The following is a 56,362-nucleotide window of genomic DNA, read 5'->3' as shown; positions in this document are numbered from 1 at the left end:
GACCTTCGAGCCGTCGCCCTGCGGGGCCACCTTCGCGAGCAGCTTGATCTTGACTCCGCCCTTACCGTCGCCGTTGAGCGTCATCCCGGTGGGCGGCTTGTAGTTCACGATCGTCCAGTTGATCTTGTTGAGCATGCCCTTGACCTCGACGATCGACTCCAAGGTGGTGCCCTTGTCGAGATTCTCCGGCAGCACACTGCGCCACACTCGGTGAATGGTCAGCCACTCCTTGTAGCGCGACAGATCCGAGGCGTGCGCCCACGCCTGCTCGGGAGGCAGTGGGACGTCGATGGATCCGGAGAGCTTCGCCATATCGTCTTTCCCTCTGTGTCACGGTTTATCGCTGGGACATTGTGGTCGGTGCCGACTCTCGCCACAACTTCGGCCGCTCACCGAGCATCCCGCCCCGCGCCCACCACATCGCTTCGATGGCGGCAGCGCCGAGCGCTCCGATACCCAGGGCCAGCGACGTCAATGCCACGTTGGAGGGGTCCAGCAGAAACTTCTCCCGGGTCAGCGGCATCGCGAAGATCGCCACGTAGGCCAGCCCGCAGGAGATCACCAGCAGCAGCCGCCACCATTGATAGGGCCGCGCCACCACCGCCAACACCCATCCGGCCGTGGTCAGCAGTGTGATCAACGCACTGGTGGAGGCCTGAATCTGCTGGACCGGCGTCGCTTCGCTGCCCCGGTAGGCCACCAGGTAGGACACGAAGGTGGCGATGCCCACCACGAGACCGGCCGGCAGTGCCCCGCTCATCACCCGCCGGACGAATCCGGGATGCGCCCGCTCGTTGTTCGGTGCCAGCGACAGGATGAATGCCGGGATGCCGATGGTGAACCACGCCGCAACCGTGACGTGGATCGGCTGGAAGGGGTACAGCAGCGGCTTGGTGCCGAACAGTGCCGACGCCAGGCCCACCAGACCCACCAGCAGCGCGAGAAGCACCGAGTACACCGTTTTGGTGAGGAACAGGTTCGCCACTCGCTCGATGTTGCCGATCACCCGGCGGCCCTCACCCACGACATAGGGCAGGGTCGCGAACTTGTTGTCCAGCAGGACGATCTGGGCCACCGACCGTGCCGCCGAGCTCCCCGCCCCCATCGCCACACCGATGTCGGCGTCCTTGAGCGCGAGCACGTCGTTGACGCCGTCTCCCGTCATCGCCACCGTATGGTCGCGGGCCTGCAGCGCGTGCACCATGGCACGCTTCTGATCCGGGCGCACTCTGCCGAAAACGGTGTGTTGCTCCACCGCGCCGGCCAGCCGGTCCGGTTCGGTCGGGAGCTTGCGGGCATCCACCGCGTCCCCGGGCAGTCCGAGCTCCGCGGCCACCGCACCCACCGAGACCGCATTGTCCCCCGAGATCACCTTGACCGAAACATCCTGCGCGGCAAAATAATCTAAGGTTTCGCGGGCATCGGGGCGCAGCTTCTGCTCCAGCACCACCAGCGCCGCCGGCGTCACCTGTCCCGGCGCCCCGGGGTGGTCCACGGGTTGATCGCAGGCACCCAGCAGCAACACCCGAAGACCCCGCGCACCGATCCGCTCGGCCTGCTCGGCGACAGCCGAGGCCGGGTCCAGCAGCACATCCGGGGCGCCGATCACCCAGTTTCCGTGCTCGGAGAACGAGACACCGCTCCATTTGGTGGCCGATTTGAAGGACGCGCAGGCACTCGGCGTCCAGCCAGGTGACGAGGGGAACGCCTCGGCGATGGCTTGGATGCTGGCGTTGGGGCGGGCATCGGCGGCGGCCAGGGCGGCCAGCGCCTCACGCACCGGAAGGCTTTCGACGCAATCGAGTTCGGCGATCTGCGACACCCGCATCCCGTTCTCGGTGAGGGTGCCGGTCTTGTCGGCGCAGACGACGTCCACTCGGGCCAGGCCTTCGATCGCGGGCAGCTCCTGCACCAGGCACTGCTTCTGCCCCAGCCGAACGACTCCCACGGCGAACGCCAGGGACGTCATGAGCACCAGGCCTTCGGGCACCATCGGCACCAGGGCCCCGACCATGGCCAGCACCGATGCGCGCCAGCCCACATCCGTGGTGAACAGCTGGGTGTAGATGATCAACAGGCCTGCCGGAATCAACAGGTAGGTGATGAATTTCAGGATCTGGTCGATACCGGAGCGCAGTTCGGATTTGACCAGCGTGAACTTGCTGGCCTCCTCGGCCAGTTTGGCCGCATAGGCCTCACGTCCGACCCGGGTGGCCCGGTAGGCCCCGCTGCCGGACACCACGAAACTGCCCGACATCACCTGGTCATCCACACCCTTGCCGATCGGGTCCGCTTCCCCGGTGAGCAGCGACTCGTCGACTTCCAGGTCCACCGACTCCACGACCTGGCCATCGACCACGATCTGATCGCCCGGCCCCAGCTCGATGACATCGTCGAGCACCACATCGCCCGGCGGCAGCTGCTGTGTCCCGGACTGCCTGCGCACCAAGGGTTTCGCCTGGCCGATGATCGCCAGTCTGTCCAGCGTCTGTTTGGCCCGGATCTCCTGCACCATGCCGATCACGCTGTTGAAGACGATGAGCAGACCGAACAAGCCGTTGATCAGGGAACCGGTGGTCAGCACGATGACCAACAGCACGCCCAGGATGGCGTTGATGCGGGTGAAGACGTTGGCCCGGACGATCTCGCGGATGCTGCGCGCGGCACGCGCCGGAATGTCATTGGTCTGGCCCTGCTCGACCCGCTGGGCGACTTGCGCGTCAGAGAGTCCGGCGGTTCGCGCTGTCGTCACCGGGTGAACCTTCCCAACTTGTCGTGATCGAAGTACTCCAGCTCCACCGCATCCTTGGTGAAGGTGGCCTTGGATATCGTTCCCTCTGGCGCGTTCTCACCCTGCAGCGTGAAGGTGAAGGTGTCACCGTCGTAGTGGGTCAACCCGAATTGTTGGTGGCGCGGCCCGAGGGTCATGGCGAGCGCATCGTGGCCCTCGGTCACGGTGACCGGTCCCCAGTAGCGGTTGGTGTACTGGCCGACATACGTCGACAGCGGCCGGGCGGGAGCGGGCTGGGCCGGGGGCTGGGCGCCCACCAGGGAACCCTCCGGTTGCGACATCGGCGCGAACGCCTGCTGATACAGCGTCGCCCAGTTCTCGCGGATCGCGCCGTACTGGACCAAGTCCAGGAATTGGGCGGCCAAGGTCTCCGGGACGCCGATCGGGGCGGCGTTGGTCAGCACCACGATGCCGACGTTCTGCGACGGCAATGCCGAAAAGGCGGTCGCGGCACCGAGCAGGAACGCGCCCGAGTGGCCGTACTGGGTGCGCCCCGATGAGGTGATCGACACCGTGAATCCCTGGCCGTAGAGCCCGGCCCGGGCGGCGGGGACGCCGGCGGGGGCGCTGATCACCTGCGGCGTGATCGCGGGCAGCAATGCCTCGGGCTCGATGATCTGGGTGCCGTCGTGACTGCCGTTGGACAGCACCATGGCCAGCCACCGCGCCATGTCGTTCACCGAGGAACTGACTCCGCCGGCCGGGGACTGTGCGTCCGGATTGCGTTGATAGCGCGGCTCATAGCCGTCGGGGCCCTTGACGTGGGTGAGCGCCCGATTGGGTCGTGCCAGATATTCGGAGTAGCGGGAACTGGTCGAGGTCATTCCCATCGGCCGGTACAGCACGTCGGCGCTCAGCTGCTCCCACTCGGCGCCGGCCGCTGCGGCGACCGCCTCTGCTGCGGCGGTGACCCCGAAGTTGGTGTAGTCGTAGCTGTCGCGGAACGAGGACAGGGGCAGATATCTGAGCCGCTGCAGCACTTCCCGGCGGTCATAGCCCAGGTCTTCCAGTCCGTCGCCGGCGTGGTCGGGCAATCCGGACCGGTGCGCGTACAGGTCGGCGATGGTGAGGTGGTCGGTGACGTAGGGGTCGGACAGCGCGAACCACGGCAGGTGTGTCACCACCGGTGTGTCCCAGCCGACCGTGCCGGCACTGACCTGCTGCGCCACCACGGTGGCCCCGACCGATTTGGACATCGACGCCAGCTGGAACACCGTGTCCGCGTCCACCGCGTTATCCGGCCCCGTGCCACCGCGGGTATCGCGAACACCGAAGCCCTTGGCGTACAGAGTTTTTCCGGCGTGCGCGACCGCGACGGCCAGCCCGGGCACGCCGGTGCTGTCCATCAGTTCCCGCGCCAGACCGTCGAGTCTGGCCACCGCCGCATCGATGCGGCCCTCCGGGATGTCCACTCCCGACACCTGGTTCGGCGGGGCGTCGGGCAGCGCCGGTGGCGCGGCCGCGGGCGCACATCCCGCCGTGGCCAAAAGCAGCAGTGTGGCCCCGGCCGCAGCCGTCCACCGGATCATGACGCTAGGGCCTCCACCACGCCGATGCGGCGGGGACGCCGGGCCGCACCCGGCCCCCGGGTTTGGGCACCGCCACCGTCACCCCGGCAGCCTCGGCGGCGGCCAGTAACCGCTCCACCGGCTCGTCCCAGGGGTGCGGCGCCAGCCGGAATGTGGCCCAGTGAATCGGCACCAACAGGCCCGACTCCGAGGCGTTCAGGTCCAGGTGTGCCCGAACCGCCTCTTCGGGGTTCATGTGGACGTCCGGCCATGCGGTGTTGTAGGCCCCGATCGGCAGCAGGGTGACATCGAAGGGGCCATGCCCGGCGCCGATATCACCGAAGCTGCTGGTGTAGCCGCTGTCGCCGCCGAAGTAGACACGGTGGGTGGGCCCGGCGATCACCCAGGACGCCCACAGCGTCTGATTGCGGGTGAGGAAACGTCCGGAGAAGTGCCGGGCGGGGGTGCAGGTCACGGTGAGATCGCCCAGCGTGGTGTGCTCATCCCAGTCCAGCTCGATCACGCGATCCGCCGGGATGCCCCACTCCCGCAGGTGTGCCCCGACGCCCAGCGGGACGACGAATGGTGCCCGCTGACTGCGGGCCAATGCGGTGACGGTGTCGATGTCGAGGTGGTCGTAGTGGTCGTGGCTCACCACGATCGCGTCCAGCGCGGGCAGCGCCGACAACCCCACCGGAGGGGGATGTAGCCGTCGGGGACCGACAGCGTCCGACGGCGAGCAGCGGTCGCTGAAGACCGGGTCGGTCAGGATGCGGTAGCCGTCGATCTCGACCAGGGCCGTGGCATGGCCCAGCCAGACGATCGCCAGCGGATCGAGTTCGGCGCTGAAATCGGGCGTGTCCAGCGGGATGGGTTCCGGGGGGCGTCGCGCCCCACGGTCGGCGAACAGCTCACGCAGCATCAGCCGCCGCTGCTCGCGATCCATGTTGACCGCCGCGGCGCGTTCAAGGTTGTGGAAGATCCCGTCTCGGTAGTTGCTCGACCGGGCGGCCACTGCATCGATGGCGGCGGGCGCGGCGCCCAGCGCGGCGGGTGTGCCGCGCAGTGCACGCAGCGTCCAGCCGCCGGCGACCAGCGAGGCGGTGGCCGTACCCAGCCGAAGTGCTTCACGCAGCATGACCACGAGTCTATGGTGGCCGCCGACGGGCGCCTCGGCGTTTACGCGCCCTGGAACTTCGGCGGTCGCTTCTCGACGCGCGCCACCTGGGCCTCGATGACGTCTTGGGAACTCCAGGCCTTGTCGAACAGCTCCTTGTGCACGGGCAGCTGCTCCTCGAAGGCACCGTCGTCGTTGAGCACCCGCTTGGCGTGCTGCAGCGCCAGCGGCGCCAGCCCGGCGATCTCGTGCGCCCAGGCCTGAGCGTCGGCGAGAGTGCCGAGCCGGTTGGCCATGCCGGTCAGCAGGGCCTGGTCGGCCGGCAGCTTCTCCGCGGTCAGCATCATGGCCCGGGCCCGCCCATAACCGACCAAGGAGGTCAGTCGCCGGATGCTCCAGTTATCCAGCGCCAGACCGTACTTGGCGACCGGGAACTGGAAGAAGGCGTCGGGGTCCGCCACCCGCAGATCGCAGACCATCGCCAATTGCAGGCCGGCACCGATCGCGGCTCCGTTGATGGCGCCGATCACCGGCACCGGGACGTCGGCGATGCTCTGGTGCAGGGCTACCAGCTTGTCGGGGTAGTCGGCGGCGAACGCGTCACCCGACAGATCAGCTCCGGCGCAGAACACCGTGCCCTGCCCGGTCAGCACTATCGCCCGGACCTCATGGGTGGCGGCGTCCAAGACCGCCTCCCGCAGCTCGGTGACGAGCTGGGAGTTCAAGGCGTTGCGGCGCTCGGGGCGCTGCAGCTCGATGGTCGTGACATTGCCGTCGCGGGTGATGCCGATCATGTGCCGTAGCCTAGTGAGTTTCGACAGGTATCTACTCGGCGGTAGGCAGAACGTTCCATTCCGCCGCCCGACCTGACAAGATGCTTCCCCATGGCAAGGCCAAACTTCCTGGTAATCGTGGCGGACGACCTCGGATTTTCCGACATCGGCGCATTCGGCAGCGAAATCGACACCCCCAACTTGGACCGGCTGGCCCACGCGGGCATCCGGTTGACCGACTTTCATTCCGCACCGGCCTGTTCGCCGACCCGATCGATGCTGCTGACCGGCACCGACCACCACATTGCCGGCATCGGGACCATGGTGGAGGTCGTGCCGGAGCTGCGCGGGCAGCCCGGCTACGAGGGCTTCCTGAACGACCGGGTGGTCACCGTGCCGGAGTTGCTCCGCGACGCCGGCTACCTGACGCTGATGGCAGGCAAGTGGCACCTCGGCATGACCATCGACCGGACGCCGTGGGCCCGCGGATTCGACCGGTCGTTTGCGTTATTGCCCGGCGGTGCAAGCCATTACGGTGAAGTTCCGGGTGATTTTCTCCCGTTGATGTCGCGCTACACCGAAGACGATCAGTTCGTCACGGTCGACCACGACTTCTACTCCTCGGACTTCTACGCCGATACGCTGCTGCGGTATCTACGCGAGCGCACCGAGGATGACCAGCCGTTCTTCGCCTACCTGCCGTTCCAGGCGCCGCACTGGCCGCTACAGGCGCCCGAGGAGACCATCGCCAAGTATCGCGGCCGCTACGACGACGGGCCCGACGTGCTGCGCGAGGAGCGGCTCGCGGCGCTCACGAAGCTGGGGCTGGTGCCCGAAGGCGTCACGCCACACCCCGTCGTTTCCGACGGCGAGCCGGAGTGGTCGGAGCGGAGCGCCGACGAGCGCGCTCTGTCTGCCCGCGCCATGGAGGTCTACGCCGCGATGGTCGACCGGATGGATTACAACATCGGCAAAGTCGTCGACTACCTCAGCGAGACAGGCGAACTCGACAACACGGTAGTGATCTTCCTGTCCGACAACGGCGCCGAGGGGGCGATCGTCGAGGCGATGCCGATCCTCGGCGGCGTGATCGCCGCCGAGATCGAGAAGAACTGGGACAACAGCCTCGACAACGCCGGGGCCGCAAACTCGTTCATCTGGTACGGCCCGCACTGGGCGCAGGCCGCCACCGCGCCGTCGCGCCTGCACAAGGCATTCACCGCCGAGGGCGGTATCAGGGTGGTCGGGTTCGTCACCTGGCCGGGCTTCGAACGCCAGCAGCAGGTGGGCACCGCGTTCAGCACCGTCATGGACATCGCCCCGACCGTGCTCGAACTCGCCGGCGTCGAGCATCCCGCCCAGTACCGCGGACGCGACGTCGAACCGATCCGCGGGCGGTCGTTGCTGCCCTACCTGTCCGGCCAGACCGAAGCGGTCCACGACGACACCGCTGGCACCGGATGGGAGTTGTTCGGCCGCTACGCAATTCGGCAGGGCGACTGGAAGGCGCTGCACCTGCCCGAGCCGTACGGCCGGGGTGACTGGCAGCTCTACGACCTATCCGTCGACCCCGGCGAGATCGACGACCTGGCCGCGACTCATCCGGACAAGCTGGCCGAGCTGATCGTGCTGTGGGAGCGCTACGTCTCCGACACCGGCGTCATCCTGGATATCCCGCAACCCTCGTGACACGAATCGGGACCGCCGAACTGCGCGACGCGGTGCTCGACGACGGCACATTCGTCAGCTGGGACACCGCGCCGCTGGCGATCCCGACCAGCGAGTCCTACGCCCGCGAACTGGCCGACGCGCGCGAGGCCAGCGGTGCCGACGAGTCGGTGCTGACCGGCGAGGGCCGGATCAACGGCCGCAGGGTCGCGGTGATCGCCAGCGACTTCGACTTCCTGGCCGGCTCCATCGGGGTGGCGGCCGCCGAACGGATCACCGCCGCGATCGGGCGGGCCACCGCCGAACGACTGCCGCTGCTGGCATCACCGAGTTCGGGCGGCACCCGAATGCAGGAGGGCACCGTCGCGTTCCTGCAGATGGTCAAGATCGCCGCCGCGGTCGAGCTGCACAAGCGAGCGCACCTGCCCTACCTGGTGTATCTGCGCCATCCCACCACCGGCGGGGTGTTCGCCTCCTGGGGGTCGCTGGGACACGTCACGCTGGCCGAGCCCGGGGCACTGGTGGGTTTCCTGGGCCCGCGGGTCTACGAGCAGCTCTACGGCGCACCGTTCCCCGCGGGCGTCCAGACAGCCGAGAACCTGCAGGCCCACGGTGTGATCGACGGCGTCATCCCACCGAAGTGGCTACGACGCGTCTGCACGCGGGCACTGAAGGTGATGCTCGACGATCCGGGTCCGCCGCCGCCGGCGCCGCCCGCCGAGCCGCTTCCCGACGTGCCGGCGTGGGACTCCGTGCTCGCGTCGCGGCGCCCGGATCGGCCCGGTGTGGGGTTTCTGCTGCGGCACGGCGCCACCGAACGGGTCTTCCTCTCGGGCACCGGCAGCATCGGGCACAGTGCCACCATCTTGCTGGCGCTGGCTCGCTTCTGCGGCCAGCCCGCCGTGGTGCTGGGGCAGTTGCGCGGGGCAGATCGCCTGACCGACCCCGTCGCGCTGCGCGATGCCCGTCGTGGGATGGCGCTGGCCGCGGGCTTGCGACTGCCTCTGGTGCTGGCGATCGACACCCCGGGCCCCGCGCTGTCAGTGGAGGCCGAGCAAGGCGGATTGGCGGCCCAGATCGCGGCGTGCCTGGCCGAGCTTGTCACTCTTGAGGTGCCAACGGTGTCGGTGCTGCTGGGTCAGGGCAGCGGCGGCCCGGCGTTGGCGATGGTGCCGGCGGATCGGGTGCTGGCGGCACTGCATGGTTGGCTCGCGCCGCTGCCGCCGGAGGGCGCCAGTGCCATCGTGTTCCGCGATACCCGGCACGCCCCGGAACTCTCCGCCGCGCAGGGCATCCGTTCGGCGGATCTGGCGGCGCACGGGATCGTGGATGTGGTCGTCCCCGAGCATCCTGATGCCGCCGACGAGCCGATCGAATTCGCCAAGCGAATGTCGCAGGCGATCGCCGTCGAGCTGCATGGGCTGCGCGGCGTCCCGGCGGAGCAACGGATGGCGGCCCGGTTGCAGCGCTATCGCCGAATCGGGTTGCCCAATCTCGCCGAGCCCGACGTTGTGCAGTGAAAGTGCGGGTAGCGGCCTGCAAAACGTCGGTTTCGGCGGTCGTTACAGACCCGAGCTGATTACCCGGTGATCATCGCGACCGCGGCGGCCGCCAGCACCATCCCCGCCACCTGGCGGGGGCGCACCCGCTCCCGCAGCAAAGCCACCGCCAAGAACACCGTTGCGGCCGGGTACAGCGAGATCAGGACGCTGGCCAACGACAGCAGCGAAAGCTGCAGGGCGAACAACATGGTGACGTTGGCCGCGGTGTCCAGCAGTGCGATCAGGAACGCCAGGCGCAGCGGCGTGCCCGTGGGCGCCCGAAGGTTGCGGCTGGCGGCCGCGACGACGACCACCAGGACGGTGGCGGCGGCCCGCGCGAACAGCAGGGGCCAGAGCCCGGCGTCCGATGGCGTGCGATCCAGGAAGACGAAATTCAGTCCCAGCGCCACGCCCGATGCGACGGTCAGCCAGATGACGCGACGGTTCAGGCCCGGCCGCTTGACGCCTTCCTCGCCTGCGTGCCAACTGATCAGCACCACCGCACCCAACGCCAGCGCAATTCCTGCGCTGGCGAGCAGTCCGGGCCGCTCCCCCAGCACCCGCCCGACGCAGACTGGAACGCTGGCATCGACGACGGCGGCCAGCGGTGACACCACCGAGATCGGGCCGGCCGCCATGGCCGCGTAGAACCACCAGATGCCCAGCGCTTGGCTGAGCCCACCGAGCATGCCCAAGATGATGGCGCCGGTCGTGATCCGTCCGCCACCGATCAGTGCCAGTCCGCCCAACATCACCATCGAGACCGGGGTGGACACCAAGACCACCCGCAGGGCCGCGACCCGCCGGGACGCGACACCGCCGACGAAGTCGCTGATCCCGAAACTGGTGGCCGAGGCCAACGCCAAACCCTGTGAGCCGATCACGCCGCGGCCCTGGCGGCCGCGCCGGATCCGGCTGGCTTAACGTTCGATGAGACGATCACGGGGGAAAGCGTAAGTGCACAGTGAGCTGCCAGAAACCTTTGTTTGCAAGATCTTTGCAGTCGACCTGCTGATTTCCGCACGTCGTTGATTAAAATTCGCCTGGATTTAACTCCGGCGGGCCCGCCGTGGAGCGTTCAGGCCAGCGAACGCAGCCATGCGTCGTGCAATGCCGCGTAGTGCCCCTCGGCCCGGATCAACTCCGCGGGCGGCCCATCTTCGACGATCTGCCCGCCCTCGATCACCAGGACCCGATCGGCGATCTCGACCGTCGAGAGCCGGTGGGCGATCACCAGTGCGGTCCGATCGGCCAGCACGCTGCGCAACGCCTTCTGCACCATCCGCTCACCGGGAATGTCCAACGAGGATGTCGCCTCGTCCAGGATCAGCACGGCCGGATCCGCGAGCAACGCGCGCGCGAACGCGATCAGCTGACGCTGCCCGGCCGAGAGCCGCCCGCCGCGCTTGGCGACGTCGGTGTCGTAGCCGTCCGGCAGCGCGGCGATGAACCCGTCGGCGCCCACCCGAGCAGCCGCGCCAACCACCTCGGCGTCGGTCGCGCTCGGCCGGCCGAAACGGATGTTGTCGGCCACCGTCCCGCTGAACAGAAAGTTCTCCTGCGTGACCATCACCACGTGCTGACGCAACACGGCCTGGGTGAGCGCGCGCAGGTCCACACCGTCGAGGTTCACCGACCCTGACACCGGGTCGTAGAACCGGGCTATCAATTTGGCGATCGTGGACTTGCCTGCGCCGGTGCTGCCCACCAGCGCCACGGTCTGGCCGGCCGGGATGTGCAGGGACAACCCGGACAACACCGACTGGCCGTCCCGATAACCGAAATGCACTTCCCGCAAGGCGATCTCACCGTGAACCTCGCCCGCGGCCGGCACGGACTTCGGGGCGGGCGGGTCGGTGACGGCGGGAGTTTCGGCCAGTACCCCGGCCAGTTTCTCCAGCGCCGAGGTGGCCGAGGAGAAGATGTTGAGGAACTGGCTGATGTCCTGCATCGGGTCGAAGAACATCCGCAGGTACAGCAGGAATGCCGTAAATGTTCCGATAGTCATGTGGCCCTGTAAGACTCGCCATCCGCCGTACAGCAGCACCACACCGGTCGTGAGGTTGCCGACCAGTTTCACTCCGGGGCTGAAGATGGCGATCAACTTGAACGCCTTCTCGTTCACCACGCGGTAGCGGTCGGCGACGCGGGCGAAGATCTGCTGGTTGCGGGCTTGCCGTCGATAGGCCTGCACCGCCTTGATTCCAGTCATGGTCTCGGTGAACTGCACGATCACCTGCGCCGCGTGCTCACGGACCGCGGTGTAGGTCTTGGCCGACTCGGCCTGGAACCACCGCAGCAGCACGACCAGAGCCGGAAAGGCCGTCAGGCACATCAGCCCCAGCCGCCAGTCCAGCACGATCAACAGCACCGCGGTGCCGGCCATGGTCAGCGCCGAGCCGACCAGCCCATCGAATCCGGACAGCAGCATCTCTTGTATGGCATCGACGTCATTGGTCAACCTGCTGACCACCCGGCCGGAGGTGTAGCGCTCGTGAAACTGCACGTCCAGCTGCTGGAAATGCCGGAACACCCGTCGCCGCAGCTCCAGCAACACCCGCTGGCCGATCCTGCCCGACCACTGCAGAAACAGCATTCGGGTACCGGACTGCATCAGCACGACGACCACCAGGGCGCCCACGATGACGCCCAGCTGGCGGACAGAGCCGTCCGCGGCGATCGGCGGGATGCCCCGGTCGATACCGCGCTGCGCCAGCAGCGGCACCGCCAGCCGGGCAGCGTTCTCCGCGATGACCACCACCGCCAGCACCAGAACCGCCCCGCGGTAGGGGCGCAGCAATGACCACAGCAGGGCCCGTGCCGCGGCCCGGCCCGGCTGCGCCGTCACCGTCGCACCCAGTCGACGAGGTGCTCGGCGCCGTCGTCGAGCTCGTCATCGGCGGCCAGCAGATTGCGGTACCGCGGCATCGTGGCCAACAGCTCGGTGTGGGTGCCGACCGCGGTGATGGTGCCGTCCTCGATGAGCGCCACCCGGTCGGCCAGCGCCACCGTGGAGGCCCGGTTGGCCACCACCAACGCGGTGATGGGCGCGGCTTCGTCCCGCAGCACCCGCCGTAGCGCCGCGGTGACCGCGGCTTCGGTGTGCACATCCAACGCCGACAGCGTGTCGTCGAGAACCAGTATCGTCGGCGCTGCCACCAGCGCCCGGGCCAGCGAAAGTCGTTGTCGCTGTCCACCTGACAGGCTCATCCCCTGTTCACCGATCCGGGTGTCCAGCCCGGCCGGCAGGTCATAGACGAAGTTCGCCGACGCGACATCCAGGGCGCGAGCCAGATCCATGTCGTCGGCGTCGGGCCGCCCCAACCGCAGGTTCTCGGCCACCGACATCGAGAACAGGGTGGGGTCGTCGAAGGCGGTGACGACCGCCGAGCGCAACGCCGTCAGCGTCAGCGAGCGGATGTCGCGCCCGCCGATCAGGATCTGGCCCGCGCTGACGTCGTAGAGCCGCGACACAAGCATCGCCAGCACAGACTTTCCGGACCCGGTGGCGCCTACCAGGGCGACCGTCTCACCGGGCTCGACGGTGAGGTTGACCCCGCGCAACACCCACGGGGCGTCCGGCCCGGCGGCGGTGAAACGGAACCCGACCTCCCGCAGCTCCAGCCGGCCCGAGGGAGGCAGCGGATCCGCGCCGTCGGTGATCTCGACGGGGGCGCGGAAGATCTCGGTGATCCGGTCGGCGGCGGTCATCGCCTCCTGGGTGGCCGACAACAGGAAGCCCAGCGCCGAGAGCGGCCAGATCAGCGACAGCATCAAGGTGACGAAGGCGACCAGGGTGCCCAGTGTGACCAGGTGGTGGCCCGCGGCATAGGCACCGCCGGCCACCACCAGGATCAAGGTGAAGTTCGGGATCACCTCCAGCAGCGTCCAGAACTTCGACGACACCACCACTTTGTCGACGCCGAGGTCGCGCAGGGCCCTGGCCTGTTGGTCGAAGCGGGCGAACACGTAGTCCTCGCGCCCGAACGCCTTGATGGTGCGCAGGCCCGCCGCGGATTCCTCAACCTGCGTGGCCACCTGGCCGGCCTGGTCCTGCGCCTGCCGCGACAGCAGGGTGTACTGACGCTGAAAATGCTGCACCGCCAGCATGACCGGGATCAACGACAGGCACACCACCACACCGAGCGGCCAGTACAGCACCACCAGAATGGTCGAGACCGCGATGATCTGCAGTGCGTTGAGCACCAGGAACACCGCCACGAAGGACAGGAAGCGCCGGACGGCGGCCAAGTCGTTCATGATCCGCGACAGCAGCTGACCGGATTGCCAGCGGCCGTGGAACGTCAACGGCAGGATCTGGAGCCGGGCGTAGAGGTCTTTGCGGATATCGGCCTCCACGCCCATGGTGCCGTAAGCGATCAGCCAGCGTCGCACGAACCACAGGACCGCCTCCAGCACCCCGAGCGCGGTGGCCGCCGCGCCCAGCGCCCACAGGGCGGGCTGATCACGGTGCGCCACGGGACCGTCGATGACGGCCTTGGTCATCAGTGGGATGACCACGGTGACCCCCAGGCTGAGCACGGCGACCGTCACCATCGTGATCCACCGCGCCCGATACGGGCGCAGGTACGGCAGCAAGCTGCGCAGGGCGGAAGCCGAATTCACGCAGTCGACCCTAGATCGATGGCGCCGACCCGCGGCGCCCGACTTCGTCGCGCTTGCGGTCGCCGCGAGATCGATGGCGCCGACCCGCGGCGTATCCCGCGCTTGGCGACCACGTTCAGGCAAAATGGCGCCATGGACAACGCAGCAGCATCGCCCCGGGTATTGGTGGTCGACGACGACGCCGACGTACTCGCCTCCCTGGAACGCGGACTGCGGCTGTCCGGCTTCGAGGTCGCGACCGCGGCCGACGGCGCCGAGGCGCTGCGCAGCGCCAAGGAATCCCGCCCCGACGCCATCGTGCTCGACATCAACATGCCGGTGCTCGACGGCGTCAGCGTGGTGACGGCGCTGCGAGCGATGGGCGACGACGTGCCGGTGTGCGTTCTGTCGGCCCGCAGCTCAGTCGATGACCGGGTCGCCGGGCTGGAGGCCGGAGCAGACGATTACCTGGTCAAGCCGTTCGTGCTGGCCGAGTTGGTGGCCAGGGTGCGGGCCATGCTGCGGCGGCGGGGCTCGGCGGCCAGTACCTCTTCGGAGACCATCACGGTGGGCCCCCTTGAGGTGGACATCCCGGGGCGCCGCGCCCGGGTCAAGGGTGTCGATGTGGACCTGACCAAGCGCGAGTTCGACCTGCTGGCCGTGCTCGCCGAGCACAAGACCGCGGTGTTGTCCCGCGCGCAACTCCTCGAGCTGGTCTGGGGTTACGACTTCGCCGCCGACACCAACGTCGTCGATGTGTTCATCGGCTATCTGCGACGCAAGCTCGAGGCCGGTGGCGCGCCGCGGTTGCTGCACACCGTGCGCGGAGTCGGTTTCGTCCTGCGAACACAGTGAGACCCAGCATGAACGTGATGAAGCTGCTGCGACGTATCTTCGCCCGGACACCGTCCCTGCGGACCCGGGTGATGCTGGCGACCGCGATCGGGACCGCGATCGTGACGGTGATCATCGGTGCCATCGTCTGGGTGGGCATCACCAACGACCGCAAGTATTGGCTGGACCGCCGCCTCGATGAGGCGGCAGGTCTCACGGTCCCGCTGATCGGCCTGGGTGAACTGCCCCGATCGGCGGGCCCCACCGACGCGGTGATCACGCTGCGGCGCGCCAACCAAGTGACATCGAACTCCACCGTGGTGCTGCCCGAGCTGGAGCCGGGTTACGCCGACACCGAGATCAACGGCGTGCTCTACCGGGTGCGTACCGTCGACATCCCGGGTCCGGGGCCACGGTCGCTGGCCGTCGGCGCCACCTACGACGCCACCCTCGCCGACACCAACAACCTGCATCGCAGGGTGCTGCTGCTGTGTACCGCCGCGATCGGGGCGGCCGCGTTGCTGGGCTGGCTGCTGACGGCATTCGCGGTGCGGCCACTGCGACGGCTGGCGCAACAGGCCCGATCGATCGACGCCGGCGACGAACAGCCCGAGATCGAGGTGCGCGGCGCCACCGAAGCCGTAGAGATCGCCGAAGCGATGCGTGGCATGTTGCAGAGGATCTGGAAGGAGCGCGACCGGACCCAGGAGGCACTGGCGTCGGCCCGGGATTTCGCCGCGGTCTCCTCGCATGAGCTGCGCACTCCGCTCACCGCGATGCGCACCAACCTGGAGGTGCTGACCACCCTGGACCTGCCCGACGACCAGCGCAAAGAAGTGCTCAACGACGTCGTACGCACCCAGACCCGGATCGAGGCGACCCTGTCCGCCCTGGAACGCCTGGCGCAGGGCGAACTGTCCACCTCCGACGATCATGTGCCGGTCGACATCACCGATCTGCTCGACCGGGCCGCCCACGATGCGATGCGGGTCTTCCCCGATCTCACGGTCTCGCTGGTGCCGTCGCCGACCTGCATCATCGTCGGGCTGCCCGCCGGACTGCGGCTGGCCGTGGACAACGCGATCGCCAACGCCGTCAAGCACGGTGGGGCCACACAGGTGCAGTTGTCCGCGGTCACCTCGCGAGACGGTGTGGAGATCGCCGTCGACGACAACGGCGGAGGCATCCCCGAGGAAGAGCGCCGTATCGTCTTCGAGCGCTTCTCCCGTGGATCCACCGCGTCACATTCGGGATCCGGGCTGGGGCTGGCACTGGTAGCTCAGCAAGCCGGATTGCACGGCGGCACAGCGACTTTGCAGGACAGTCCACTGGGCGGAGTACGCCTGTTACTGCAGCTGCCGCCCCCGCACTGAGCGGTACGCGTCACTTCTTCTTGTCGCGCCAGCTGTCCCACCGCGCGAAACCGGCTGCCGCGGCGGTCTGTTCGTCTTTGAACCACACCTCGGCGACTGTCGCGTCGTAGGCGGGGCTCTCCGGCGCGTGGTAGAGCATCGAGTCCTCGTTGCCTTTGACCGTCCAACCCACCGGGCCGCTGCCACCGGGCCCCGCCGTGGTCGATCCGGGACCGTAGGGACCCGGCGGCACCTCCTCGACCTCGCCGACCAGGTTGGCGGCACCGCCCAGGCCCCGAGCGGCCTTGCCCTTGTCCCAACGGGTGAATCCGGCGGCCTGCGCAGCGCTTTCCTCGGCGAACCACACTTCGGCGATCGTCTGGCCGTACCAGGGGCTGTCGGTGGTGTGGTAGAGCATCGAGTCCTCGTTGCCCTTGATCGTCCAGCCGGTCGGGCCCACGCCCCCGGCGCCCGCGCGCGCAGAACCCACGCCGTAGGGCGCGCCGCCGACCGCCATCTGGGTGGTCTCGGCCTCCGACGGAAGGGTTCCGCCGGCGGGTTTGGCGGTCGCCCGGGGGTCGGTGGCTGTGCCGGGAGCCGGGATCGGGGCGGTGGGTGCGCTCGCCGCGGCGCCGGCCGCATCGGCGGCGCCCCACGGCGCGGCGACGGGCACCTCGCGCTTGACCCGCCGAATCATGAAGGCAAAGGTCAACAACAGCCCCAACAGGAACGACAGGCCCATCAACCAGCAATTGGCGCCGTGCATCAGTGGGCTCCTCTCTCACGCGACCCGGGGAGGGACGCGATGGCCTCTTCCTCACTGGTGCGGCGAATCGACACGAGGGTGAGCAACCAGGCGACCGCCGAGCCCACCGCGAAGGCCAGCAGATACCACAGCCAGTGCATGACGAAATCCATTGCAGAGCCTCCTTAGCTCACGGTGATCGCGACGCGACGGTTCTGGGCGCGACCATCCGGTGTCGCGTTGCTGGCGACCGGGTCGGCCGATCCGAATCCCTTGGACGTGACGCTGCCGGCGGGAACACCCTGGGCCACCAGGAAGTCGGCCACCGATTTGGCCCGGGCGGAGCTCAGCGGCACATTGACACGGTCGTTGCCGGTGTTGTCGGTGTAGCCGTTGACCGCGATGCGGGCGCTGTTGCACCCCTTCACCTTCTGCGCCACCTTGGTCAGTTGCGCTTTGGTGCTCGCCGACAGGGTGTAGCCGTTGGTGACGAACCTGACCGGTGTGCTCATCACTGCGGTGATGTCGGCCTGCAGGTTGGCACAGTCACCGGCCGGGCTCGGTGACGGCGCCTGTCCCGGCGCCGTGGTTGAGGGCGACGGACTCCGCGACGGAGTCGGGCTGGGGGTGGGAGTGGGACTGGGAGTCGGGGCGGGCGTCGGACTGGGCGCCGGGGTCCCGGTTGGGCTCGGCGCCTGAGCTTCGTTCGTGGAAACCTCGATGTTGTTGAGCAGCTTGAGGTTTGGCCATGCCGCCTTGGCGGCGGCCTCGATGGCGGACTTGATCGCGCCTGAAGCCGCGGTCCCCATCAACGTGACGGTGTCGTCGACGATCTTGAATTTGAAGTCCGGCAGGGACGCCGCGGCCTTGAACACCGCCGCCAGGCCGGACAGATCCGGCGCGGTGACGCCGGGCTTGATGGTGACATTGTCGACCAGGGAAACGCCGCCGCCGAATACGCCCTTGAGCATGTCGAGCAGTCGGGTTCGGGTCGCGATATCGGGCAGATCGCCGTTGACGGTGACGACGTTGCCGTTACGCAGAATCGACAGCGGCGCAAACGACAGCGCCGGCAGTGTGACGCTCGGTGCCGACACCGACGGCGCGCTGACGTCCGGAGCACCGACATCGAGTTTGCCGCCGCCGGGCAGACCGTAGCCGATCAGTGCCAGCAGCAGCGGAATTGCGGCCAAGGCCAACAGCCATCCGGCGCCGGGCGGCCTGCGGTAGAACCGCGAGACCTTTCGCCAACCAGTCACAGTGCGATTTTCTGAGCCTGGCATGGATCCTCCTCGAAGACCGAAAACACCGGCGAGTCCAGAGACATCGCGAGTGTAGGAGCATCCACAAGTTAACGCGGGCAATTAGTCGATTTTGGTGGACTATCTCCCGCTATCGCTCGGTCACGAGCGCGTTGACGATATGCGCCCGCGCCCAGGCGGCCTCGGCCGCGGTCTGCACGGCGTCCGCCTGGTCGGCCTTCGCCGCGGTACCGGTGAGTGTCACCGTGTCGCCGTCGGCGTCCAGCCGGAAGTCGGCGATTCCCGCGGCCGCCTCGAACACCGGGGCCGCGTCGGTGAAGTCGACTGTCACGACCCCCGGCGCCACATCGAGCCTGTCCACCACCGTGAGGTCGTCGCTCGAGCCCAGCACCGCGTCCACCAGTGCTCTTTTAGCCAGCGGATCTGCGACGCCACCTGTCAGCGTGACCTCGTTGCCTGCCCGGATCACCGAGACCGGGCCCGGTGTGGCCAGGGCCGACGGCGGGGCGGGCCGATGCAGGCGTTCGACCATGCCGTAACCGATCGCCACCAGCAACGCCGTTCCCAGCGCCGCCGCGATCAGTCGGGCACGCACTCAGCGGGTGCCGAGCAGATCGATCACAAAGACCAGGGTCTTGCCGGCGAGCTGGTGCCCGGTTCCGGCGGGACCGTAGGCCAGCTCCGGCGGAATTGTCAGCTGGCGCCGACCGCCCACCTTCATGCCGGGGATGCCGTCCTGCCAACCGGCGATCAGCCCGTCGAGCGGAAACTCCAGTGACTCGCCACGGTTCCACGAGCTGTCGAACTCCGCGCCGGTCTCGTAGTCGACACCGAGGTAGTGCACGTTGACCAGCGCCCCGGGGGTGGCGGCGGCGCCCTCCCCGACGACGATGTCCTCGATGACCAGCTCCGCGGGCGCGGGGCCGGAGGGAACGGTGATCTGCGGCTTGGCTGAATTCGTCATCGCGGTTACCGGCCGCCGATGCCGACGTAGTCGCGCTCGGTGTAGCCGGTGTAGATCTGACGGGGCCGGCCGATCTTGCTGTCGCCCTCGTCGTGCATCTCGCGCCAGTGCGCGATCCAGCCGGGCAGCCGGCCCAGCGCGAACAGCACGGTGAACATCTGGGCCGGGAAGCCGATCGCCCGGTAGATCAGGCCGGTGTAGAAGTCGACGTTCGGGTAGAGCTTGCGCTCGACGAAGTAGTCGTCGGTCAGCGCCGCCTCTTCGAGGTCCTTGGCGATGTTGAGCAGCTCGTCGTCGCCGCCGAGCTTGCCGAGGATCTTGTCGGCCTGCTCCTTGACGATGCGTGCCCGCGGGTCGTAGTTCTTGTAGACCCGGTGACCGAAGCCCATCAGCTTGACGCCGTCTTCGCGGTTCTTGACCTTGCGTACGAAGTCGGTGACGTTGCCGCCCTGCTGGTCGCGGATCTGCTCGAGCATCTCCAGCACCGCCTGGTTGGCGCCACCGTGCAGCGGGCCCCACAGCGCGTTGATGCCGCCGGAGATCGAGGTGAACAGGTTGGCCCGCGAGGAGCCCACCAGCCGCACGGTCGATGTGGAGCAGTTCTGCTCGTGGTCCGCGTGCAGGATGAACAGCATGTCCAGGGCCCGGACCACCTCGGGGTCGACCTCGTAGGGCTCGGCAGGCAGGCCGAAGGTCATCCGCAGGAAGTTCTCGACCAGGCTCAGCGAGTTGTCCGGGTACAGGAACGGCTGGCCGGCCGACTTCTTGTAGGCGTACGCCGCGATGGTGGGCAGCTTGCCCAGCAACCGAATGGTCGACAGCTCCACCTGGTCGTTGTCGGAGGGGTCCAGCGAGTCCTGGTAGTAGGCACTCAAGGCGTTGACCACGCTGGACAGCACCGGCATCGGGTGAGCGTTGCGGGGGAAGCCGTCGAAGAACCGCTTCAGGTCCTCGTGCAGCATCGTGTGCCGCTGGATGCGCCGGGTGAACTCCGCCAGCTGATCGGTGGTGGGCAGTTCGCCGTAGATCAGCAGGTAGCTGACCTCGATGAAGGTCGACTTCTCGGCCAGCTGCTCGATCGGGTAGCCGCGGTAGCGCAGGATGCCGGCGTCCCCGTCGATGTAGGTGATGGCGCTCTTGACCGGCGAGGTATTCGCGTAGCCGTTGTCGAACGTGGTGTACCCGGTCTTGGCGAGCAGCGAACCGATGGCCAGGGCGTCAGACCCCTCGGTCGCGTGCACGATCGGCAGTTCTAGCTCGCCGCCCGGATACCGGAGACTGGCGGTTTCGTCGGTTGCGGCCACGAGGAACCCCTTTGCGCTATTCGGCTGACCGGATTGGGCGTGTATAGGAAAAGGTAGTCGGTTCCGGGCGGGCGCGCCCGCCCGGGGCCTATCGGTCATCCGACGGCGGTGGTCGCCGGACCTCGACGGGCCGCCGATAGCGCAGGAATGCGGGTGCCGCCAGGGCTGCCAGCACCACGCCCACCACCACCAGAACCCCGCCGCCGGCCGCTGCCGCGGCGGTCCCGACCACGGCCCCGGCGGCACCGTGCACGGCGTCGGCAAGCCGAGGCCCGCCTGCGACGACCACGATGAACACGCCCTGCAGCCGGCCACGGATCTCATCGGAGGCGACCTGCTGCAGGATCGTCGAGCGGAACGCGGCCGACACCATGTCGGCGGCGCCGCCGACCGCCAGCATCGCCAGGGCCGCCCACAGCGCCGGACCGGCATGCCCGCCACCACGAGACACCGCGTACCCGAACCCGACCATGGCCATGCCCCAGATCGAGATGGCCACCACAATGGCCAAGCCCTGGCGCGAGATCCGCGGCAGCCAGCCCGAGAACACCCCGCCGAGCACCGCGCCCGCCGACATGGCCGCAGCCAACAGCGCGATGGTGGTGCCGCCCTCGACCGGCCCGCCGAAGTCGGCGGTGGCGATCTGCGGGAACAGCGCGCGCGGCATGCCCAAAACCATCGCGATCAGGTCCACCACGAAGGACATCAGCACCACGGTGTTGCCGGCCAGGTAGCGGAACCCGTCCAGAACGGCGGCGATCCCGAAGCGCGACGGGCCGGCCGCATCGCTGGGCGGCATGGGTGAGAGTCGCAGCGTCGCCCAGATCGGCACCAGACACGTCGCCGCGTCGATCAGATACAGCGTGGACAGGTCGACCCAGCCGAGCAACAGCCCGGCAAGCAGCGGTCCGACGATCGCTCCGAACTGCATCACGGTCATGTTCAGCGCGTTGGCCGCCGGCAGATCACCGGCGGCCACCAGCCGGGGAATCGCCGCCGACCGGGTGGGCGCGTTGACCGCATAGAAGCCCTGCTGCAGGGCCAGCAGGCCCAGGACGATCCACACATTGTTCAGTCCGGCCGCTGCCTGCATCCACAGCAGCACCGAGGCCACCGCCAGCCCGCCGGAGGCGATGATCAGCAGCTTGCGTCGGTCCATCGCGTCAGCCCAGGCGCCACCGAGCAGACCGAATACCACCAGCGGCACCAGTGCGAACAGCCCTGCCAGCCCGACGTATGCCGAACTTCGGGTCAGCGCGTAGATCTGTACCGGAACCGCGAAGATCGTCAGGTTCGCCCCGATGACGGTGGGAATCCCGGCAACCCAGAGCCGACGGAAGTCAGGGCTGCGCAGCGGAGTGGTGTCGGCGAAAACTCTCACGCGCGCCGCACCGCCGTCACGGCTGCAGACGCTCCACCCGCCCGCCGGTCACGCGAATCCGGTTATGCAACCGGCCTTCCCGGCCCTGCCAGAACTCCACCACTTCCGGGGCGATCCGATAGCCGCGCCAGTTCGCCGGCGCGGGGATCGACTCGGCGCCGGCGAATCGCGCCGTCACGGCGTCCAGCTGCGCCAGCAGCGCGGCCCGCGACGCGATCGGCTGCGACTGCTGCGAGGCGCAGAAACCCAACTGCGACGCCCTCGGGCGGTGCCCCCAGTACTGCGCGCTGACCGACTCGTCGAGCTGGACGACCGGCCCGCGGATGTGGACTTGGCGGCCCAGCTGATACCAGGGAAAGGTCGCCGAGGCGTATGGCGTCGCGGCCAGCTCGGCCGCCTTGGCGGAGTCGGAGTCGGTGAAGAACGTCACACCGTGCTCGTCGAGGTTCTTGCACAGCACCGAGCGGCTGACGGGACGTCCGGCGTCGACGGTCGCCAGCACCATGGCATTGGGCTCGGCGATACCGGCGCGCGCGGCGTCGCCGATCCAGTTGCGCAGCAAAACCTCCCAGCCCGCCTCGAGCCAGTCTGAGTCGAGGTCGCCGCTGTTGTCCTTCTCCTGGTATTCCACTCGCATCGCCGCCAAATGCTCGTTGTCGGGGCCCGTCCTGTGCACCGCATAACGCTACGCCCCAGCACACTGCGGCCCGTGTTACCGGCCGGTAGTAACGACTGGGCGCCGGGGTGAAAGAATCTCGGTTATGACTGCTGCGGTACCGGAGAACTTCGTCGCCGGCTTGGAAGGCACGGTGGCCTTCACCACCGAGATCGCCGAACCGGACAAGGACGGCGGTGCGTTGCGCTACCGCGGCGTCGACATCGAGGACCTGGCCGGCAAGGTCGGCTTCGGCGACGTCTGGGCCCTGCTGGTCGACGGCGACTTCGACCGTCCGCTGGCGCCCGCCGACGCGCTGGAGCTGCCGGTGCGCACCGGGGACGTGCGGGTCGACGCCCAGGCCGGGGTGGCGATGCTGGCTCCGCAGTGGGGATTTGAGCCGTTGTTGGACACCGACGACGCCACCGCCCGTGACCAGTTGGCGCGCGCGTCGGTGATGGTGCTGTCCTATGTCGCTCAGTCGGCCCGGGGTCAGGCACCGGCGGTATCCCAGCAGAGCATCGACAAGTGCGCCACCACCACCGAGCGGTTCATGACCCGCTGGCGCGGTGAGCCCGACCCGCGCCACACCGAAGCCATCGACGCCTACTGGGTGTCAGCGGCCGAGCACGGAATGAACGCCTCGACCTTCACCGCCCGGGTGATCGCCTCCACCGGCGCCGACGTCGGCGCGGCGCTGTCGGGCGCGATCGGTGCCATGAGCGGCCCGCTGCACGGCGGCGCCCCGGCCCGGGTGATTCCGATGATCGCCGAGGCGGAGCGCACCGGTGATGCGCGCGCGGTGGTCAAGGGCATTCTGGACCGGCGCGAGAAGCTGATGGGCTTTGGGCACCGGGTGTACCGCGCCGAGGACCCGCGCGCCCGGGTGCTGCGGGCCACCGCCAAGCGTTTGGACGCCCCCCGGTTCGAGGTGGCCGCGGCGCTGGAACAGGCGGCGCTAGCCGAGCTGCGGGAACGTCGCCCGGACCGGGCGATCGAGACCAACGTGGAGTTCTGGGCCGCAGTGATCCTGGACTTCGCCGAGGTGCCCCCGGCGATGATGCCGGCGATGTTCACCTGCGGCCGCACCGCCGGCTGGTCCGCCCACATCATGGAACAGAAGCGGCTGGGCAAGTTGGTACGCCCGTCGGCGATCTATGTCGGACCCGGACCGCGCAGCGCAGCGGCCGTGGCGGGCTGGGACCGGATCGCCGGCGCCTGACCCGACGGCGACTGCGCCGAACGTGTCATCAGCGCGAGATGCACCCCGTTTTTTCGATCTGAGCGCACGCTCGGCGGTGTCCGAGTCGATGGTTCAGCTGCGCCGCAGTGCGCCCAGCATGTTCTGCAGCAGCGGCAGGTCGGAATGATCCTTGACCTCGTCGAGCATGTCGGCCACCCGGGTGAACTTCACCCGCGGCCGGTCCTGCGCCGCACCGCGGGCGATTTCGGCCTTGTCGATGATCTTCCAGCCCGCGGCGTCGATCACATCCGGCTGCTGGGCGTGCACCATCCGGGCCACCGCCCGCGGCCCGGCGACGGGCTCGGTCAGCAGCCCAGCGTTGTAGTCGGCGGCCAGGGTCTGAATCGTCTTGAGCGAGTCCGACTTGTTGGAGCCGATGAAGCCGTTGGTACCGCGCTTGATCCAGCCCGAGACGTAGGCCCCCGGAACCCGTTGCCCGGTCTGCGGGTCGATGACGCGGCCGCCCTTGTTCGGGACGACCCCGGCGTTGTCGTCGAACGGCAGGTCAGCGATCGGCGTTCCGTGGTAACCGATTGAGGACAGCACCATGCCGGCGTCGATTCGCTGCACCTGATCGGTGCCGGTGACGGTGAATTCAATGGCGGAACAACGCTGTTCGCCGATAACTCGCGCCGGGGTGAGTTCGTAGGCGAAGCGGATCCGAGGCCGGGTGATCGGCGCCGAGGCATCACCGAGCTTGGTCAGGATCTCCAGCTTCTGCCGGGTTAGGTTGTCTTTGACCGTCGCCAGATCCTCGCGAACCCGAGCATGGTCTTGCGCGTCCAGCACCACCTCAGCGGTCTGAGTCAGCCCCACCAGTTCGGGCAGTGTGAAGGCCGAGGAGGCCGGGCCGCGGCGGGCGACGATCACCACTTCGGACACGGCCGAGCCACGCAGGGCCGCCAGGGCATAGTCGGCGATGTCGGTATGGGCCAGCCGGTCCGGGTCCGCGGTCAGGATGCGAGCCACATCGAGGGCCACGTTGCCGTTGCCCACGATCACCACCCGCTCGTGACTGAGATCGACTGGCAGACTGGTGAACTCGGGATGCCCGTTGTACCAGCCGACGATCTCGGTTGCGGTGCCCGTTCCGGCCAGGCCCATCCCGTCGATCTCGAGGCGCCGGTCATGCAGCGCACCAGAGGCATAGAGCACGGCGTGGTGGTGCTGCAGCAGGTCTGCGTGGCTCACGTGCCGGCCGACCTCGACGTTGAGGAAGAACTGGAAACCCCGACGCCAGGAGATCTCGTCGAACAGCCGGGTGGCCAGCTTGGTGCGCTGGTGGTCCGGAGCGACGCCGGCTCGCACCAGACCATAAGGGGTGGGCAGTTTCTCGAACATGTTCACCAGCACGCCCTGCTGGGTCAGCAGCTCGTCGGCGGCGTACATGGCCGCCGGACCGGAGCCGACGATCGCCACGGTCAGCGGGTATTTGCCACGTTGGTGCAGTTCCGCGGCCGGCAGGACGGGCGCCAGCTTGGAGGTCGGTGGCAGCTTCACCCCTGCGGGACGTTCCGGATAGAACGACCGGTTGATCTCCACGAACGGCAACTGTTCGGTGATCACCTTGGTGTGCGGGACGATCGCATCGACCGGGCAGGCTCGCACGCAGGCGCCGCAGTCCACGCACGCGTCGGGATCGATATAGAGCATCTCCGATGTGGCGAAGTCGGGCTCGTCCGGCGTGGGGTGAATGCAGTTGACCGGGCAGGCGAACACACACGACGCGTCGTTACAACACGCCTGGGTAATAACGTGCGGCATGAACCGGAGCGCCGCTACGCGACCGAGGCCGTGGCCACCGGCGCGAGGTGCGCACGCTGCGGCTGGCTGCGGAACCGGGACGGTGCGCCGTGGATCCGGCAGATCCGCCACACCAGCTTGGCCACGGAGTTCATCAGGCCGGTGTCGTGGCAGAGCATGCGGACGTCGCCGAACATGTCCTGCAGCATCTGGCGAGCCTCCGCCGAGCGGAAGAAGATGTCCTTGCGGACCTCGCGCGGAATGTTGAACTCGGTCCAGAATGCCTTGGGCGGCACCACGATCGCCGAGCACAGGATCCGCATGACGATCGGCACATACAGCGACAGCCAGAACCGCTTGCGGCGTGGCAGTGCGGGAATGCGCTTGTGCAGGTATTCGTGCGCGAACGAGATGTGTCGCGCCTCCTCGGCCACGTGGATGGCCATCACCCGCTCCATGATGGGGTGCAGGTCCTTGCCTTCGCGCAGGATGGCCTTCTGAATGTGGTCGATGGGCTCCTCACCGGCCAGGATGCCGAACCAGAACGGAATGGGCAGCGGCCCGGCGACCAGCGGGATGAACGGCTGGACCCATTTGAGCAACCGGGGCATGCCGGGAACGTCGGCGCCGATGTGGTTGACCATCTCCTGGAACATCATGGTGTGGTTGCACTCTTCGACCGCCTCGTGCAGGCAGTAGCGGTATTCCGGTGAGCCGTTGGGCACCCAGAACGCGTATTCCATCAGGCCGCGGATCAGGATGGATTCGAAGTGCAGCCCGACCTTGGCGACGTTGGCCTGGCGCCACATCCCGATCTTGATCTGAACGTCTTGCGGCTGGGACTGGTACCACCAGTGCCGACCGATCGGGTCGGTGCCCGGCAGGATCCAGCGCGGGTCGTTGTCGGTGACCTTGAACTCGGGGCTGTCCCAGTCGATGTCGGTGTAGGGATTGAAGTTCCGGCGCACCGATCCTTCCGACAACGTGTTGAGGATCTCGACGTACTTGGCGTCGTCGGTCACGTCCATGTTGGCTCGCCAGCGGCGCACGATTCGCGTTCGAGCTGCTTTCTGGGCCATTGGAACCTCCACCAGTCGGTTTACATTTACCAGGGCTATGTACAACGGTACCGCAGGTACTGGTTACCCGTCCAGGCTCGAAATCAACACTGTGGGCGTGACATGTGTCGAGTCCGCGGCGTGATCCACGCCACAATAAACCTGCCCTGCCGACTCCCGCCGACGGCTGTCTACGCTAGAGCCCATGGCTGAGCAGCTGACAATCCCGGACACCATCAAGCCCGCCGACGGACGGTTCGGCTGCGGGCCTTCGAAGGTCCGCCCTGAACAGCTGAATGCGCTGGTCACGACGGCGGCGCCACTGTTCGGCACCTCCCACCGCCAGGCGCCGGTCAAGGACCTGGTGGGCCGGGTGCGCTCCGGGCTGCGTGAACTGTTCTCCGTCCCCGACGGCTACGAAGTAGTCCTGGGCAACGGCGGGTCCACGGCCTTCTGGGACGCGGCGGCCTTCGGGCTGGTCGACAAGCGGTCCCTGCACCTGACCTACGGCGAATTCAGTGCGAAGTTCGCCTCGGCGGTGGCCAAGAACCCCTTCGTGGGCGATCCGATCATCATCAAGGCCGACGCGGGCAGCGCGCCCGAGCCGCAGTCCGACCCGTCGGTCGACGTGATCGCCTGGGCCCACAACGAGACGTCGACGGGGGTGGCCGTGCCCGTGCGCCGGCCCGCCGACGCCGGCGAATCCCTCATCGTGATCGACGCGACGTCCGGAGCCGGCGGCCTGCCCGTCGACATCACCGAGGTCGACGCCTACTACTTCGCGCCGCAGAAGAACTTCGCCTCCGACGGCGGGCTGTGGCTGGCCATCATGAGCCCGGCCGCTCTCGCCCGCGTCGAAGCGATCGCCGCGTCGGGCCGTTGGGTGCCGGAATTCCTGTCGCTGCCGATCGCCGTGGACAACAGCACCAAGAACCAGACCTACAACACCCCGGCGATCGCCACCCTGGTGCTGCTGGCCGAGCAGCTGGACTGGATGCTGGGCAACGGCGGGTTGGACTGGGCGGTCAAGCGCACCGCGGACTCCTCGCAGCGACTGTATTCGTGGGCCGAGGAGCGCTCCTTCACCACGCCATTCGTCGCCGACCCGGCACTGCGCTCGCAGGTCGTGGGCACCATCGACTTCGTCGACGAGGTGGACGCCGCAGCGGTGGCCAAGGTGCTTCGGGCCAACGGCATCGTCGACACCGAGCCCTACCGCAAGCTGGGCCGCAACCAGCTGCGGGTGGCGATGTTCCCGGCCGTGGAGCCCGACGACGTCAGCGCCCTGACCCAGTGCGTCGATTGGGTCGTCGAGCGCCTCTGAGCTCTGACATCCGCACCCGGTCCCGGCTTCGTGATCGGATCGTTATAACGCCCGCGTGTCACGGCTGATCGGGCTGTTCACTGGACTACAGTCCGAACGTAACCGGGCGTTCGCAAGGAGAAGTCATGCGGGAACTGAGGGCCATTGGCCTCGACGTCGACGGCAAGCACGTCATCTGCGAAAGCACGGGCGAGGACGAGGAACACACCCAGATGTTCCGGGTCCGCATCGACGACCGCTTGCGTGGCGCCGTCCGCGGTGAGGGCACTCGCGTCGGCCAGAGTTCGGCCGACATGAGCTTGAGCATGCTGCGCCCCAGGGACATCCAGGCGCGGATCCGCGCCGGGGCATCGGTGGAGCAGGTGGCTGCCGCCGCCGGTGTCGACGTCTCCCGGGTGGAACGATTCGCTCACCCGGTGCTGCTGGAGCGCTCGCGGGCCGCGGAGTTGGCGGCCGCCGCCCACCCGGTGCTCTCCGACGGTCCGGCCGTGCCGACGCTGCTGGAGGTCGTCACCTCCGCACTGCTGTCGCGGGGACTGAGCGCCGACAGCAGCAGCTGGGACGCGTGGCGCAATGACGACGGGCGCTGGACGGTGCAGCTGGCCTGGAAGGCCGGGCGCTCGGACAACGTCGCCCACTTCCGGTTCACTCCCGGCGCACACGGCGGGACGGTGACCGCCGTCGACGACGCGGCCATGGAGTTGATCGACCCGGCATTCGACCGTTCGCTGCGGCCGGTCGCCCTGGTCGCCGAACTGGACTTCGAGGAGCCGGCCACCCCCGCACCGGTCGAGGAGGAGCCGGTCCAGCAGCGCCCCGGGACTCGGGTCCGGCGCAGCAAGCCCCCGGTACCGGGGTGGGAGGACGTCCTGCTCGGGGTGCGTTCGACCGGTCAGCGCTGAGCGACCAGCACCGCCAGCACCAGCCACGCGCCGGCCACGCCCAGGCCGGCACCCAGGGCCAGCCACCGCAGCACCGGAGTCCGCCGCCAGCCCCACACCGTGGGGGCCAGCCCGCCCACCGCAAGCAGATTGAGCACCACGGCCACCGCCGGGTGAACCCGCAACAGCCCCAGAGTCAGTACTGCGATCGCGGTCCCGGTCACCGCCGCGGTGAACCCCGCCACGGTCAACCCGGTCCCCCACGGCGTACGGGGGGCGGACGTCATTCCGGCAGCCTAATGCGCTCGTAGAACGCCAATGCGGCCGCGGTTGCGACGTTGAGCGAGTCGGTTCCCCGCGACATCGGGATCCGCACCCGCATGTCACTGGCGCGCATCGCCTGCTCCGACAGGCCCGGCCCCTCCGCACCGACCAACACCGCCAGCGGCTCGTCACGCACCGTCGCCACGGCGCTGGACAAGAGCTCGGCACGCGGGTCCGGCGTCATCGCCAACAGCCGGAAACCCCGCTCGCGCAGCATCACCAAATCCCCCGGCCAGTTCACCGATCGGGCGAACGGCACCAACAGGGCGTGCCCCATCGAGACGCGAACCGAACGCCGGTACAGCGGGTCGGCGCAGCCGGAACCGAAGACCACCGCGTCCACACCCAGCCCGGCGCCGTTGCGAAAGATCGACCCCAGGTTCTCGTGGTCGTTGACGCCCTCGAGCACCGCGATGGTCCGCGCCCCCGCCACCAGCTCAGCCACCGTGGGCTCCGGTACCCGCGACGCGGCGGCCAGCACTCCCCGGTTGAGATGGAACCCCACCACCTGGGCCATCACCTCCGCCGACACCCGGTAATACGGCACGTCCGGGGCATCAGGGCTGGTCAGGTCCGGCATCAGCTCGGTCAGCCGGCGATCGGTGCCCAACAGCGCCCGCGGGCGGAAACGCGACGCCAGCATCCGCTGCGCCACCAGCACCCCTTCGGCGATCACCAAGCCCTTACCGGTGGGCAGGTCCGGGCGCCGGTCAATGCTGTTCAGGTCGCGAAAGTCGTCGAGGCGGCAATCGTTGGGGTCGGCGATATCGACGACATCGACAACCCTGGCCACTGCGGGGACTCTACCGGCGAGGCGCTAACGTCAACGGCGATGACCCCTGCGCCCGCTCCCGAGCCTCCCCCGCTGCCGACCGGCCTGCTGCGGGCCTGGCCCGTGATCGGTGTCGGCGCATTCGGCTTCAGCTGCGCCACCATCGCCGCATTCACGGTGCCCGCGCTGGAAGGGTGGCGGCCGGTGAGCCTGGCCGGCCTGGCGACGGGCATGGTGGGCACCTCGGTCTTTCTGTGGCAGCGCGCGGCGGCGCGCCGCGGGGCCCGTGGTGCCCAAACCGGACTGGAACACGAATAAAGTTGCGAACCGAGAATCCGAGGAGGATCGCCATGGCAGCACCGCTGTTGAGCGCGCAGATCGACATCAACGCACCGGTGGCCGAGGTCTGGGACTTGATCTCCGATTTCCGGCGGATGCCCGAGTGGAGCCCGCAGTGCCGGTGGATGAAGCCCCTGGGCGCGGTGCGCCCGGGCACCCGGACCATCAACTTCAACCGGCGCGGCCGGATGTACTGGCCCACCAGCTCCGTGATCACCGAATACGTTCCGCAGCGCAAGCTGGCCTTCCGGGTCAGCGAGAACCACACCGTCTGGAGCTATGAGCTCGAAGCGACCGCCACCGGGACTCGGGTCGTCGAAAGCCGGCACGCCGAGAACGGCACCACCACCGCGGTGTCGGCATTCCTGGTGGGCAAGTTCATGGGCGGGACGCCCAACTTCGAACGCGAGCTGGTCGAGGGCATGAACGCCTCGTTGAGCAAGATCAAAGCCGCCGCAGAGAACCGCTGACGCCTCCGTGCTGGCGGAGTAACGTCCCTTGGAACGGGGAGGATCCATGGAAAACGTCACATCCGGCATCCGACTGCCGAGCATCGTCATCGCAGCCACCGCCCTGCTGGCCGCCGGGCTGACACCGGCCGCCGCGCCGCCCGAGATCACCCACACGCTGACCACGGTGTCGGCCGAAGTGGCGCTGGCCGGCAACGCGGTCATCGACAGCTTCGACACCCTTGCCGGTCTGGCGACCGTGGACCTCTCCAACCTGGTCGAGGAGTTCGCGGTGCCCGGCGCCGCCGAGGAGTTCGATTTCACCGGATTCCCCGGCGCCGCGGTGGACGTTCCCGGCGCCGCCGACGCGTTTGACCTGGTAGGTCTGTTCAACGCGGAGGTTGCGGCCGCCGTGGGGCTGTTCAATCGCTTTATCAGCCTGCCCTTCACGCTGTACAACGACGTCACGAACCTGGTCGGAAGCCTGATCAACCTCGACTTCGGGATGGCCTTCAGTCAGGCCGTCACCATTCCGCTCGACATCGTCAACTACGTGCTCGGGTTGCCGGGAGCGGTGGTCAACACCGCCTTCAACATGCTCTTTGTGATACCGGGCGAATACCTGTTCAACTTCGGTTAGAGCGCCTCGGGGTCTTCCGCCCCGGCCGGGTCGACGACCGCTTCTTCGGCGACGGCTTCTTCAGCCACGACCGCGGGTTCTGCCGGGTCGGGCGCCGCGTCAGTCTCTTCCGGGGCCTCGATCACCGGCTCGGCCGATACCGCTGCGGGCTCGCCCGTCTCATCCACCGACTCGGCTACCGGGGCCGGCGCCACAGCGACGACTTCCAGCACGCCGTCGTCATAGGGCTCGTATGCCGGGGAGCCGGTGCCCGCCGGTGCCGGAGTGTCGCTGTGCGCGCCACAGCCGTACCGTTGCTCGACCACCCGACCGTCGGCGGACATCTCATTGCAGCAGACCCCGAAAAGGGTCCCCAGGGAGCCGGTGAGCGGCACATAGAAGCCGCAGTCGCGGCAGGCCCGCTTGGTGGACCGCGCCATCGCAGAATCCGGCCCGAACTCGCCGTCGTGCCAACGCTGAGCGGCCTCGGCGCGCCCGACGGGACTCATCAGCCAACGACGCCCCAGCCCGAGTACGCCGGCCACCTCGTCGAGCTCCGGATCGCCGGTCGAGGTGTAGCCGGGCACCAACCGCGGATCGTCGGCGGGCGGCGCCAGCAGATCCCCAGGCCCCAAGTCACCGGGCCGGACCCGCTGGTCCCACGGAACCCACTCCGGAGCCAGCAGAGCCGTGGGCCCCGGAACCAGCACGACCTCGCTGACCGTGGATTCCGTCGCGCCCGGGCTGGCAGCAACGACGACGGCCCACTGCCAGCCCTGATAGCCGGGCAGGAGCGCGCCGAAGCGGTGCGTGGCCGCGGTCGGGTCCTCGTAGGCGACCCCCAAATGCTCGCCGACGGTGTCGGCGCCGCTGAACTCCGCGACGGCCGCACGGGCCTGCTCGACGGCCGCGGCCAGCACCGCGGGCACGGCGATGGTCGCAGTGGCTGATTCTGCGCTGGGTCCAGTCACGCGGGTCCCTTCCGTTCAATGACGTCCCTATACTGCCGCAGGCACGCTCGGTGAGCCACACGCAGGCACGATCACGGCCTGCGCGGCCACGCGGCGAACATAGGGAAGAATCGAGGCGTGTCAGCACGGCGGCGTGATCTCCCCGACCCGAGCCGGCGCCGACGTACCCCTGCAGCCACGGGCAAAGGGTCACGCAACGGCTCCGCCGGTCAGCATCCCGGCATGGCCAACTACCCCAGCAGCCCCGCCGGGGAGCAGCGCCCACGCAAACCCATGCCCAGCGACAATCGTTACCTGCCGCCGCTGCGCGAGCACTCTGCTGCCCCTCGCCATCACGAGCCACCGAGCGGGCCGGGGACCGGCGATCGCGTCACGGTCACCCAAGCCGCCGCGGCGCGCAGCCGCGAAATGGGATCGCGGGTGTACGGGCTGGTACAGCGGGCCGCCACTGCCGACGGTGCCGACAAATCCGGGCTGACCGCATTGACGTGGCCGGTGGTGGCCAACTTCGCCGTGGATGCGGCGATGGCCGTGGCGCTGGCCAACACCTTGTTCTTCGCGGCCGCTGCCGGAGAGAGCAAAGGGCGCGTGGCGCTGTACCTGCTGGTGACCATCGCACCGTTCGCGGTGGTCGCTCCCCTGATCGGTCCAGCCCTGGACCGCGTCCAGCACGGCCGGCGCGCGGCGCTGGCCATGTCGTTCGCACTGCGGACCGTCCTGGCGCTGGTCTTGGTCGCCAACTACGACGGGGTGGCGGGCACGTTCGGCTCGTGGGTGCTCTACCCGTGCGCGTTGGCGATGATGGCACTGTCGAAGTCCTTCACGGTCCTGCGCAGTGCCGTGACGCCTCGCGTCATGCCGCCGTCGATCGATCTGGTGCGCGTCAATTCCCGGCTGACGATGTTCGGCCTGCTCGGCGGGACGATCGTCGGCGGCGGTATCGCCGCCGCAGCCGAGTTTGTGTTCACCCGGCTGCTGCAGCTGCCGGGGGCACTGTTGGTTCTCATCGCGGTCTCGATAGCCGGAGCCGTGCTGTCCATGCGCATCCCGCGCTGGGTCGAGGTGACCGCCGGCGAGATCCCCACCACCTTGAGCTATCGCTTCGGCGAGCGCCGCCGCAGCTGGCCCGAGCAGGTCCGGCGGGCCGGCGACGCACTGAGCCAGCCGCTGCGGCAACCGCTGGGCCGCAACATCATCGCCGCATTGTGGGGAAACTGCACCATCAAGGCGATGGTCGGATTCCTGTTCTTGTACCCGGCCTTCGTGGCCAAGCAACATGACGCCGGAGGCTGGGTGCAGCTGGGCATTCTGGGCCTGATCGGCGTGGCCGCCGGTGCCGGCAACTTCGCCGGCAACTTCACGGCCGCACGGCTGCAACTGGGCCGCCCGGCGGTGCTGGTGGTGCGCTGCACCATGGCGGTGACCGCCGTGGCGCTGGCCGCGGCCGTGGCCGGCACGCTGGTGATGGCGGCCGTCGCCGCACTGGTGACGTCGGGAGCCAGCGCGATATCGAAGGCCTCGCTGGATGCCGCGCTGCAGGACGACCTTCCCGAGGAGTCGCGCGCGTCGGCCTTCGGCCGCACCGAGTCCACCCTGCAACTGGCCTGGGTTTTGGGTGGTGCGCTGGGGGTGCTGGTATACACCGATCTGTGGGTGGGCTTCACCGCGATCACGGCGTTACTGATCCCGGGTCTGGCCCAGACCATCCTGTCGTTCCACGGCGACTCGTTGATTCCCGGACTGGGGGGCAACCGTCCGGTGCTGATCGAGCAGGACGGCGCCCGCCTCGATCCGGCAAGACAGGGGTGATGTGCAGGTGAAGCGCACGACGGCCGTACTGGTGGCGGTGCTGACGGTGGGGACCGCGGCGCTGGCCGGATTCGGCACCTGGTGGATCACCCGGGCACAGGAGCCCACGCCTCCGCAGATCAGCGCGTATTCCAACGGGCAGCTCGCCAGCACCGGGCCCTACATGTACTGCAACGTGCTCGACCTCAATGAGTGCCTGCTCACCGAAGCGCAAGGCACGGTGACGGTCGATTCGCGTCATCCAGTGCAGCTGTCGGTGGACGAAAGCATCGGTCGAGCGCCGTGGCAGCTGTGGCGGCTCTACGACGACCCGGCCGACACCACAAAACAGGTATACCGGCCGGGCAGCACCCTGGCGGTCACCGTCCCCACCGTGGATCCGCAACGCGGACTTCTGCGCGGGCTGGTGGTGCAGCTGTCCACGATCATCATCGATTTCAGGACCGGCGAAGAGATCCGGGTACCGCACGCCGAGTGGGCGGTGGGCACCCGCTGGAATCAACCCTCGCCGGATTGAGCCCCATGACCGGCCGGCACCTGCTCGCCCGCCGGAACCGGACCGGGCGGCGTACCGTCTCCGAAAGGCCTGCCGCCCAGCGCTTCTCGCCCATGCGGGGATAGCCAGTTGGCCAGATCCGGCCCGTCGGGGACGATCCGGGACGGATTGATGTCGGCGTGCACGATGTAGTAGTGCTGTTTGATCTGGACGAAGTCGGTGGTGTCGCCGAACCCCGGAGTCTGGAACAGATCCCGGGCGTAGGCCCACAGCACCGGCATCTCGGCCAGCTTCTGCCGGTTGCATTTGAAGTGTCCGTGATAGACCGGGTCGAACCGGGCCAGCGTGGTGAACAGTCGCACGTCGGCCTCGGTGATGGTGTCCCCCACCAGGTACCGCTGCCGGCTGAGCCGGTCGCTGACCCAGTCCAGCGCGGCGAACAACCGGCCATAGGCGGCGTCATAGGCCTGCTGCGTTCCGGCAAAACCACACCGGTAGACGCCGTTGTTGATCTCGGTGTAGATACGCCGGGCCACCTCATCGATTTCCGCCCGCAGCGGCTCGGGATAGAGCTGCGGGGCACCATCGCGGTGATAGGCCGTCCACTCGGTGGAGAAATCCAAAGTCATCTGGGCGAAGTCGTTGGTCACCACCTCGCCGGTGGTCACATCGACCATCGCGGGCACGGTGATTCCCTTGGGATAGTCCGGGATGCGCTTGAAGTAGGCGTCTTGCAGCCGCGGGATCTTCAGCACCGGGTCGAGGCCACCGGGGTCCAGGTCGAAGGTCCAGCTGCGCTGGTCGTGAGTCGGTCCACACAAGCCCATGGACATCACCTTTTCCAGCCCCAGCAGCCGCCGCACGATGATGGCGCGGTTGGCCCACGGGCAGGCCCGAGCCACCACCAGCCGGTACCGGCCTGGCTCCACGGGATACCCATCACGGCCATCGGCGGTGATCCGGGTGGAGATGTATTGGGTATCGCGGGTGAAGTCACCGCCGGCGAGGTAGCTGGCCATGCCTACCAGGGTGCCACGGCTGGTGGCAATGGGTCAGCCGGTGACGCTGGGCGCGTGCAGGTTTCGCACGGTCGGTGATGACGGGACCGCGCTGGGATCGGGGTAGGTCCCCAGCAGGCGGTCGGCGGTACCGGAACTGGTCACGGTGAACCAGTACCTCTCGTTCTTGAAGTGGTGATAGCGGTGGTTGCGCCATACCGCGCGGTAGACCGCGTGGCGCGGCTTGTAGTCCGTATGAACCAGGTAGTGGATCCATTCGTAGAACACCAGGAACGTCGCGATGGTGAGCACGAACGTCAGCCCCTTACCGGCGTTGCCGAAGGCGAGCGGCGCCAGCGGTGTCAGGCCGACGATGATCACGACCAGGCTGGGCCACGGGATGAAGATCAGCGGGATATCGCGGGGGTCCCGATGGTGCAGGCGATGGTCACGGGCCAGCCGTGAGTCGATCCTGACACCGGCGAGGGTGCGCGGACGCCAATGCAGGATCCCGGTATGGATCAGCCACTCGCCCAGGGGAGAGAAACCCACCAGCGCCACGGCGATCACGGCGTCGCCGATCGACCAGCCGCCCACCGCAAGGCGGGCTGCCAGCAGGGCGCCGACCCAGGTGACGAGCATCCAGGGCGTGGGGTGGCGAAGGAACTCGACGAAAGCGTCGCGCAGCGTCTGCTGCTTGCGGGTCATCGCGGGTCCGCCAGTTGGTCGGTGAGTTGGGTGAATGCGGCACTACCCAAGCCAAGGAGCTCTGCCGCGGCCACACGGGCGCCACCTTCATCACCGGCGGCGACGGCTTCGGCCAGCCATCGGTAATGCTCGATGTCGTTGACCTCGGCAGCCATCACGTTGACAAGCACGTCGAGGACGGGCACGTACGCCTGATTCAGCGTGTTGAACAACAGCCGAAACGCGATGGACTCGGCACTGTCCACGATGAGTTCCCAAAACCCAACAACACGCCACATGCGTTGCACGGGTTCCGATTCAGCCTCCAATTCGTCCACCACGGCCCGCAGCCGGGCGCGGACGTCATCATTGGCGCGAGCCGCTGCCAGCGCGGCCACCTGTGGACCGATGATGGCGCGGGCTTCGATCACGCTGGCCAAGGTGGCGCGATCGACGTCGCCGCCATGCACAAGCAGTAGCGGCAGCACGTCGAACCCGGCCTCGGCTCGAAAGTCTCGGACCACCGTGGATCCGCCCTGGCGGACCTGGATGAGGCGCGCCCGGTCGAGTCGGCCCAGCGCTTCCCGGACGGCGGCGCGCGAGACTCCAAGCGCCTCTGACAGAGTTCGCTCGCTCGGCAGAGACTCGCCGGGCGTCCGGTCACCAGAGAGCACCTGGCCGGCGAGCTGGGCGAAGATCTCGTCGGGTATGGACTGCCGATTGATCGGCTGCAGGGTCATGACCCGAACCCTAACACAAAAATGGCCTGAGGTCTGGTGGTCAGACCAGTTGTTCGAGTGTCGAGCAATGAACACTGCCTGTTCATCAGTCAGTCAGCAACGATCCCGTTCGGTGGGATCGCCCGCACCGGCTGAACTCAGGCGTCGAGTTCGCGGGCCACGGCCTTGACCACCTCGGAGATCTGCCGAGCGGTCTTGCGGTCCGGGTACCGCCCCTTGCGCAGCTCAGGCTGCACGGTGCCTTCCAGCAGCGTGATCATGTCCTCGACCATGCCGTGCAGCTCGTCGGGGGTGTGCCGGTGCTCGACGGCCGGGGCGGCCTCGCGCCGGGTCCGCGACAGACTCGGCGGCGGGTCGATCAACTTCACCGTCAGCGCCTGGGGGCCGCGGCGGCCGGCGGCGACGCCGAACTCCACCCGCTGACCCGCTTTGAGACCCTCCACACCGTCCGGCAGGGCCGAGGCGCGGACGTAGACGTCCTCACCTTCTTCCTGGGACAGGAAGCCGAAGCCCTTCGCGGCGTCGTACCACTTCACCTTGCCGGTCGGCACTGGTCTCACCTGCTTGTCTTGCTGATCACGTACGTGCGGACATAAAGGAAGCGTCCCGCCTGCGCAGGACGCGTCAGCAGCCGATCTTACTCGGACCCTGACCCGCAAAACACCCAGGTTTGCTCGGTAGGCTGACTACGCCGCTGAAGGAGATGAAGACCGGACGCCGAGAGGGATTCGGTCACTCCCCGGCCAACCGAATCGGAAACGGACATGACGTTGAGGCACCCGGGTCCAGGCGCGCCCCCACCGTTGGCGGGGACAGGCGATGCGGACCATGCGGAACATATGGAGGCCACCCGAGCGGCCTTCGACGACGCCGTGGCGCGCGCCATCGCCGCACAGATGCCGACAACCGGCCCCCTGGTGGACACCTTCGGGCGGGTCCACACCGACCTGCGGATCTCCCTGACCGACCGCTGCAATCTGCGCTGCACGTACTGCATGCCGGCCGAAGGCCTCGACTGGCTTCCGAGCGGGCATCTGCTGAGCGACCAGGAGCTGATCCGGCTGATCCGAATCGGCGTGAGCCGCCTCGGCATCACCGACATCCGATTCACCGGCGGCGAACCGTTGCTGGCCCGCCACCTGGAACGCGTGGTGGCCGGCGCCGCAGCGCTGCACCCGCGTCCCGAAATCGCCTTGACCACCAACGGCCTGGGCCTGGCCCGCCGGGCCGGCGCTCTGGTGGCCGCGGGCCTGGACCGGATCAACGTCTCGCTGGACACCGTCGACCGCGCCCACTTCGCCGAGATCACCCGGCGCGACCGGCTGCCCGACGTGCTCGCCGGTCTGGATGCGGCCGCGCGGGCCGGGTTGGCTCCGATCAAGGTCAATGCCGTGCTCGACCCGAAGGTCACCGGCGACGACGTCGTCACTCTGCTGCAGTTCTGCCTGGACCACGGCTACCACCTGCGGGTCATCGAGATGATGCCGCTCGATGCCGAACACCGCTGGACCCGCGACGCCGGGCTCAACGTCGACCAGATCCTGGAGGCGGTGCAATCCCGCTTCGCGCTGCGGCACAATCCACAGCCGCGCGGGGCCTCCCCCGCCGAGGTCTGGCTGGTCGAGGACGGCTCGCACGACCGCGGCGGAACATTCGGGATCATCGCCTCGGTGTCGCGCCCGTTCTGTGGCAGCTGCGACCGCACGCGGCTCACCGCCGACGGACAGATCCGCAACTGCCTGTTCGCCTCCGCCGAGTCCGATCTGCGCGCACTGATGCGCAATGGCAGCGACGACGACACCATCGAGCAGGCCTGGCGGGCCGCGATGTGGAGCAAGAAGGCCGGCCATGGCATCAACGACCCGGACTTCATCCAGCCGGACCGCCCGATGAGCGCGATCGGCGGCTGATCGGTGCCCACTCAGACCGGAAGCTGTGCCGACGTCTCGGTGACGGTCCGCTATTTCGCGGCAGCGCGCGCGGCCGCGGGGACCGACTCGGAGGCCGTCAGCGTGCCGCACGGGGCCGGCGTGGCGGCCTTGGTCGAGGACCTCGCCGGCCGCAACGAGCGACTGGCAGCGGTGCTGCGGCGTTGCTCTTATCTGCGCGACGGCGTTGCGGTGCGCGACCACGAGGCACCCTTGCGGCCCGGCGAAACGGTGGACATCCTTCCTCCGTTCGCCGGTGGCTAGCGAGGCTCGGACGAGCGAGAGACGAAGCTGGACCGCCGAATCAAACCCGGCGGACAGCATGATCTACGTCACATAACGAATTGATCACGGGCAGGCAACGACTTGATGGAGCACGCGTTGACCTGCGCAAACATCTGACATTCGGGGCGTTTTGGGACACCGCGGCGGGGAAAACACCAGGAAGCGAGAAGGGTGACGCGGCGCGGATGAGCGGTTACCGTACATCTCCGGGTGTATCGAAAATTTCCGTTCGATCCACCTTTTGCTTGTCCGTAGCGCCGAGCTCCATCCAACGGGCAAGCAAATCCACAAGTACCCAGTACCTGATGGATGGAGGCGGGGGACCCACCGGGTCCGCCGAGAGCGGCCCTGAGGCCCTAGCCGGCCTCTTGGGGTGAAGCCGATGACGTACTCACGATGTGCGTCGCGGCCAGGCAGCCCCCTTGCCTGAACCCGACGCTGACCTCGCAGGCGTAGACAGAGAGGAAATCACCGCACGTATGAGTGGACGGCATCGCAAGCCCACCCAATCGAACGTCAACATCGCCAAAATCGCTGTCACCGGCGCCGTGATCGGCGGCGGCAGCCTGGCCCTCGCCGGGACCGCAGCCGCGGCCACCGATGACGAATGGGACCACGTAGCCCGGTGCGAATCCGGCAACAACTGGGGCATCAACACCGGCAACGGCTACCAGGGCGGGCTGCAGTTCTCGCCGAGCACCTGGAGCGCACACGGTGGTGGCAAGTACGCCCCGTCGGCGCACATGGCCAGCCGGGAACAGCAGATCGCGATCGCCGAGCACGTGCTGGCAACGCAGGGCCGCGGTGCCTGGCCGGTGTGCGGCCGCGGACTGTCCGGCGCATCGCAGCGCGAGGTCCCGGCAACGCCCGCGGACGCCCCGATCGACAACCCGGAAGTCAACGGCGAGACCGTCGCCCTGGACAACCCGATGGCTCCGCCGCCGGCCCCCGAGCCCGCTCCGTGGTGGATGCCCCCGGCCCCCGAGGCACCGGCGCCCGCTGAAGGCACCGAGCCGGTGGCCCCCGCAGGCTGGATGCCGCCGGCCCCCGAGGCTCCGGCACCGATCGCCGAGGACCTGCCGCCGGCTCCCGAAGCTCCCGCTCCCGAAGCTCCCGCTCCCGAGGCACCGGCTCCCGAGGCCCCCGCACCGGAGGCCCCCGCTCCCGAGGCTCCGGCCGCCGAACAGCTGCCGCCGGCCCCGGAGGCTCCCGCACCGTGGTGGATCCCCGAGGCTCCGGCCCCGGCTCCTGAAGCCCCGGCCCCCGGGGAGGAAGCAGCGCCTCCGGCGCCCGCCCAGGACGGCAACCGGCAGGACGCGGTCGCGGTCGGCTTCCACCAGGAGCTGTGGCAGGCCGTCCGTGCCGAGAACATCAGCGGCAACGACGCGCTGGCCGCGTTCGTGCAGCAGCCCAGCCGGGTTGTGTAAGAACACACATCTACGAAATGCGGGGGCCGGTTAACCGGCCCCCGTTTTTCGTTGTCGCGCTGCCGTCAGGCCGAGCCCACCCACTCCTCGGTGCCGTCGGTGAAGAACTGGTGCTTCCACACCGGTAGCCGCGCCTTGACCGTGTCGACGAGCAGGGCGCAGGCCTCGAACGCCTCCCGGCGGTGATCGGCCGCCACCGCCGCCACCAGCGCCGCATCGCCGATCTGCAGCACACCGATCCGGTGGCTGGCCGCCACGGCCCGAACCCCGACCGCCTGCCGGGCGACCTCGGCCAGCACGTCGGCCATCACCTGCGGCGCCGACGGGTGCGCGGAGTATTCCAGCCTTCTCACCTGACGTCCGTCGTCATGGTCGCGGATCATTCCGACGAATCCGACGATCGCTCCCGCAGCCCGGTGGCTCACCAACTCCTCGTGCTCGGCCAGCACGATCGGCTCCTCGGTGACCGCGGCGCGCAGCACCGCGGCACCGTGGCCGCTCACCGGTGATCCCCGCCGGCGAGCTGGTCCAGTGCGTGATCCAGGACGTCGGCGAGCACGCCGAGCCCGTCGCGCACCCCGCCGGATGACCCGGGCAGGTTGACGATCAGGCTGCGGCCGGCCACCCCGCAGACGCCCCGCGACAGTATCGAAGTCGGCACCTGCGGCAGTCCGGAGCGGCGGAGGGCATCGGCCAGCCCCGGGATGTCGTAGTCGAGCACCGCGCGGGTCTGTGCCGGGGTGTCATCGGTGGGGGCGATACCGGTCCCACCGGAGGTGATGATCAGATCTGGCCGGTCGGCCAATGCCGCTCGTAGGGCGGCACCCACCGGTTCCCCGTCGGCAACGACCTCCGGGCTCACCGGCGCGAAGCCGCGCTGCGCCAGCCACTCGGCGATGATGGGCCCGGTGCGGTCGCTGTACACCCCGGTGGCGGCACGGGTGGAGGCGATGATGATCCGGGCGGTCCGGGCGCTCACGCGCGCTCCCAGGCCCCGCTACGCCCGCCGTCCTTGCTCAGAACCCGGATCTCGTCGATGACCGCGGCGCGGTCGACGGCCTTGATCATGTCGTAGAGGGTCAGGGCCGCCACGCTGACGGCGGTCAGCGCCTCCATCTCGACGCCGGTCCGGTCGGTGGTGCGCACCGCGGCGGTGATGTCGATCTGGGATTGCCCGATGGTGAACTCCACGTCGACACCGGTGAGTGCGAGTTGATGGCAGAGCGGGATCAGATCACTGGTGCGTTTGGCAGCCATGATTCCCGCCACCCGTGCCGTGGCCAGCGCGTCACCCTTGGGCAGTCCACCGGCCGAGATCAGCTGCACCACCTCGGCGGTGGTGCGCAGCACGCCGCCGGCGACCGCGACCCGCTTGGTGCTCGCCTTTGCGCTGACGTCGACCATGTGCGCCGCCCCCCGTTCGTCGAGGTGTGAGAGCGGGCCGGTCATGACGTCACCGGCTACCGATTGACGACGGTGACCGGATGTAGGTAAGGCAGCTCTTCGGACGGCAGCGGGAACACGAGGTCCCCGAATGGCGACAGTGCGCCGGTCCGATCGGTGCGCAGCTCACTGACAGCGGGTTCGCCGTCGGTCTGCGGCCAACCGTTGTCGACATACCGGTTCTTGTTGTCCTGGTTTCCAGCCACGGAACCATTCTGACAGGTCGCGATCGACGCCGTTCACCGGTTGGGCCTTACGCTGGTCGCGATGACCGAACGCGCCCGGGGTGTCCCACTGGGGTCGTGGCTGGCCGAGCTGCCCGACGAGGATCTGATCCGGCTACTGAAGCTGCGGCCCGACCTCGCCCAACCACCGCCGGGCAGTATCGCCGCGCTCGCCGCCCGGGCACAGGCCCGCCAGTCGGTTCGGGCTGCCACCGATGAGCTGGACTTCCTGCATTTGGCCGTACTGGACGCCTTGCTGGAGTTGCGCGCCGACTCACACGGTGTGCCGGTCACAGACCTGCTGAAGCTGCTCGGTGATCGCGCCCCCGCCGACGCGGTGACCGCGGCGCTCAACGGCCTGATCGAGCGGGCGCTGTGTTGGGGTTCGACGGAGCAGCCGAACGGCGTGCTGCGCATCGTCGCCGAGGCCGGTGCGGGCCTGCCCTGGCAGCCCGGTCAGGTGACCCGGGAGGAGCCGGCGGGGCCGGCGGATCTGGCCGCGCTACGAGCGGCCATCGCCGACCTGGACAGTGCCCAGCGCGACCTGCTGGACAAGTTGCTGACCGGTTCCCCGATCGGGCGCACCCGCGACGCCGCCCCCGAAGCGCCCCCGGAACGCCCGGTGCCCCGGCTGCTGGCGGCGGGGCTGCTGCGCCGCGTCGACGAGGAGACGGTGATCCTGCCGCGCCTGGTGGGGCAGACCTTGCGCGGCGAGCAGCCGGGACCGATCGCGTTGGAGGCGCCCGATCCGGCGGTGTCGAAGACCACCGCGGCCGATGTTGACGCCGCCGCGGCCGGGGCGGTCATCGACGTGTTGCGCGAGCTCGACGTGATCCTGGCCAGCCTGGGCGAGACGCCGGTGCCAGAGCTGCGCACCGGCGGGTTGGGTGTGCGCGAGGTCAAACGATTGGCCAAGACCACCGGCGTCGATGAAACTCGGCTGGGTCTGCTGCTTGAGGTGGCGGCCACGGCCCGGCTGATCGCGGCGGACCTTCCCGACCCGGCCGTTGTCGACCAGCGCGAATGGCCCGACACCGAGGGTCCGTACTGGGCGCCGACGGTGCTCGCCGACCGGTTCGCCGAGCAGTCCACCGCCCAGCGCTGGCATCTGTTGGCCGCCACCTGGCTGGATCTGCCGGCGAGGCCGGGGCTGATCGGCAGCCGCGGCGCCGACGGCAAACCCCGGGCAGCGCTGTCCACGCCGCTGTTCTCCACCGCCGCGCCGCTGGACCGTCGACTGCTGCTCGGCATGCTCGCAGAACTGTCCGAGGGAACCGGGGTAGACGCCGTGTCCGCGTCGCGGGCCCTGGTGTGGCGCCGCCCGCGTTGGGCGAGCCGGCTGCAGCCCGGCCCGGTCGGAGAACTGCTCGACGAGGCCCACGCCCTGGGTGTGCTGGGCCGCGGCGCACTGAGCTCCCCGGCACGCCTGCTGCTGGCGGACAGCGCGCAGGGCTCCGCCGCCGACGCCGACGACGCCGCAGCCGTGGCCGCAATGGCCAGGGCACTGCCCGAGCCCATCGATCACTTCCTGGTCCAGGCAGACCTGACCGTGGTGGTGCCCGGCCCGCTGAAACGCGAACTCGCCGAGGAGCTGGCCGTGGTCGCCACCGTGGAGTCGGCCGGTGCGGCGATGGTCTACCGCGTCTCCGAGCAGACCATCCGCTCCGCCTTGGACGTGGGCCGTACCGGGGCGGGCCTGCGGGCGTTCTTCGAAAGACACTCCAAGACGCCTGTCCCGCAGGGGCTCAGCTATCTGATCGATGATGTGGCACGACGACATGGTCAGCTGCGGATCGGGATCGCGGCCTCCTTCGTGCGCTGCGAGGATCCCACGCTGCTGGCCCAGGCGGTGGCCGCTCCGGCCGCCGAGGCGCTGGGCCTGCGGCTGCTGGCTCCGACGGTGGCGGTGGCACAGGCCCCGCTTGCCGATGTGCTGGCCGCGCTGCGCGCCGCGGGCTTGGCGCCGGCCGCCGAGGACGCTACGGGGATGATCGTCGACATCCGGCCGCGCGGATTGCGGGTGCACACCCCCGCGGAGCGGCGCGGGCACCGGACCCACCCCGGCCCCGGTGACGACAGCCTGACCGCGCTGGTGCGGGTGCTGCGCACCGTGACCTCGGCGCCGTTCGACAACATCCGGCTGGATCCGGTGACCGCGATGATCATGCTCAAACGCGCTGCGCTGGAGCGGGCCACCGTGCTCATCGGTTACGTCGACGCCGCCGGGGTCGCCACCCAGCGTGAGGTGGCCCCCACCCAGGTTCTGGGTGGGCGGCTGGTGGCATTCGATTCGACGTCGGGACAGATGAAGGATTTCGCGATTCACCGGATCACGTCGGTGTCGTCTGCCGGTGAAGACTCGGCGCCGTAGGCACCGTGTCAGTCGACTCCGGATAATGGGCCCCATGAGCACCGACGGGCCGTTGATCGTTCAATCCGACAAGACCGTGCTGCTTGAGGTCGATCACGAACTGGCCGGCTCGGCGCGCGCCGCGATCGCGCCGTTCGCCGAGCTCGAGCGCGCCCCGGAGCACGTGCACACCTACCGCATCACGCCGCTGGCGTTGTGGAACGCCCGGGCCGCAGGCCACGACGCCGAGCAGGTGGTCGATGCTCTGGTCAGCCACTCGCGTTACGCGGTGCCGCAGCCGCTGTTGGTCGACATCGTCGACACCATGGCGCGCTACGGGCGCCTGCAGCTGGTGAAGAGCCCGGTGCACGGGCTGACCCTGGTCAGCCTGGATCGTGCGGTTCTTGAGGAGGTGCTGCGCAACAAGAAGATCGCTCCCATGCTGGGCGCCCGGATCGACGACGACACCGTCGTGGTGCATCCCAGCGAACGTGGGCGGGTCAAACAGATGCTGCTCAAGGTCGGCTGGCCCGCCGAGGATCTGGCCGGCTACGTCGACGGCGAGGCCCATCCGATCGCGATGCAGCCCGACGGCTGGCAGCTGCGGGACTACCAGGAGATGGCCGCCGACTCGTTCTGGGCGGGCGGCTCCGGGGTGGTGGTGTTGCCCTGTGGTGCCGGCAAGACCCTGGTGGGCGCCGCAGCAATGGCCAAGGCGCAGGCCACCACATTGATCCTGGTCACCAACACCGTGGCCGGCCGGCAGTGGAAGCGTGAACTGATTGCGCGCACATCGCTGACCGAAGAGGAGATCGGCGAGTACTCCGGTGAGCGCAAGGAGATCCGTCCGGTCACCATCGCCACCTATCAGGTGATCACCCGGCGCACCAAAGGGGAATACCGGCACCTGGAGCTGTTCGACAGCCGCGACTGGGGGCTGATCATCTACGACGAGGTGCACCTGCTGCCCGCGCCGGTGTTCCGGATGACCGCCGACCTGCAGTCGCGCCGGCGGCTCGGGCTGACCGCGACACTGATCCGTGAGGACGGCCGCGAAGGCGACGTCTTCTCGCTGATCGGACCCAAGCGCTACGACGCGCCGTGGAAGGACATCGAGGCCCAGGGCTGGATCGCACCGGCCGAGTGCATCGAGGTACGGGTCACCATGACCGAGACCGAGCGAATGACCTACGCGGTGGCCGAGCCCGAAGAGCGCTACAAACTGTGCGCGACGGTGCACTCCAAGATCGCGGTGGTGCGCTCGATTCTCCAGCAGCATCCCGGCGAGCAGACCCTGGTGATCGGCGCCTACCTCGATCAGCTCGAGGAGCTGGGTGAGCAGCTGGACGCCCCGGTCATCCAGGGCTCGACGCGTACCGCCGAGCGCGAGAAGCTTTTCGATGCGTTCCGGCGAGGCGAGATCTCCACCCTGGTGGTGTCCAAGGTCGCCAACTTCTCCATCGATCTGCCGGAAGCTTCGGTGGCAGTGCAGGTCTCGGGCACCTTCGGTTCCCGGCAGGAGGAGGCTCAGCGCCTCGGCCGGCTGCTGCGGCCCAAGGCCGACGGCGGCGGCGCGGTGTTCTATTCGGTGGTAGCTCGCGACAGTCTGGACGCCGAGTATGCCGCGCACCGGCAGCGATTCCTGGCCGAGCAGGGCTACGGCTACGTCATCCGCGACGCCGACGATCTGCTGGGCCCGGCGATCTGAGGCGACCGTCGCCGCTGACGGCTAGCCTCGGCTCATGAGCCTTTCTCCGGACGAGCGCGAGCAGTTCCTGGCTGAACCGCACATCGCGGCGCTGTCGGTGGACGCCGGCCAGGGCCGCGGGCCACTGACGGTGCCCATCTGGTACCAGTACACCCCAGGCGGTGAGCCCTGGGTGATGACTGCGGCCGGGTCACGCAAGGCCAGGCTCATCGAGGCGGCCGGATGCTTCTCGCTGATGGTGGAGCGCACCGAGCCCACACTGAGGTACGTCGCCGTCGACGGCACCGTCAGCCGCATCGAACCCGGCACTGAGGAACTGCATGCCGAGCTGGCCCACCGCTACCTGCCACCGGAGCGGGCCGAGAAGTTTCTTGAGTATGCGTCGGCGGAGCTGGGCGAGCAGATAGTCATCTACATGAAGCCCCGGCACTGGCTGTCCGCGGATCTGGGCGCGATCTAACCGCGGGCACCCGGCTCAGCCCGCGCACTCGTCGGCGGGCAGCAGCAGCATTGCCGGCCACAGCGCCACCGAGGCCACCGCCGCCACCTCGTGAACGCTGGCCGGTGGTATGCCGTAGTGGCGCTCAAGCTGCGTTTGGAGGCGCTCGACGCCGCCGGGGTTCAGAAACAGCCACAGCACGCCGGCGATCACGTAGACCAGGCCGGACCACAGCGCGGTCTCGATCAACGCCCCGATGCTCACCTGCCGGTCGAGCAAACGCAGAATCCCCCGAAACCACGGGGTCTCGGGGGATTCCACGTCTGGCTCCTGACTACAGCAGCGACGCCGGCGGTGTGAACCGGTCGCCGTACTTGGCGGCCAGATCCTTGGCCCGCGCCACGAACGCAGCCTTACCACCGGGGTAGCCGGTGATGAACTGCGCGGTGCCGCCGGTCCAGGCCGGGAAACCGATGCCCATGATCGCGCCGATGTTCGCGTCGGCGGTCGAGGTCAGCACACCCTCGTCGAAGCACTTCTGGGTCTCGAGCACCTCAGCGAAGAGCATCCGGTCGATCATGTCCTGCAGCGGCGGGGTGGAGCTGCCGGAGTTGAACGTCTCCCGCAGGCCCGACCACAGACCGGTGCGCTTGCCGTCGACGTACTCGTAGAAGCCCGCACCCTTCAGACGCGACGGACGACCGATTTCGATCATCTTGTCGACGACCTCTTCGTTGCGCGAGATCGGCAGGGTGCCGCCGGCCTCCTCGACACCCGCGCGGGTGGCGATGGCGATCTTCTGCATCAGCTCCAGGTTGAGCTCGTCGCAGAGCTGCAGCGGGGCTGCCGGGTAGCCGGCCTGCAGACCGGCCTGCTCGATGCTGGCCGGCTCCACGCCCTCGCCGAGCATCATCAGCGCCTCGTTGACGAAGGTGCCGATCACGCGCGAGGTGTAGAAGCCACGGCTGTCGTTGACCACGATCGGGGTCTTCTTGATCGCCAGCACGTAGTCGAACACCCGGGCCAGCGCCTCATCGGAGGTCTTCTCACCCTTGATGATCTCCACCAGCGGCATCTTGTCGACCGGCGAGAAGAAGTGGATCCCGATGAAGTCCTCCTGGCGCTTCACGCCGGTCGCCAGGCCGGTGATCGGCAGGGTGGAGGTGTTCGATCCCAGCAGTGCATTGGGCTCGACGATGTCCTCGATCTCCTGGAAGACCTTGTGCTTGAGCTCCTGGCTCTCGAAGACGGCCTCGATCACGAAGTCGACGCCGGCCAGATCCTGCGGGTCGGCGGTCGGGGTGATCTTGTCCAGCAGCGCCTGCGACTTCTCGGCGGTGGTACGGCCCCGCTCGAGCGCCTTGGCTTCCAGCTTCTCCGAGTAACCCTTGCCGCGCTGAGCGGCCTCCAGGGAAACGTCCTTGAGCACCACGTCGTAGCCGGCCTTAGCCGACACGTAGGCGATGCCGGCGCCCATCATTCCGGCCCCGAGCACACCGATCTTCTTAATCGGGGTCTTCGCGATGCCCTCGGGCCGGCTGCCGCCGCCGTTGATGTGCTGCAGGTCGAAGAAGAACGCCTGGATCATGTTCTTGGCGACGTTGCCGGTGACCAGCGAGACGAAGTAGCGGGTCTCGATACGGGTGGCGGTGTCGAAGTCCACCTGCGCGCCCTCGACCGCAGCGGCCAGGATGGCACGCGGCGCCGGCATGTTGGCCCCCTTGACCTGCTTGCGCAGCAGGGCCGGGAACGACGGCAGGATGGCCGCCAGCGCCGGGCTGGCCGGGGTGCCGCCGGGCATCTTGTAGCCCTTGGCGTCCCACGGCTGCACACCGGCGTCGGGGTTGGCCTTGATCCACGCCTTGGCGGCGGGCACCAGCTCCTCGACCGTGGGCAGCACCTCGTCGATCAGGCCGGCGGCCTTGGCCTTGGCCGGGGTGAAACGGGTGCCCTGAACCAGCACGTTCATGAAGGCGTTCTGGATGCCGAGCATGCGCACGGTCCGGGCGACACCGCCACCACCGGGCAGCAGGCCCAGGGTGACCTCGGGCAGGCCGAGCTGGCTGCCCTTGACGTCGGCGGCGATCCGGCGGTGACACGCCAGGGCGATCTCCAGGCCACCGCCGAGTGCGGCGCCGTTGATGGCGGCCACGACCGGCTTGCCCAGGGTCTCCAGGGTCCGCAGGTCGGCCTTGATGCCCTCGCACTGCTCGAACACGGCCTGTGCGTCCGCGGGGCCGACGTGGATCATCGCCTTGAGGTCGCCGCCGGCGAAGAAGGTCTTCTTCGCGCTGGTGAGGACCACACCGGTGACCGAGTCCTTCTCCTCAACGAGCCGCTGTACCGCGTTGTGCATGGACTCGCGGTAGTGGTCGTTCATGACGTTGGCCGACCCGGTCGGGTCGTCGAGGGTCAGCGTGACGATGCCGTCCGCGTCCTTGTCCCACTGAATGGTGTTCTCTGCCATTTTTTCTCAAACCTCTCAGACGCGCTCGATGATGGTGGCCACGCCCATGCCGCCGCCGATGCACAGCGTGATCAGGGCACGCTTGGCACCGCGACGCTCGAGCTCGTCGACCATGGTTCCGGTGATCATGGCGCCGGTGGCGCCCAGCGGGTGGCCCATCGCGATGGCGCCACCGTTGACGTTGAGCTTCTCGTCGGGGATGCCCAGGTCCTTCTGGAACTTCAGCACCACCGAGGCGAACGCCTCGTTGAGCTCGAACAGGTCGATGTCATCGACGGTCAGCCCGGCCCGGTCGAGCACCTTGCGGGTGGCCGGGGTGGGTCCGGTGAGCATGATGGTCGCGTCGGCGCCGCTGGTGGCGGTGGCCACGATGCGGGCGCGCGGGGTCAGACCCTGCGAGGCGCCGGCCTTCTCCGAGCCGATCAGCAGCAGCGCGGCACCGTCGACGATGCCCGAGCTGTTGCCGCCGGTGTGGACGTGGTTGATGCCCTCGACCCAGTGGTACTTCTGCAGCGCCACGTCGTCGAAGCCGCCCATCGCGCCGATGCCGTCGAAGGCGGTCCGCAGCTTGCCCAGGCCCTCCAGGGTGGTCTCGGGGCGCATGTGCTCGTCGTGATCGAGAATCACCAGACCGTTGAGGTCACGCACGGGGATGACGGACTTGGCGAAGTAGCCACCCGACCAGGCCGCCGCCGCCCGCTGCTGGCTGCGCAGCGCGTAGTTGTCGACGTCCTCACGCGAGAAGCCCTCGATGGTGGCGATCAGGTCGGCGCCGATGCCCTGCGGGGCGATGTAGTTGTCGTAGGTGAACGGCACGTCCGAGAACATGGCGCCGCCGTCGGAGCCCATCGGGATCCGGCTCATCGACTCCACGCCGCCGGCCAGCACCAGGTCGTCCCAGCCGGAACGCACCTTCTGGGCGGCGGTGTTGACGGCCTCAAGACCCGAGGCGCAGAACCGGTTGAGCTGCACGCCGCCGGTGGTGTCGGGCAGGCCCGCGGCCAGCACCGCGGTGCGGGCGATGTCACCGCCCTGGTCACCCACGGGCGAGACGCAGCCCAGGATGACGTCGCTGATCAAGCTCTCGTCCAGGTCGGGGTGGCGGGTGCGCAGCTCCTCGATCAGGCCGACAACCAGGCTGAGCGGCTTGACCTCGGTCAGCGCGCCGCCGCGCTGCTTGCCGCGCGGGGTGCGAATGGCCTCGTAGATGAAGGCTTCTTCGGACATGGGCGATTCCTCTTCAGTATTGGGTGTTCGATGCGGATCGACTGCGTTCCCCCGCGAGCGGGTGGTACCCCAGGTCGGAGCGTAGTCCCCGATTTTGCAGCCTAACAGGGCGGCCTATCAACCGGATGGTTGGTGCGTTGGGGACCGCTCTCCCGCCGAGCGTGAAGCTGGTTTCACACCGGTGGCCTGAGCGTGAAGCCAGCTTCACGCTCGACCCTGGGACGACGCCCTTTAGGCTCAGATCCCATGACGGCGCGGATGGTCACCCGGCTGGAGCCCTATGCCACCACGATCTTCGCCGAGATGTCGGCGCTGGCGGCGCGGATCGGCGCGGTCAACCTCGGCCAGGGGTTTCCCGACGAGGACGGACCGGCGGCCATGCTCGAAGCCGCCCGGGCCGCGATCACCGACGGCACCAACCAGTACCCACCCGGGCCCGGAATCCCCGCCCTGCGTGAGGCCATCGCCGCGCAGCGCGCCCGCGCGTACGGAATCGACTACGACCCCGACACCGAAGTCCTGGTGACGGTGGGGGCCACCGAAGCCATCGCCGCCGCGGTGCTCGGCCTGGTGGAACCGGGCTCCGACGTGGTGCTGCTCGAGCCGTTCTACGACTCCTACTCCCCGGTGGTCGCCATGGCCGGGGCGCGGCGCATCAGTGTGTCGCTGGTGCCCGACGGCCGCGGGTTCGCCCTAGACGCCGACAGCCTGCGGCGGGCCATCACCCCGGCCACCCGGGCGCTGATCGTCAACTCGCCTCACAACCCGACCGGCACGGTGTTCACCGAGGCGGAGCTGGCCGAGATCGCCCGGATTGCGGTGGAAGCCGACCTGCTGGTGATCTCCGACGAGGTCTACGAGCACCTGGTGTTCTCCGGACGCACCCATCGCCCCTTGGCCGGCTTCGAGGGGATGGCACGGCGCACCGTCACCATCTCGAGCGCGGCGAAGATGTTCAACTGCACCGGCTGGAAGGTCGGTTGGGCGTGCGGCCCCGCCGAGCTACTGGCAGGGGTGCGGGCCGCCAAGCAGTACCTGACCTACGTCGGTGGCGCGCCTTTTCAGCCCGCGGTGGCGCTGGCGCTGGGCACCGAGGACGCCTGGGTGGCGGGCCTACGGGACACCATGCAGGCGCGCCGGGACCGCTTGACCGCCGGCCTTGAGGGCGTCGGGTTCGAAGTGCACGACAGTTTCGGCACCTATTTCCTGTGCGCAGATCCCCGCCCACTGGGCTATGACGACAGCACGGCGTTCTGCGCCGAACTGCCGCACCGGGCCGGAGTGGCGGCCATCCCGCTGTCGGCGTTCTGCGTGCCCGGATCGGAGGCGACCGCCCCCGAGGTCTGGAATCACCTGGTGCGGTTCACCTTCGTCAAACGTGAGGACACCATCGACGAGGCGATCCGGCGGTTGGAGACGCTGCGCGACGGGCCTACTGCTGCTCGGTAGCGTTGTCTTCGCCCATGATTCGCTGACGTAGCTGTTCGGTCGCGATGTTGAGCACCAGCTTGCTGGCGCGCCGGACGATGAATTCCGGGATAGGCCCCGACGGTTCCACGGTGATGTCGAAGCGCACCCGGGTGCTGTCGGGACCCTCGCGGGTCAGGGTGTACTCCACGTGCTGGGCGCGCTGCTGGGCCGTCGCCTTGGCATCCCAGACCATCCAGTCCGGGCCCCAGTGGTATTCCAGGATCTCCTTGTCCACCAAGCCCAGAATCTTGATGGTGGCCAGCACATGATGGGGACGGCCATCTTCGTACTCGTCGAGGATCTCGATGCTCTTGTGCACCGGGGACCACGACGCCAATTCGGACACATCGGCGAGCGCGTCGAGGATTTTCTCCGGCGGCGCGCCAATCACAACTTCCCGCGATGCTCGAACAGCCACTAGGTCGAGCCTAACGCCGTGTCCTGCCGGCGGCAGAAGTTCATCGCAGGGAGAAAGTCAGCGGCCCTTCTTGATCTTGAGCACCTGATCGCGCAGACCGTCGGTGGCGGTCTTCATACCGCCCTTGAGGGTGCTCTTGAGCAGGAACCCCGGGATGGGGATCGACGGGTCGACATCCATGTCGAACCGGACCTTGGTCTTATCGCCCTGCGGGGTCAGCGTGTACTTGGCGTCCTGCGCCTTGAGCTGACCGGCCGACACCAGGGTCCAGCCGACGCTGTTGTCGGTCCAGCTGTATTCGACGACCTGCTCGTCGGTCAGGCCCGCTGCCTTGATCTTCATCCGCACCCGGCGCGGCCGGCCGTCGTCGTGGGTGTCGAGCACCTCGGCGCTCTGATACTGGGGCGACCACGACGGAACAGATTCGACGTCGGCGAGGACGTCGAAGATCTCCTCCGCGCTCGCTTCGATAACCACCTCGCGGGAATCCTTGACTGCCATGGCTGGCACCCTAGCCAGGCGCGAGGCGATACGCGGGGATTTGAGCCGCGCCGAGAGTCTCCCCCCGTCCGCGCGGCGGTGGCACGATGGACGCCATGCACGTGACCGCCCGGATCGCCGCACCACTGTTGGCAGCCGTTGCGCTGTTGGCTGCACCGGTAGCCCGCGCCGACGACGCCAGCTATCTGGCCCGGGTCAATGCCGCCCCGGTGCCGATCCCGGTTGCCGATCACGTCAAAGTGACCTCGGGGCACTACATCTGCGCCGAGTTGCGGATGTACGGCCACACCGGCACCTACCGCGCCGGCATCTCCCCCGGCGACCTGGTCCGCCAACTGACCAACACCTTCCACTACAGCCCCGAGGCCGCCGACGTGCAGATTCAGGCGGCGCAGGCCGAACTGTGCCCGGAGACGCTGCGGCCCTGACCCCGCACTTGTTAAGACCGAAAGCGGGAGTCCCACAAAGCCGATGCTGGTAACGTCGCGCCGCATGACATCCACAGTGAGTCGGTTCGCGCGCGCCGCGGGCCTTGCAGCAGTTGGTGCGGCCCTGGCGGCCGCCGGAGCGGGAGTTGCCGCGGCAGACGACCCGAACGCGGTTCCGGAACCGATTCTGACCACGCAGTGCTCGTTGGATCAGTTGATGGCCGCAACCAAGGTCGTCGACCAACCGGCTTACGACGCGATCGTGACGAAGTACAACCAAGAGCCCAAGGTGCTGCAGGACCAGATCATCTTGCGGATGAACAACCTGCTGGCCAAGGACGCCGCCGGCCGGCAGGCCGAGGTGGATCAGCTCGGCATTGTCTTCCCGTACTACGCGGCGCTGTTCCGCACGCAGGAATCCGCCGCCCCGGAGATCGCCGAGCAGTGCGGAACCTTCCCGGCCGAAGACCCCACGGTGTGGGCCCCTGCCGCCGAAGCCACTCCCTCGCCGGCTCCCGGGGTGCCCGGCAGCACGGAGCCCACGGCCGCGTGATCGCTGGGCAGCCGCCCACCCCTTGACGCTGAGGCCAACTGGTCGCCCAACCTTTTCCACATCGGCGAAGGAGGTGCACAGGCCATGCTGTGCTGCCTCGTCGCCGGATCGCTCATGGCGATGGTGTTCCGGTTCCGGATGTGGCTGACTCGCCGACGTCCGGGGTCGCTGGATCTCTTTGCGCCACCGGCACGTCGGTCTGCCCGCGGCGAGCCGTTGGCCACGCACGTCCCGGCGCCCCCGCGGTCACCGCGGGGGCGCGATCACCGCACCCTGTGCGCGTCCGCCGCCGGAGTTCTGATCTATGTGGTGTTGACCGCCGGACTGTTGCGTACCGGACTGGCCCACAGCATGGCCGACACCACGACGTGGGCGGAGCGCACGACAGTGTGGTTGGCGATAGCGACCGCGCTGAGTGCCCTGGCCTGGCGGCGAAGCGTGGGCCGGCGCTCCAGCCCGGTTCCGCTGCGGGAGCACTTCGGGTGCGCACTGGCGGGTATCGGAGTGGTGTGGTTTGCGCTCGGGGTCGCCGACATACACCTGTTCCGCGCCTTCGCGCTGGGCCCCCAGAGCGCACACGCCGCACACGCCGCCATGCTGGCCCACCACCACGGCTCGTTGTGGTGGGACATCGTGTTCCACGGCACCGGCGCAGCATTGGCGGTGATCGGCTGGCTGATGCTGCCGGTGCGTCCATTCGACGCTGACACCGAGCCGCAGGCACCGGCTGGCGCCTTCGCCCGCAGTTCGCCAGCGACCCTGGGGAGGGTGCCGTGAAGACGACCACCGCCGAAGCGCTCAACGCCACCGTGGGCGAATCCACCGAAGAAGACCTGGCGGTGCTGCGTTATCTGCTCGATCTGACATTGCAGCCGCTGGATCAATTCGACGGGTTCACCGTCACCGAACAGTTCCTGTTGGGCGCGCTGCGCTACCAGCTCAACAATGTCGGCTGGGCGCTGTCACTGTCCCAGCGCACCCGCACCCCGGCGTTCACCGGCTACCTCGCCGAGGCCCAGCGCAACGCCATCGACAAGATGCGCGACCGCCGTGTCTGGCGCTACTGGGCCTACGAGCAATTGGCCGGCTATGGCCGCTGGAATCCCGATCCCATCGCACACGACAACGTCATGTACTCCGGCTATCTCGGCGTCATGATCGGGCTGTACGAATCGCTCAACGCCGACCGCCGCTTCAGCGAGCCGGGCGGTCTGGAACTGCAGTGGAGTGCACGGCGACGGTTCCCCTATGACTTCGCGACGCTGTGCGAGGCGATGGTGCGCAACATGCGTAAGCGCCCCCACTGCCCGCAGTACCCCTGCGAGCCTCACCTGATCTACCCGCTGTGCAACACCTTTGCGCTCAACAGCCTGCTGATGCATGACCGGCTGCACGGCAGCAGCTGGGCCGAAGAGCTGGTGGAGGCGGTCCGCATCAGTTACTTTCGCGACGGCTGGATCCGCCCGGACGGCCGTTTCGTGATCGCCCGCACCGCATTCGGCATGGCGCTGCCCGGCCTGATCACCGGCAATGACGCCTGGATCGCGTACTGGCTGGACAGCCTGATGCCCGACGTGGCACGCACCACCTGGGACACCCTGCGCGACGGGCTCCTGCGCATCGACGACGGCCACATCGTGATCAGGGGCAAGGCCGAGCAACTGATAGACGCCGGCAACTACAAGATGGGCGCCGGCGCCGGCGGCCCGACCTACGGAATGCTGGCCAACGCCGCGGCCGAATTCGGCGACCAGGACATCGTTGCGGCCGTGAACAATTCGGTGCAGCAGCGTTACCCGCTCATCCACGCCCACGGCGCGGCCCGCAACGCCAACATGTCCGTGCTGGCCACCACCTACCTGGCGCTCGCCCGATTCGGCGGCCCCAGCCGCATGCGGGGGCTGATCACCGAGGATCTGCCCGACCACTGGCGCCGCGGGCCCTTCCTGGCCGAGGCGGCCTACCCGGACGTGCTGGTGGCGCGCGCCGTCTCCGACGGAACCGGTCTTGACCTCGTCCTGCGCCCCGGCGACGGCCCGGTGCAGACCACCTTGGGATTGCAAAATCTCAAGCCCGACACCGAATACCTCGTCACCGGAGCAGTCAGCCCGACCGTGCGCGCCGATGCTGGTGGGGCCGCCAGCCTGCCGATTGCGCTGCGTGAGCGCACGGAGGTCAGGATTGCCCCAAGCTCGCCCGGCTAAGTGCGACGGCCGAAACCGGCACCCGGGCCACCCTTGGCGTCGACGTCATCGAGAACGGCCTGGAACAACACGATTCCCGGCCCCGGCTGGGTCAGCGGGCCGCTCGGGACGGTGCCGTCGTGAATCATCCCGACCAGCAGATCGTCCACGGTGACCGGCGCCCCGTCATCGCCGGGCTCCCACCACGGCTCACCGGCCGGATCAACCCCGGTGGGCCCGATGTCGAAGCACATCAGGCCCGTGCCACGGCCGAGCTTGCAGGCATGGCGCACTGTGCCGTGGTCGGGCTCCACGGGTTGTTCGGGAACGTCGGGGCCGGCAGCGGGGGGCTCAGGGG

57 protein-coding genes, 1 pseudogene and 1 riboswitch (1 of these 59 cut by a window edge) are annotated in these 56,362 nt (G+C 68.5%); of the genes and pseudogenes, 23 read left to right on the top strand and 35 right to left on the bottom strand.

Translation table 11 applies throughout. The annotated features are described in order from the left end of the window. The 5 genes in view from BST15_RS07730 to BST15_RS07710 are tightly spaced (at most 41 nt apart) and all read right to left on the bottom strand, a layout consistent with a single transcriptional unit that may run on beyond the window. A protein-coding gene (locus tag BST15_RS07730; protein WP_046188111.1) for a type II toxin-antitoxin system Rv0910 family toxin crosses the window boundary here: on the bottom strand, positions 1–312 show its 5' portion. It extends 126 nt beyond the left edge of the window; the window shows 312 of its 438 coding nt (coding positions 1–312); its start codon is at positions 310–312; its stop codon lies off the left edge, out of view. A gap of 25 nt (positions 313–337) precedes the next feature. After that, positions 338–2,752, bottom strand: coding sequence for a cation-translocating P-type ATPase (locus BST15_RS07725; protein ID WP_046188110.1), 2,415 nt, complete (start codon positions 2,750–2,752; stop codon positions 338–340). Continuing rightward, the gene (locus BST15_RS07720) at positions 2,749–4,320 is read right to left on the bottom strand and encodes a serine hydrolase (protein ID WP_046188109.1); all 1,572 of its coding nucleotides are present in this window, start codon (positions 4,318–4,320) and stop codon (positions 2,749–2,751) included. The genes BST15_RS07725 and BST15_RS07720 overlap by 4 nt, the downstream gene beginning before the upstream one ends. A 4-nt stretch (positions 4,321–4,324) precedes the next feature. Then, entirely contained in the window at positions 4,325–5,437 is a 1,113-nt protein-coding gene (locus BST15_RS07715; RefSeq protein WP_046188129.1) for an MBL fold metallo-hydrolase, read from the bottom strand. Between the two features lie 41 nt (positions 5,438–5,478). Then, positions 5,479–6,210 carry an enoyl-CoA hydratase gene (locus BST15_RS07710; RefSeq protein WP_046188108.1) on the bottom strand — a complete coding sequence of 244 codons (732 nt, stop codon included), beginning with the start codon at positions 6,208–6,210 and terminating at the stop codon, positions 5,479–5,481. Positions 6,211–6,300: 90 nt separating this feature from the next. Between BST15_RS07710 and BST15_RS07705 the strand changes: the two genes are divergently transcribed. Continuing rightward, complete coding sequence (locus tag BST15_RS07705; protein ID WP_046188107.1) at positions 6,301–7,878, top strand: arylsulfatase; 1,578 nt, start codon at positions 6,301–6,303, stop codon at positions 7,876–7,878. Further along, positions 7,875–9,377: an acetyl-coenzyme A carboxylase carboxyl transferase subunits beta/alpha gene (locus BST15_RS07700; protein ID WP_046188106.1), complete on the top strand. Its 1,503-nt coding sequence runs from the start codon at positions 7,875–7,877 to the stop codon at positions 9,375–9,377. The genes BST15_RS07705 and BST15_RS07700 overlap by 4 nt, the downstream gene beginning before the upstream one ends. A 59-nt stretch (positions 9,378–9,436) precedes the next feature. Here the strand turns inward: BST15_RS07700 and BST15_RS07695 are convergent, their stop codons facing one another. From BST15_RS07695 to BST15_RS07685, 3 genes are all read right to left on the bottom strand, one after another. Further along, positions 9,437–10,282: an EamA family transporter gene (locus BST15_RS07695; RefSeq protein ID WP_082104010.1), complete on the bottom strand. Its 846-nt coding sequence runs from the start codon at positions 10,280–10,282 to the stop codon at positions 9,437–9,439. A 194-nt stretch (positions 10,283–10,476) separates the two neighbouring features. After that, entirely contained in the window at positions 10,477–12,246 is a 1,770-nt protein-coding gene (locus tag BST15_RS07690; RefSeq protein ID WP_234708203.1) for an ABC transporter ATP-binding protein, read from the bottom strand. After that, positions 12,243–13,955: an ABC transporter ATP-binding protein gene (locus BST15_RS07685; protein ID WP_083070892.1), complete on the bottom strand. Its 1,713-nt coding sequence runs from the start codon at positions 13,953–13,955 to the stop codon at positions 12,243–12,245. The genes BST15_RS07690 and BST15_RS07685 overlap by 4 nt, the downstream gene beginning before the upstream one ends. Positions 13,956–14,156: 201 nt before the next feature. Between BST15_RS07685 and BST15_RS07680 the strand changes: the two genes are divergently transcribed. Together BST15_RS07680 and BST15_RS07675 are read left to right on the top strand one after the other, a co-directional pair. Continuing rightward, positions 14,157–14,858: a response regulator transcription factor gene (locus tag BST15_RS07680; RefSeq protein ID WP_046188127.1), complete on the top strand. Its 702-nt coding sequence runs from the start codon at positions 14,157–14,159 to the stop codon at positions 14,856–14,858. A gap of 17 nt (positions 14,859–14,875) precedes the next feature. Continuing rightward, the gene (locus tag BST15_RS07675; RefSeq protein ID WP_046188126.1) at positions 14,876–16,210 is read left to right on the top strand and encodes a HAMP domain-containing sensor histidine kinase; all 1,335 of its coding nucleotides are present in this window, start codon (positions 14,876–14,878) and stop codon (positions 16,208–16,210) included. Between the two features lie 10 nt (positions 16,211–16,220). On the opposite strand, the gene arfC is transcribed toward BST15_RS07675, so the two are convergent. The 8 genes from arfC to pdxH form a co-directional block, all read right to left on the bottom strand. Continuing rightward, complete coding sequence (gene arfC, locus BST15_RS22575) at positions 16,221–16,955, bottom strand: channel accessory protein ArfC, sunset domain variant (protein ID WP_234708204.1); 735 nt, start codon at positions 16,953–16,955, stop codon at positions 16,221–16,223. After that, complete coding sequence (arfB, locus tag BST15_RS22055; RefSeq protein ID WP_046188103.1) at positions 16,955–17,107, bottom strand: channel accessory protein ArfB; 153 nt, start codon at positions 17,105–17,107, stop codon at positions 16,955–16,957. Before arfB ends, arfC begins: the two co-directional genes overlap by 1 nt. Before the next feature lie 12 nt (positions 17,108–17,119). Further along, on the bottom strand, positions 17,120–18,217 hold the full coding sequence (gene arfA / locus BST15_RS07660) for a channel-forming protein ArfA/OmpATb (protein ID WP_442928567.1): 1,098 nt from the start codon (positions 18,215–18,217) through the stop codon (positions 17,120–17,122). 109 nt (positions 18,218–18,326) lie between these two features. Next, positions 18,327–18,791: a channel-forming protein ArfA/OmpATb gene (gene arfA / locus BST15_RS07655; RefSeq protein WP_046188102.1), complete on the bottom strand. Its 465-nt coding sequence runs from the start codon at positions 18,789–18,791 to the stop codon at positions 18,327–18,329. Beyond that, complete coding sequence (locus BST15_RS07650; RefSeq protein WP_046188101.1) at positions 18,792–19,160, bottom strand: FKBP-type peptidyl-prolyl cis-trans isomerase; 369 nt, start codon at positions 19,158–19,160, stop codon at positions 18,792–18,794. Between the two features lie 5 nt (positions 19,161–19,165). Further along, positions 19,166–20,464, bottom strand: coding sequence for a citrate synthase (locus BST15_RS07645; protein ID WP_046188100.1), 1,299 nt, complete (start codon positions 20,462–20,464; stop codon positions 19,166–19,168). Between the two features lie 88 nt (positions 20,465–20,552). Beyond that, on the bottom strand, positions 20,553–21,845 hold the full coding sequence (locus BST15_RS07640) for an MFS transporter (RefSeq protein WP_046188099.1): 1,293 nt from the start codon (positions 21,843–21,845) through the stop codon (positions 20,553–20,555). A 16-nt stretch (positions 21,846–21,861) separates the two neighbouring features. After that, positions 21,862–22,521 carry a pyridoxamine 5'-phosphate oxidase gene (gene pdxH, locus BST15_RS07635; protein ID WP_264002299.1) on the bottom strand — a complete coding sequence of 220 codons (660 nt, stop codon included), beginning with the start codon at positions 22,519–22,521 and terminating at the stop codon, positions 21,862–21,864. An 85-nt stretch (positions 22,522–22,606) separates the two neighbouring features. Here pdxH and BST15_RS07630 point away from each other — a divergent pair, with 85 nt between their 5' ends. Further along, positions 22,607–23,722 carry a citrate synthase 2 gene (locus tag BST15_RS07630; protein ID WP_046188097.1) on the top strand — a complete coding sequence of 372 codons (1,116 nt, stop codon included), beginning with the start codon at positions 22,607–22,609 and terminating at the stop codon, positions 23,720–23,722. Positions 23,723–23,815: 93 nt separating this feature from the next. On the opposite strand, the gene BST15_RS07625 is transcribed toward BST15_RS07630, so the two are convergent. Then, positions 23,816–25,507, bottom strand: a complete 1,692-nt coding sequence (locus BST15_RS07625; RefSeq protein WP_046188096.1) for an FAD-dependent oxidoreductase — start codon at positions 25,505–25,507, stop codon at positions 23,816–23,818. Between the two features lie 14 nt (positions 25,508–25,521). Then, on the bottom strand, positions 25,522–26,565 hold the full coding sequence (locus tag BST15_RS07620; protein ID WP_046188095.1) for an AurF N-oxygenase family protein: 1,044 nt from the start codon (positions 26,563–26,565) through the stop codon (positions 25,522–25,524). A 184-nt stretch (positions 26,566–26,749) separates the two neighbouring features. On the opposite strand from BST15_RS07620, the gene serC reads away from it, so the two are divergent. Next, positions 26,750–27,868, top strand: coding sequence for a phosphoserine transaminase (gene serC, locus BST15_RS07615; RefSeq protein WP_046188094.1), 1,119 nt, complete (start codon positions 26,750–26,752; stop codon positions 27,866–27,868). A gap of 125 nt (positions 27,869–27,993) precedes the next feature. Further along, positions 27,994–28,770: a septation protein SepH gene (sepH, locus tag BST15_RS07610; protein ID WP_046188093.1), complete on the top strand. Its 777-nt coding sequence runs from the start codon at positions 27,994–27,996 to the stop codon at positions 28,768–28,770. Here the strand turns inward: sepH and BST15_RS07605 are convergent. Both BST15_RS07605 and BST15_RS07600 read right to left on the bottom strand, forming a co-directional pair. Continuing rightward, complete coding sequence (locus BST15_RS07605) at positions 28,761–29,036, bottom strand: DUF2537 domain-containing protein (RefSeq protein ID WP_046188092.1); 276 nt, start codon at positions 29,034–29,036, stop codon at positions 28,761–28,763. The two genes, sepH and BST15_RS07605, sit on opposite strands and share 10 nt — an antisense overlap. Next, positions 29,033–29,866: a TrmH family RNA methyltransferase gene (locus BST15_RS07600; RefSeq protein ID WP_046188091.1), complete on the bottom strand. Its 834-nt coding sequence runs from the start codon at positions 29,864–29,866 to the stop codon at positions 29,033–29,035. The genes BST15_RS07605 and BST15_RS07600 overlap by 4 nt, the downstream gene beginning before the upstream one ends. A gap of 39 nt (positions 29,867–29,905) precedes the next feature. Here BST15_RS07600 and BST15_RS07595 point away from each other — a divergent pair, with 39 nt between their 5' ends. From BST15_RS07595 to BST15_RS07585, 3 genes are read left to right on the top strand one after another with little or no spacing between them, the layout of a single operon-like run. Further along, positions 29,906–30,163, top strand: a complete 258-nt coding sequence (locus tag BST15_RS07595) for a DUF2530 domain-containing protein (protein WP_046188090.1) — start codon at positions 29,906–29,908, stop codon at positions 30,161–30,163. 32 nt (positions 30,164–30,195) lie between these two features. Next, positions 30,196–30,654, top strand: coding sequence for an SRPBCC family protein (locus tag BST15_RS07590; protein WP_046188089.1), 459 nt, complete (start codon positions 30,196–30,198; stop codon positions 30,652–30,654). A 46-nt stretch (positions 30,655–30,700) separates the two neighbouring features. Beyond that, positions 30,701–31,273 (top strand): hypothetical protein, encoded by a 573-nt coding sequence (locus BST15_RS07585; RefSeq protein ID WP_046188088.1) that lies wholly within the window; start codon positions 30,701–30,703, stop codon positions 31,271–31,273. Here BST15_RS07585 and BST15_RS07580 read toward each other — a convergent pair. Then, the gene (locus BST15_RS07580; protein WP_046188087.1) at positions 31,270–32,223 is read right to left on the bottom strand and encodes a DUF3027 domain-containing protein; all 954 of its coding nucleotides are present in this window, start codon (positions 32,221–32,223) and stop codon (positions 31,270–31,272) included. The two genes, BST15_RS07585 and BST15_RS07580, sit on opposite strands and share 4 nt — an antisense overlap. 222 nt (positions 32,224–32,445) lie before the next feature. On the opposite strand from BST15_RS07580, the gene BST15_RS07575 reads away from it, so the two are divergent. Together BST15_RS07575 and BST15_RS07570 are read left to right on the top strand one after the other, a co-directional pair. Next, on the top strand, positions 32,446–34,032 hold the full coding sequence (locus BST15_RS07575) for an MFS transporter (RefSeq protein WP_046188086.1): 1,587 nt from the start codon (positions 32,446–32,448) through the stop codon (positions 34,030–34,032). Between the two features lie 7 nt (positions 34,033–34,039). Beyond that, a complete protein-coding gene (locus tag BST15_RS07570) occupies positions 34,040–34,549 on the top strand; it encodes a DUF2771 domain-containing protein (protein WP_046188122.1) in 510 nt (169 codons plus the stop codon). Here BST15_RS07570 and BST15_RS07565 read toward each other — a convergent pair. The 4 genes from BST15_RS07565 to BST15_RS07550 all read right to left on the bottom strand — a co-directional run bounded on the left by BST15_RS07565 (position 34,531) and on the right by BST15_RS07550 (position 37,504). Next, positions 34,531–35,547 carry a glutathione S-transferase family protein gene (locus tag BST15_RS07565; RefSeq protein ID WP_046188085.1) on the bottom strand — a complete coding sequence of 339 codons (1,017 nt, stop codon included), beginning with the start codon at positions 35,545–35,547 and terminating at the stop codon, positions 34,531–34,533. The genes BST15_RS07570 and BST15_RS07565 overlap by 19 nt on opposite strands. A gap of 33 nt (positions 35,548–35,580) precedes the next feature. Continuing rightward, the gene (locus BST15_RS07560; RefSeq protein ID WP_046188084.1) at positions 35,581–36,234 is read right to left on the bottom strand and encodes a sterol desaturase family protein; all 654 of its coding nucleotides are present in this window, start codon (positions 36,232–36,234) and stop codon (positions 35,581–35,583) included. After that, positions 36,231–36,953, bottom strand: coding sequence for a FadR/GntR family transcriptional regulator (locus BST15_RS07555; RefSeq protein WP_046188083.1), 723 nt, complete (start codon positions 36,951–36,953; stop codon positions 36,231–36,233). Before BST15_RS07555 ends, BST15_RS07560 begins: the two co-directional genes overlap by 4 nt. Before the next feature lie 137 nt (positions 36,954–37,090). Further along, a complete protein-coding gene (locus BST15_RS07550) occupies positions 37,091–37,504 on the bottom strand; it encodes a cold-shock protein (protein WP_046188082.1) in 414 nt (137 codons plus the stop codon). Between the two features lie 288 nt (positions 37,505–37,792). On the opposite strand from BST15_RS07550, the gene moaA reads away from it, so the two are divergent. The 3 genes from moaA (at position 37,793) to BST15_RS22370 (ending at position 40,593) form a co-directional block, all read left to right on the top strand. Further along, on the top strand, positions 37,793–38,863 hold the full coding sequence (gene moaA, locus BST15_RS07545; protein WP_046188081.1) for a GTP 3',8-cyclase MoaA: 1,071 nt from the start codon (positions 37,793–37,795) through the stop codon (positions 38,861–38,863). 3 nt (positions 38,864–38,866) lie between these two features. Then, entirely contained in the window at positions 38,867–39,145 is a 279-nt protein-coding gene (locus tag BST15_RS07540) for a MoaD/ThiS family protein (protein WP_046188080.1), read from the top strand. A 303-nt stretch (positions 39,146–39,448) separates the two neighbouring features. Further along, positions 39,449–39,635, top strand: a riboswitch (cyclic di-AMP (ydaO/yuaA leader). 10 nt (positions 39,636–39,645) lie between these two features. Then, complete coding sequence (locus BST15_RS22370; RefSeq protein WP_083070887.1) at positions 39,646–40,593, top strand: transglycosylase family protein; 948 nt, start codon at positions 39,646–39,648, stop codon at positions 40,591–40,593. 65 nt (positions 40,594–40,658) lie between these two features. Here the strand turns inward: BST15_RS22370 and BST15_RS07530 are convergent, their stop codons facing one another. Genes BST15_RS07530 through BST15_RS07515 form a run of 4 tightly spaced genes read right to left on the bottom strand, consistent with a single transcriptional unit; the run spans position 40,659 to position 42,242 of the window. After that, a complete protein-coding gene (locus BST15_RS07530; protein WP_046191470.1) occupies positions 40,659–41,075 on the bottom strand; it encodes a molybdenum cofactor biosynthesis protein MoaE in 417 nt (138 codons plus the stop codon). A gap of 17 nt (positions 41,076–41,092) precedes the next feature. Continuing rightward, positions 41,093–41,572, bottom strand: a complete 480-nt coding sequence (locus BST15_RS07525; RefSeq protein WP_046191468.1) for a MogA/MoaB family molybdenum cofactor biosynthesis protein — start codon at positions 41,570–41,572, stop codon at positions 41,093–41,095. Then, positions 41,569–42,042 (bottom strand): cyclic pyranopterin monophosphate synthase MoaC, encoded by a 474-nt coding sequence (gene moaC, locus BST15_RS07520; protein ID WP_046191467.1) that lies wholly within the window; start codon positions 42,040–42,042, stop codon positions 41,569–41,571. The genes BST15_RS07525 and moaC overlap by 4 nt, the downstream gene beginning before the upstream one ends. 11 nt (positions 42,043–42,053) lie before the next feature. Continuing rightward, positions 42,054–42,242: a hypothetical protein gene (locus tag BST15_RS07515; RefSeq protein WP_046191466.1), complete on the bottom strand. Its 189-nt coding sequence runs from the start codon at positions 42,240–42,242 to the stop codon at positions 42,054–42,056. Between the two features lie 61 nt (positions 42,243–42,303). On the opposite strand from BST15_RS07515, the gene BST15_RS07510 reads away from it, so the two are divergent. The 3 genes from BST15_RS07510 to BST15_RS07500 are packed head-to-tail and all read left to right on the top strand — an operon-like array spanning position 42,304 to position 46,778. Beyond that, positions 42,304–44,631, top strand: coding sequence for a helicase-associated domain-containing protein (locus BST15_RS07510; RefSeq protein ID WP_046686465.1), 2,328 nt, complete (start codon positions 42,304–42,306; stop codon positions 44,629–44,631). A gap of 34 nt (positions 44,632–44,665) precedes the next feature. Further along, positions 44,666–46,318, top strand: coding sequence for a DNA repair helicase XPB (locus BST15_RS07505; RefSeq protein ID WP_046190502.1), 1,653 nt, complete (start codon positions 44,666–44,668; stop codon positions 46,316–46,318). Positions 46,319–46,352: 34 nt separating this feature from the next. Next, on the top strand, positions 46,353–46,778 hold the full coding sequence (locus tag BST15_RS07500; RefSeq protein WP_046190501.1) for a pyridoxamine 5'-phosphate oxidase family protein: 426 nt from the start codon (positions 46,353–46,355) through the stop codon (positions 46,776–46,778). A gap of 15 nt (positions 46,779–46,793) precedes the next feature. Here BST15_RS07500 and BST15_RS07495 read toward each other — a convergent pair whose 3' ends face one another. Genes BST15_RS07495 through BST15_RS07485 form a run of 3 tightly spaced genes read right to left on the bottom strand, consistent with a single transcriptional unit; the run spans position 46,794 to position 50,451 of the window. After that, a complete protein-coding gene (locus BST15_RS07495) occupies positions 46,794–47,078 on the bottom strand; it encodes a hypothetical protein (protein ID WP_046190500.1) in 285 nt (94 codons plus the stop codon). A 13-nt stretch (positions 47,079–47,091) separates the two neighbouring features. Continuing rightward, positions 47,092–49,224: a 3-hydroxyacyl-CoA dehydrogenase NAD-binding domain-containing protein gene (locus BST15_RS07490; RefSeq protein WP_046190499.1), complete on the bottom strand. Its 2,133-nt coding sequence runs from the start codon at positions 49,222–49,224 to the stop codon at positions 47,092–47,094. A gap of 15 nt (positions 49,225–49,239) precedes the next feature. Then, complete coding sequence (locus BST15_RS07485; RefSeq protein ID WP_046190498.1) at positions 49,240–50,451, bottom strand: acetyl-CoA C-acetyltransferase; 1,212 nt, start codon at positions 50,449–50,451, stop codon at positions 49,240–49,242. A gap of 258 nt (positions 50,452–50,709) precedes the next feature. Between BST15_RS07485 and BST15_RS07480 the strand changes: the two genes are divergently transcribed. Further along, positions 50,710–51,900: a pyridoxal phosphate-dependent aminotransferase gene (locus tag BST15_RS07480; RefSeq protein ID WP_046190509.1), complete on the top strand. Its 1,191-nt coding sequence runs from the start codon at positions 50,710–50,712 to the stop codon at positions 51,898–51,900. Here the strand turns inward: BST15_RS07480 and BST15_RS07475 are convergent. Both BST15_RS07475 and BST15_RS07470 read right to left on the bottom strand, forming a co-directional pair. Then, positions 51,884–52,339 (bottom strand): SRPBCC family protein, encoded by a 456-nt coding sequence (locus BST15_RS07475; protein WP_046190497.1) that lies wholly within the window; start codon positions 52,337–52,339, stop codon positions 51,884–51,886. The two genes, BST15_RS07480 and BST15_RS07475, sit on opposite strands and share 17 nt — an antisense overlap. A 57-nt stretch (positions 52,340–52,396) precedes the next feature. Further along, entirely contained in the window at positions 52,397–52,840 is a 444-nt protein-coding gene (locus tag BST15_RS07470) for an SRPBCC family protein (protein WP_046190496.1), read from the bottom strand. An 86-nt stretch (positions 52,841–52,926) separates the two neighbouring features. On the opposite strand from BST15_RS07470, the gene BST15_RS07465 reads away from it, so the two are divergent. The 4 genes from BST15_RS07465 to BST15_RS07450 all read left to right on the top strand — a co-directional run bounded on the left by BST15_RS07465 (position 52,927) and on the right by BST15_RS07450 (position 56,025). Continuing rightward, positions 52,927–53,268: a DUF732 domain-containing protein gene (locus tag BST15_RS07465; protein WP_046190495.1), complete on the top strand. Its 342-nt coding sequence runs from the start codon at positions 52,927–52,929 to the stop codon at positions 53,266–53,268. 64 nt (positions 53,269–53,332) lie between these two features. Continuing rightward, positions 53,333–53,821 (top strand): DUF5078 domain-containing protein, encoded by a 489-nt coding sequence (locus BST15_RS07460; RefSeq protein WP_157861742.1) that lies wholly within the window; start codon positions 53,333–53,335, stop codon positions 53,819–53,821. Between the two features lie 84 nt (positions 53,822–53,905). Next, the gene (locus BST15_RS07455; RefSeq protein ID WP_046190494.1) at positions 53,906–54,598 is read left to right on the top strand and encodes a hypothetical protein; all 693 of its coding nucleotides are present in this window, start codon (positions 53,906–53,908) and stop codon (positions 54,596–54,598) included. Next, complete coding sequence (locus BST15_RS07450; RefSeq protein WP_052751508.1) at positions 54,595–56,025, top strand: linalool dehydratase/isomerase domain-containing protein; 1,431 nt, start codon at positions 54,595–54,597, stop codon at positions 56,023–56,025. The genes BST15_RS07455 and BST15_RS07450 overlap by 4 nt, the downstream gene beginning before the upstream one ends. On the opposite strand, the pseudogene BST15_RS22040 reads toward BST15_RS07450, so the two are convergent. Further along, positions 56,022–56,362 (bottom strand): annotated as a pseudogene (locus BST15_RS22040) (serine protease); the annotation flags it as partial. The gene BST15_RS07450 and the pseudogene BST15_RS22040 sit on opposite strands and share 4 nt — an antisense overlap.

This window comes from Mycolicibacter arupensis (assembly GCF_002086515.1).
Classification (GTDB): domain Bacteria; phylum Actinomycetota; class Actinomycetes; order Mycobacteriales; family Mycobacteriaceae; genus Mycobacterium; species Mycobacterium arupense.
Note: the sequence above shows the minus strand (reverse complement) of the source record. Positions and strands in the feature narration are given on the sequence as shown.

Coding starts and splice junctions, on each gene's coding strand:
- BST15_RS07685 (WP_083070892.1), bottom strand. CDS start 13,955: ATGGTGACGGTCGCCGTGCTCAGCCTGGGGGTCACCGTGGTCATCCCA.
- BST15_RS07675 (WP_046188126.1), top strand. CDS start 14,876: ATGAAGCTGCTGCGACGTATCTTCGCCCGGACACCGTCCCTGCGGACC.
- moaA (WP_046188081.1), top strand. CDS start 37,793: ATGGAGGCCACCCGAGCGGCCTTCGACGACGCCGTGGCGCGCGCCATC.
- BST15_RS07510 (WP_046686465.1), top strand. CDS start 42,304: ATGACCGAACGCGCCCGGGGTGTCCCACTGGGGTCGTGGCTGGCCGAG.
- BST15_RS07575 (WP_046188086.1), top strand. CDS start 32,446: ATGGCCAACTACCCCAGCAGCCCCGCCGGGGAGCAGCGCCCACGCAAA.
- sepH (WP_046188093.1), top strand. CDS start 27,994: ATGCGGGAACTGAGGGCCATTGGCCTCGACGTCGACGGCAAGCACGTC.
- BST15_RS07585 (WP_046188088.1), top strand. CDS start 30,701: ATGGAAAACGTCACATCCGGCATCCGACTGCCGAGCATCGTCATCGCA.
- BST15_RS07565 (WP_046188085.1), bottom strand. CDS start 35,547: ATGGCCAGCTACCTCGCCGGCGGTGACTTCACCCGCGATACCCAATAC.
- serC (WP_046188094.1), top strand. CDS start 26,750: ATGGCTGAGCAGCTGACAATCCCGGACACCATCAAGCCCGCCGACGGA.
- BST15_RS07500 (WP_046190501.1), top strand. CDS start 46,353: ATGAGCCTTTCTCCGGACGAGCGCGAGCAGTTCCTGGCTGAACCGCAC.
- BST15_RS07710 (WP_046188108.1), bottom strand. CDS start 6,210: ATGATCGGCATCACCCGCGACGGCAATGTCACGACCATCGAGCTGCAG.
- BST15_RS07720 (WP_046188109.1), bottom strand. CDS start 4,320: ATGATCCGGTGGACGGCTGCGGCCGGGGCCACACTGCTGCTTTTGGCC.
- BST15_RS07605 (WP_046188092.1), bottom strand. CDS start 29,036: ATGACGTCCGCCCCCCGTACGCCGTGGGGGACCGGGTTGACCGTGGCG.
- BST15_RS07470 (WP_046190496.1), bottom strand. CDS start 52,840: ATGGCAGTCAAGGATTCCCGCGAGGTGGTTATCGAAGCGAGCGCGGAG.
- BST15_RS07705 (WP_046188107.1), top strand. CDS start 6,301: ATGGCAAGGCCAAACTTCCTGGTAATCGTGGCGGACGACCTCGGATTT.
- moaC (WP_046191467.1), bottom strand. CDS start 42,042: ATGACCGGCCCGCTCTCACACCTCGACGAACGGGGGGCGGCGCACATG.
- BST15_RS22370 (WP_083070887.1), top strand. CDS start 39,646: ATGAGTGGACGGCATCGCAAGCCCACCCAATCGAACGTCAACATCGCC.
- BST15_RS07680 (WP_046188127.1), top strand. CDS start 14,157: ATGGACAACGCAGCAGCATCGCCCCGGGTATTGGTGGTCGACGACGAC.
- BST15_RS07590 (WP_046188089.1), top strand. CDS start 30,196: ATGGCAGCACCGCTGTTGAGCGCGCAGATCGACATCAACGCACCGGTG.
- BST15_RS07630 (WP_046188097.1), top strand. CDS start 22,607: ATGACTGCTGCGGTACCGGAGAACTTCGTCGCCGGCTTGGAAGGCACG.
- BST15_RS07480 (WP_046190509.1), top strand. CDS start 50,710: ATGGTCACCCGGCTGGAGCCCTATGCCACCACGATCTTCGCCGAGATG.
- BST15_RS07460 (WP_157861742.1), top strand. CDS start 53,333: ATGACATCCACAGTGAGTCGGTTCGCGCGCGCCGCGGGCCTTGCAGCA.
- BST15_RS07555 (WP_046188083.1), bottom strand. CDS start 36,953: ATGACCCTGCAGCCGATCAATCGGCAGTCCATACCCGACGAGATCTTC.
- BST15_RS07560 (WP_046188084.1), bottom strand. CDS start 36,234: ATGACCCGCAAGCAGCAGACGCTGCGCGACGCTTTCGTCGAGTTCCTT.
- arfA (WP_442928567.1), bottom strand. CDS start 18,217: ATGCCAGGCTCAGAAAATCGCACTGTGACTGGTTGGCGAAAGGTCTCG.
- BST15_RS07715 (WP_046188129.1), bottom strand. CDS start 5,437: ATGCTGCGTGAAGCACTTCGGCTGGGTACGGCCACCGCCTCGCTGGTC.
- arfC (WP_234708204.1), bottom strand. CDS start 16,955: ATGCACGGCGCCAATTGCTGGTTGATGGGCCTGTCGTTCCTGTTGGGG.
- BST15_RS07485 (WP_046190498.1), bottom strand. CDS start 50,451: ATGTCCGAAGAAGCCTTCATCTACGAGGCCATTCGCACCCCGCGCGGC.
- BST15_RS07465 (WP_046190495.1), top strand. CDS start 52,927: ATGGACGCCATGCACGTGACCGCCCGGATCGCCGCACCACTGTTGGCA.
- BST15_RS07620 (WP_046188095.1), bottom strand. CDS start 26,565: ATGGCCCAGAAAGCAGCTCGAACGCGAATCGTGCGCCGCTGGCGAGCC.
- BST15_RS07455 (WP_046190494.1), top strand. CDS start 53,906: ATGCTGTGCTGCCTCGTCGCCGGATCGCTCATGGCGATGGTGTTCCGG.
- BST15_RS07650 (WP_046188101.1), bottom strand. CDS start 19,160: ATGACGAATTCAGCCAAGCCGCAGATCACCGTTCCCTCCGGCCCCGCG.
- BST15_RS07505 (WP_046190502.1), top strand. CDS start 44,666: ATGAGCACCGACGGGCCGTTGATCGTTCAATCCGACAAGACCGTGCTG.
- BST15_RS07490 (WP_046190499.1), bottom strand. CDS start 49,224: ATGGCAGAGAACACCATTCAGTGGGACAAGGACGCGGACGGCATCGTC.
- BST15_RS07625 (WP_046188096.1), bottom strand. CDS start 25,507: ATGCCGCACGTTATTACCCAGGCGTGTTGTAACGACGCGTCGTGTGTG.
- arfB (WP_046188103.1), bottom strand. CDS start 17,107: ATGGATTTCGTCATGCACTGGCTGTGGTATCTGCTGGCCTTCGCGGTG.
- BST15_RS07595 (WP_046188090.1), top strand. CDS start 29,906: ATGACCCCTGCGCCCGCTCCCGAGCCTCCCCCGCTGCCGACCGGCCTG.